This is a genomic window from Ruegeria intermedia, from assembly GCF_900129345.1.
GTDB lineage: Bacteria > Pseudomonadota > Alphaproteobacteria > Rhodobacterales > Rhodobacteraceae > Ruegeria > Ruegeria intermedia.
In genome coordinates this window covers 115344-172097 of the sequence record NZ_FQVK01000001.1, presented here as the reverse complement: position 1 = coordinate 172097, position 56754 = coordinate 115344, and the positions used below count along the sequence as shown (strand labels likewise).

Annotated in this window: 50 protein-coding genes (2 of these 50 running past the window's edge); 24 read left to right on the top strand and 26 right to left on the bottom strand. The window is 65.7% G+C overall.

Annotated elements, in window-relative coordinates; genetic code table 11:
• Positions 1 to 2588 carry the 5' portion of a ribosome-associated ATPase/putative transporter RbbA gene (gene rbbA / locus F3H26_RS00770; RefSeq protein WP_149774157.1) on the bottom strand. The gene continues 136 nt to the left of window position 1, outside the view, so the window shows 2588 of its 2724 coding nt (coding positions 1–2588); its start codon is at positions 2586 to 2588; the stop codon falls past the left edge of the window.
• On the bottom strand, positions 2585 to 3568 hold the full coding sequence (locus tag F3H26_RS00765) for an HlyD family secretion protein (RefSeq protein ID WP_149774156.1): 984 nt from the start codon (positions 3566 to 3568) through the stop codon (positions 2585 to 2587). The genes rbbA and F3H26_RS00765 overlap by 4 nt, the downstream gene beginning before the upstream one ends.
• A 200-nt stretch (positions 3569 to 3768) precedes the next feature.
• Between F3H26_RS00765 and F3H26_RS00760 the strand changes: the two genes are divergently transcribed.
• Positions 3769 to 5595, top strand: a complete 1827-nt coding sequence (locus F3H26_RS00760; protein WP_149774155.1) for a PHA/PHB synthase family protein — start codon at positions 3769 to 3771, stop codon at positions 5593 to 5595.
• Positions 5596 to 5629: 34 nt separating this feature from the next.
• On the opposite strand, the gene F3H26_RS00755 is transcribed toward F3H26_RS00760, so the two are convergent.
• The 12 genes from F3H26_RS00755 to F3H26_RS00700 all read right to left on the bottom strand — a co-directional run bounded on the left by F3H26_RS00755 (position 5630) and on the right by F3H26_RS00700 (position 21579).
• Positions 5630 to 8275 (bottom strand): nitrate reductase, encoded by a 2646-nt coding sequence (locus F3H26_RS00755; RefSeq protein WP_149774321.1) that lies wholly within the window; start codon positions 8273 to 8275, stop codon positions 5630 to 5632.
• Positions 8275 to 8607 (bottom strand): nitrite reductase small subunit NirD, encoded by a 333-nt coding sequence (nirD, locus tag F3H26_RS00750; protein WP_149774154.1) that lies wholly within the window; start codon positions 8605 to 8607, stop codon positions 8275 to 8277. Before nirD ends, F3H26_RS00755 begins: the two co-directional genes overlap by 1 nt.
• Positions 8604 to 11039, bottom strand: a complete 2436-nt coding sequence (gene nirB / locus F3H26_RS00745) for a nitrite reductase large subunit NirB (protein ID WP_149774153.1) — start codon at positions 11037 to 11039, stop codon at positions 8604 to 8606. Before nirB ends, nirD begins: the two co-directional genes overlap by 4 nt.
• A gap of 4 nt (positions 11040 to 11043) precedes the next feature.
• Complete coding sequence (locus tag F3H26_RS00740; RefSeq protein ID WP_149774152.1) at positions 11044 to 12723, bottom strand: ABC transporter ATP-binding protein; 1680 nt, start codon at positions 12721 to 12723, stop codon at positions 11044 to 11046.
• A 5-nt stretch (positions 12724 to 12728) separates the two neighbouring features.
• On the bottom strand, positions 12729 to 13811 hold the full coding sequence (locus F3H26_RS00735; protein WP_149774151.1) for an ABC transporter permease: 1083 nt from the start codon (positions 13809 to 13811) through the stop codon (positions 12729 to 12731).
• A gap of 72 nt (positions 13812 to 13883) precedes the next feature.
• A complete protein-coding gene (locus tag F3H26_RS00730; protein WP_149774150.1) occupies positions 13884 to 15251 on the bottom strand; it encodes a CmpA/NrtA family ABC transporter substrate-binding protein in 1368 nt (455 codons plus the stop codon).
• Positions 15252 to 15544: 293 nt separating this feature from the next.
• Positions 15545 to 16714 (bottom strand): CmpA/NrtA family ABC transporter substrate-binding protein, encoded by a 1170-nt coding sequence (locus tag F3H26_RS00725; RefSeq protein ID WP_149774149.1) that lies wholly within the window; start codon positions 16712 to 16714, stop codon positions 15545 to 15547.
• The gene (locus F3H26_RS00720; RefSeq protein ID WP_149774148.1) at positions 16711 to 17295 is read right to left on the bottom strand and encodes an ANTAR domain-containing response regulator; all 585 of its coding nucleotides are present in this window, start codon (positions 17293 to 17295) and stop codon (positions 16711 to 16713) included. Before F3H26_RS00720 ends, F3H26_RS00725 begins: the two co-directional genes overlap by 4 nt.
• A 143-nt stretch (positions 17296 to 17438) precedes the next feature.
• Positions 17439 to 18422: a hypothetical protein gene (locus tag F3H26_RS00715; RefSeq protein WP_149774147.1), complete on the bottom strand. Its 984-nt coding sequence runs from the start codon at positions 18420 to 18422 to the stop codon at positions 17439 to 17441.
• Between the two features lie 130 nt (positions 18423 to 18552).
• On the bottom strand, positions 18553 to 20091 hold the full coding sequence (locus F3H26_RS00710; protein ID WP_149774146.1) for a tripartite tricarboxylate transporter permease: 1539 nt from the start codon (positions 20089 to 20091) through the stop codon (positions 18553 to 18555).
• Positions 20092 to 20100: 9 nt separating this feature from the next.
• Positions 20101 to 20532: a tripartite tricarboxylate transporter TctB family protein gene (locus F3H26_RS00705; protein ID WP_149774145.1), complete on the bottom strand. Its 432-nt coding sequence runs from the start codon at positions 20530 to 20532 to the stop codon at positions 20101 to 20103.
• A gap of 78 nt (positions 20533 to 20610) precedes the next feature.
• Positions 20611 to 21579, bottom strand: a complete 969-nt coding sequence (locus F3H26_RS00700) for a Bug family tripartite tricarboxylate transporter substrate binding protein (protein ID WP_149774144.1) — start codon at positions 21577 to 21579, stop codon at positions 20611 to 20613.
• Between the two features lie 158 nt (positions 21580 to 21737).
• Between F3H26_RS00700 and F3H26_RS00695 the strand changes: the two genes are divergently transcribed.
• From F3H26_RS00695 to F3H26_RS00685, 3 genes are read left to right on the top strand one after another with little or no spacing between them, the layout of a single operon-like run.
• Positions 21738 to 22409 carry a response regulator transcription factor gene (locus F3H26_RS00695; RefSeq protein WP_149774143.1) on the top strand — a complete coding sequence of 224 codons (672 nt, stop codon included), beginning with the start codon at positions 21738 to 21740 and terminating at the stop codon, positions 22407 to 22409.
• Positions 22402 to 23799: a sensor histidine kinase gene (locus F3H26_RS00690; RefSeq protein ID WP_149774142.1), complete on the top strand. Its 1398-nt coding sequence runs from the start codon at positions 22402 to 22404 to the stop codon at positions 23797 to 23799. Before F3H26_RS00695 ends, F3H26_RS00690 begins: the two co-directional genes overlap by 8 nt.
• Complete coding sequence (locus tag F3H26_RS00685; protein WP_149774141.1) at positions 23796 to 24836, top strand: ABC transporter substrate-binding protein; 1041 nt, start codon at positions 23796 to 23798, stop codon at positions 24834 to 24836. Before F3H26_RS00690 ends, F3H26_RS00685 begins: the two co-directional genes overlap by 4 nt.
• On the opposite strand, the gene F3H26_RS00680 is transcribed toward F3H26_RS00685, so the two are convergent.
• Genes F3H26_RS00680 through F3H26_RS00670 form a run of 3 tightly spaced genes read right to left on the bottom strand, consistent with a single transcriptional unit; the run spans position 24833 to position 28378 of the window.
• Positions 24833 to 26353: a heme biosynthesis protein HemY gene (locus tag F3H26_RS00680; RefSeq protein ID WP_149774140.1), complete on the bottom strand. Its 1521-nt coding sequence runs from the start codon at positions 26351 to 26353 to the stop codon at positions 24833 to 24835. The two genes, F3H26_RS00685 and F3H26_RS00680, sit on opposite strands and share 4 nt — an antisense overlap.
• Positions 26354 to 26363: 10 nt before the next feature.
• Complete coding sequence (locus tag F3H26_RS00675) at positions 26364 to 27611, bottom strand: COG4223 family protein (RefSeq protein WP_149774139.1); 1248 nt, start codon at positions 27609 to 27611, stop codon at positions 26364 to 26366.
• A gap of 53 nt (positions 27612 to 27664) precedes the next feature.
• Complete coding sequence (locus F3H26_RS00670; protein ID WP_223162397.1) at positions 27665 to 28378, bottom strand: uroporphyrinogen-III synthase; 714 nt, start codon at positions 28376 to 28378, stop codon at positions 27665 to 27667.
• 97 nt (positions 28379 to 28475) lie between these two features.
• On the opposite strand from F3H26_RS00670, the gene tsaD reads away from it, so the two are divergent.
• From tsaD to F3H26_RS00650, 4 genes are read left to right on the top strand one after another with little or no spacing between them, the layout of a single operon-like run.
• Positions 28476 to 29573 carry a tRNA (adenosine(37)-N6)-threonylcarbamoyltransferase complex transferase subunit TsaD gene (gene tsaD, locus F3H26_RS00665; RefSeq protein ID WP_149774137.1) on the top strand — a complete coding sequence of 366 codons (1098 nt, stop codon included), beginning with the start codon at positions 28476 to 28478 and terminating at the stop codon, positions 29571 to 29573.
• Positions 29570 to 30532: an NAD(P)H-dependent glycerol-3-phosphate dehydrogenase gene (locus F3H26_RS00660; RefSeq protein ID WP_149774136.1), complete on the top strand. Its 963-nt coding sequence runs from the start codon at positions 29570 to 29572 to the stop codon at positions 30530 to 30532. Before tsaD ends, F3H26_RS00660 begins: the two co-directional genes overlap by 4 nt.
• Before the next feature lies 1 nt (position 30533).
• Entirely contained in the window at positions 30534 to 30803 is a 270-nt protein-coding gene (locus F3H26_RS00655; RefSeq protein WP_005979743.1) for a YciI family protein, read from the top strand.
• A complete protein-coding gene (locus F3H26_RS00650) occupies positions 30803 to 31225 on the top strand; it encodes an EVE domain-containing protein (protein WP_149774135.1) in 423 nt (140 codons plus the stop codon). The genes F3H26_RS00655 and F3H26_RS00650 overlap by 1 nt, the downstream gene beginning before the upstream one ends.
• A 216-nt stretch (positions 31226 to 31441) precedes the next feature.
• On the opposite strand, the gene F3H26_RS00645 is transcribed toward F3H26_RS00650, so the two are convergent.
• The gene (locus F3H26_RS00645; RefSeq protein WP_149774134.1) at positions 31442 to 31783 is read right to left on the bottom strand and encodes a DUF2853 family protein; all 342 of its coding nucleotides are present in this window, start codon (positions 31781 to 31783) and stop codon (positions 31442 to 31444) included.
• Between the two features lie 187 nt (positions 31784 to 31970).
• Between F3H26_RS00645 and F3H26_RS00640 the strand changes: the two genes are divergently transcribed.
• Positions 31971 to 32618 (top strand): DUF899 family protein, encoded by a 648-nt coding sequence (locus F3H26_RS00640; RefSeq protein WP_149774133.1) that lies wholly within the window; start codon positions 31971 to 31973, stop codon positions 32616 to 32618.
• 54 nt (positions 32619 to 32672) lie between these two features.
• Here the strand turns inward: F3H26_RS00640 and ahcY are convergent, their stop codons facing one another.
• Complete coding sequence (gene ahcY / locus F3H26_RS00635) at positions 32673 to 34061, bottom strand: adenosylhomocysteinase (RefSeq protein WP_149774132.1); 1389 nt, start codon at positions 34059 to 34061, stop codon at positions 32673 to 32675.
• 96 nt (positions 34062 to 34157) lie between these two features.
• Complete coding sequence (locus F3H26_RS00630) at positions 34158 to 34472, bottom strand: hypothetical protein (RefSeq protein ID WP_149774131.1); 315 nt, start codon at positions 34470 to 34472, stop codon at positions 34158 to 34160.
• Between the two features lie 206 nt (positions 34473 to 34678).
• Between F3H26_RS00630 and F3H26_RS00625 the strand changes: the two genes are divergently transcribed.
• Both F3H26_RS00625 and F3H26_RS00620 read left to right on the top strand, forming a co-directional pair.
• Positions 34679 to 35272: an HD domain-containing protein gene (locus F3H26_RS00625; protein WP_149774130.1), complete on the top strand. Its 594-nt coding sequence runs from the start codon at positions 34679 to 34681 to the stop codon at positions 35270 to 35272.
• A gap of 136 nt (positions 35273 to 35408) precedes the next feature.
• Positions 35409 to 36080, top strand: coding sequence for a deiodinase-like protein (locus F3H26_RS00620; protein WP_149774129.1), 672 nt, complete (start codon positions 35409 to 35411; stop codon positions 36078 to 36080).
• 179 nt (positions 36081 to 36259) lie between these two features.
• Here F3H26_RS00620 and F3H26_RS00615 read toward each other — a convergent pair whose 3' ends face one another.
• Both F3H26_RS00615 and F3H26_RS00610 read right to left on the bottom strand, forming a co-directional pair.
• Positions 36260 to 36814, bottom strand: coding sequence for an ActR/PrrA/RegA family redox response regulator transcription factor (locus F3H26_RS00615; RefSeq protein WP_149774128.1), 555 nt, complete (start codon positions 36812 to 36814; stop codon positions 36260 to 36262).
• Positions 36815 to 36893: 79 nt separating this feature from the next.
• Positions 36894 to 37517 (bottom strand): SCO family protein, encoded by a 624-nt coding sequence (locus F3H26_RS00610; protein WP_149774127.1) that lies wholly within the window; start codon positions 37515 to 37517, stop codon positions 36894 to 36896.
• Between the two features lie 90 nt (positions 37518 to 37607).
• Here F3H26_RS00610 and regB point away from each other — a divergent pair, with 90 nt between their 5' ends.
• The 8 genes from regB (at position 37608) to trxA (ending at position 49433) form a co-directional block, all read left to right on the top strand.
• Entirely contained in the window at positions 37608 to 39005 is a 1398-nt protein-coding gene (gene regB, locus F3H26_RS00605; protein ID WP_149774126.1) for a sensor histidine kinase RegB, read from the top strand.
• A gap of 66 nt (positions 39006 to 39071) precedes the next feature.
• The gene (locus tag F3H26_RS00600; RefSeq protein WP_149774125.1) at positions 39072 to 40580 is read left to right on the top strand and encodes a PAS-domain containing protein; all 1509 of its coding nucleotides are present in this window, start codon (positions 39072 to 39074) and stop codon (positions 40578 to 40580) included.
• A gap of 41 nt (positions 40581 to 40621) precedes the next feature.
• A complete protein-coding gene (gene tsaE, locus F3H26_RS00595; protein WP_149774124.1) occupies positions 40622 to 41092 on the top strand; it encodes a tRNA (adenosine(37)-N6)-threonylcarbamoyltransferase complex ATPase subunit type 1 TsaE in 471 nt (156 codons plus the stop codon).
• The gene (locus F3H26_RS00590; protein ID WP_149774123.1) at positions 41089 to 42093 is read left to right on the top strand and encodes an aminoglycoside phosphotransferase family protein; all 1005 of its coding nucleotides are present in this window, start codon (positions 41089 to 41091) and stop codon (positions 42091 to 42093) included. Before tsaE ends, F3H26_RS00590 begins: the two co-directional genes overlap by 4 nt.
• A complete protein-coding gene (locus tag F3H26_RS00585; RefSeq protein ID WP_149774122.1) occupies positions 42090 to 42776 on the top strand; it encodes a nucleotidyltransferase family protein in 687 nt (228 codons plus the stop codon). The genes F3H26_RS00590 and F3H26_RS00585 overlap by 4 nt, the downstream gene beginning before the upstream one ends.
• Positions 42769 to 45696, top strand: a complete 2928-nt coding sequence (gene addB / locus F3H26_RS00580) for a double-strand break repair protein AddB (RefSeq protein WP_149774121.1) — start codon at positions 42769 to 42771, stop codon at positions 45694 to 45696. Before F3H26_RS00585 ends, addB begins: the two co-directional genes overlap by 8 nt.
• A complete protein-coding gene (addA, locus tag F3H26_RS00575) occupies positions 45693 to 49052 on the top strand; it encodes a double-strand break repair helicase AddA (RefSeq protein ID WP_149774120.1) in 3360 nt (1119 codons plus the stop codon). Before addB ends, addA begins: the two co-directional genes overlap by 4 nt.
• 60 nt (positions 49053 to 49112) lie before the next feature.
• On the top strand, positions 49113 to 49433 hold the full coding sequence (gene trxA / locus F3H26_RS00570) for a thioredoxin (RefSeq protein WP_149774119.1): 321 nt from the start codon (positions 49113 to 49115) through the stop codon (positions 49431 to 49433).
• Positions 49434 to 49564: 131 nt separating this feature from the next.
• Here trxA and F3H26_RS00565 read toward each other — a convergent pair whose 3' ends face one another.
• The gene (locus F3H26_RS00565; protein WP_149774118.1) at positions 49565 to 49759 is read right to left on the bottom strand and encodes a DUF1127 domain-containing protein; all 195 of its coding nucleotides are present in this window, start codon (positions 49757 to 49759) and stop codon (positions 49565 to 49567) included.
• A gap of 197 nt (positions 49760 to 49956) precedes the next feature.
• On the opposite strand from F3H26_RS00565, the gene hslV reads away from it, so the two are divergent.
• The 4 genes from hslV to F3H26_RS00545 all read left to right on the top strand — a co-directional run bounded on the left by hslV (position 49957) and on the right by F3H26_RS00545 (position 54308).
• The gene (gene hslV / locus F3H26_RS00560) at positions 49957 to 50514 is read left to right on the top strand and encodes an ATP-dependent protease subunit HslV (RefSeq protein ID WP_149774117.1); all 558 of its coding nucleotides are present in this window, start codon (positions 49957 to 49959) and stop codon (positions 50512 to 50514) included.
• 69 nt (positions 50515 to 50583) lie between these two features.
• The gene (hslU, locus tag F3H26_RS00555) at positions 50584 to 51891 is read left to right on the top strand and encodes an ATP-dependent protease ATPase subunit HslU (RefSeq protein WP_149774116.1); all 1308 of its coding nucleotides are present in this window, start codon (positions 50584 to 50586) and stop codon (positions 51889 to 51891) included.
• A gap of 102 nt (positions 51892 to 51993) precedes the next feature.
• Complete coding sequence (locus tag F3H26_RS00550) at positions 51994 to 53091, top strand: alpha/beta hydrolase (protein ID WP_149774115.1); 1098 nt, start codon at positions 51994 to 51996, stop codon at positions 53089 to 53091.
• Positions 53088 to 54308 carry an MFS transporter gene (locus F3H26_RS00545; protein ID WP_149774114.1) on the top strand — a complete coding sequence of 407 codons (1221 nt, stop codon included), beginning with the start codon at positions 53088 to 53090 and terminating at the stop codon, positions 54306 to 54308. Before F3H26_RS00550 ends, F3H26_RS00545 begins: the two co-directional genes overlap by 4 nt.
• On the opposite strand, the gene F3H26_RS00540 is transcribed toward F3H26_RS00545, so the two are convergent.
• The 3 genes from F3H26_RS00540 to F3H26_RS00530 are packed head-to-tail and all read right to left on the bottom strand — an operon-like array spanning position 54305 to position 56588.
• Positions 54305 to 54892 carry a Smr/MutS family protein gene (locus F3H26_RS00540; RefSeq protein ID WP_149774113.1) on the bottom strand — a complete coding sequence of 196 codons (588 nt, stop codon included), beginning with the start codon at positions 54890 to 54892 and terminating at the stop codon, positions 54305 to 54307. The two genes, F3H26_RS00545 and F3H26_RS00540, sit on opposite strands and share 4 nt — an antisense overlap.
• The gene (gene mltA, locus F3H26_RS00535) at positions 54892 to 55932 is read right to left on the bottom strand and encodes a murein transglycosylase A (protein WP_149774112.1); all 1041 of its coding nucleotides are present in this window, start codon (positions 55930 to 55932) and stop codon (positions 54892 to 54894) included. The genes F3H26_RS00540 and mltA overlap by 1 nt, the downstream gene beginning before the upstream one ends.
• The gene (locus F3H26_RS00530; RefSeq protein WP_149774111.1) at positions 55929 to 56588 is read right to left on the bottom strand and encodes a Tim44/TimA family putative adaptor protein; all 660 of its coding nucleotides are present in this window, start codon (positions 56586 to 56588) and stop codon (positions 55929 to 55931) included. Before F3H26_RS00530 ends, mltA begins: the two co-directional genes overlap by 4 nt.
• A 108-nt stretch (positions 56589 to 56696) precedes the next feature.
• Between F3H26_RS00530 and F3H26_RS00525 the strand changes: the two genes are divergently transcribed.
• Positions 56697 to 56754, top strand: partial view of an FxsA family protein gene (locus tag F3H26_RS00525; protein ID WP_149774110.1) — the beginning only. It continues 443 nt past the right edge of the window; the window shows 58 of its 501 coding nt (coding positions 1–58); its start codon is at positions 56697 to 56699; its stop codon lies beyond the right edge, outside the window.

Below are 56754 nucleotides of genomic sequence, written 5' to 3'. Positions count from 1 at the left end.
TACCAGGCCGACGGGAACAGCCGCCCGGCCAGCTGCCCACCCGTGGACAGCGAAGACACGGGCACAAGCAGGCCCGAGAAGTTGATGGCCGGGATGATCGAGACGATGGCCGCGGCGAAGGTTGCGGCGATCTGGGTCCGGGTGAAGGTGGAAATCAGCACTCCGAAGCCCGTCGTCGCCAGAACATACAGCAGGCTGCCGACGACAAGGGCCGACACCGACCCTTTGATGCTGCCCCCGAACACAGCGTAGGACACCGCGACCAGGCTGAAGAAGCTGATCATCGCAACCGCCGCATAGGGCAGTTGCTTGCCCAACAGGAACTCGGTCCGGGACGCGGGCGTCGAGCGGAAATTCGCGATCGAGCCGGTTTCCTTTTCGCGCACCACCCCGATGGCCGACATCATCGACGGGATCAGCACCAGCATCAGCATGATCACAGACGGGATCATCGCAAATACGCTCTTGAACGCCTGATTGTAGCGGAACCGCGTCTCGACCGAGACCGGAGCGGCCGACATCGCAGGGATCCGGCCTTGCGCGGCAAGCCCGGCCAGATACGAGGCCCCGGCGCCCTGCAGGTAACCGCGCACGGTTTCCGCCCGAAACGGCATGGCGCCGTCGATGTCCACGCGGATTTCGGGGGTTTCGCCACTCAGCAGCGACCGCCCGAAATCGGGCGGGATATCAAGGCCTAGAACGATCCGGGCGCTTTGCAGCCGGGTGGCCAGTTCGGCCGGTGTTGCAACGGGGGGCTGCTCGACGAAAAATCGCGACCCCGAGAACGCCTCGGTCAGGGTGCGGCTTTCCGCACTCTGATCCTGGTCCAGAACCGCAAAGGGCAGGTCCTCGACATCGAACGAGATGCCATAGCCGAAGGTCAGCAACAGGATCACCGGCCCCAGCAGCGCAAAGGTCAGCCGCAGAGGATCGCGCAGAATCTCGATGGCTTCGCGTCGCGCGAAAGCCCACAGGCGCATCGGATCGAACGACCGGTCCGACGCGGCGCCGTTGCGGTGGGGCATTTCGGACGGCTGCACAGGGCTTGCCGTATCGGGGCCGGCGGCCTCTTGCAGATAGCCCACGAAGGCGTCTTCCAGCGTCGCCGCGCCGCGCTGCCGGACCAGCTCGGACGGGGCGCCGACCGCCAGAACCCGGCCCGCATGCATCAACGAGATCCGGTCGCACCGTTCCGCTTCGTTCATGAAATGGGTGGACACGAAAATCGTCACGCCCTCGTCGCGGGACAAGCGGATCAGGTACTGCCAGAACCCGTCGCGGGCCACCGGATCGACGCCCGATGTCGGTTCGTCCAGAATAAGCACCTCGGGCGCGTGCAGAACCGCGACGGCCAGCTGCAGCCGCTGACGGATGCCCAGCGGCAGGCCGTCGGGCAGCTTGTCGGCATGCGGCTGCAGGTCGAAATCCTGCAGCATCTGCGCGACCCTTTCGTCCCGGCGATCCGGCGGCAGATGGTACAGCCGCGCATGCAGGTCCAGGTTCTGGCGAACGCTCAGTTCGGAATACAGCGAAAAGGATTGCGACATGTACCCCACCCGCCGTCGGGTGGCCATGTCGTCGGGGTCCAGCGGCTCGCCGAACAGCAGGGCCTGGCCCTCGCTGGCGGTCTGCAACCCGGTCAGCATCTTCATCGTGGTGGTCTTGCCGCATCCGTTCGAGCCGAGAAACCCGAAGATCTCGCCCGGCCGGATCTGGAAATCGACGTGATCCACGGCGGTGAAATCGCCGAACCGCCGGGTCAGGCCGCGGGCCTCGATGGCGGGCGGTCCGTCCCGGTCCGGGCGCGGTGGCACCTCGACCGACCGGTGATTTCGGCGTTCGGCTTCCGGCAGCAGGTCGATGAACGCCTGTTCCAGCGTCGGCTGGCCCGTCCGTGCGCGGATCTCGTCCGGGGACCCGGTGGCGATGATGCGGCCGGCGTTCATCGCGGCCAGCCAGTCGAACCGCTCGGCCTCTTCCATGTAGGCGGTGGAGACCAGCACGCTCATGCCGGGGCGGGTTTCGCGGATCGTCGCGATCAGGTCCCAGAACTGCCGGCGTGACAGGGGATCGACGCCGGTGGTCGGCTCGTCCAGGATCACCAGATCCGGGTCGTGGATCAGCGCCGAACACAGCGACAGTTTCTGCTTCATGCCGCCCGACAGCTTGCCGGCCGGCCGATCGGGAAAAGGCGCCAGCCCCGTGGCCTGCAACAGGGTCATGATGCGGGCGTGACGTTCCGCCCGCGACTGGCCGAACAGCTGGCCGAAAAAGTCCAGATTTTCATAGACCGACAGGGTGGGATACAGGTTGCGCCCCAGCCCTTGCGGCATATAGGCGATCCGGCGGCTGCAGACCCGGCGATGCGCCGGGGCCGTTATGTCTCCGCCCAGAACGGTGATGCCGCCGTCCTGCAGCTTGCGCACCCCCGAAACCAACGCCAGCAACGTGGACTTGCCGACGCCGTCAGGGCCGATCAGGCCGGCCATGCAGCCGGACGGAATGTCCAGCGAAAGGTCGCTCAGGGCCGCAGTCGCACCGTATCGGTGCGAAACTCCGGTCAGGCTGGCGACGGCATCCCGTGTCATTGCGGAAGCTTCACCTGCAGCCACTCGGGCCAGTCCACGGTCTCGTCCAGCCGCACATAGCCCATGCCCAGAACCCCGGCCTTGGCCCGGTCGCGATACCGATTGGCAAGCTGTTCGGGAATGGACAGCTTGACCCGGAACATCAGCTGATCGCGCTCTTCGGCGGTTTCGACCGATTTCGGGGTGAACTGGGCCTTGCTGGCAACGAAGGTCACGGTGGCGGGGATCACATAGTCGGGGACAGGGTCCAGGATGATCCGGGCCTCGGATTGCAGAGCCAGCAGACCCGCCTCGCGCGCGGGCAGGTAGATGTTCATGTACAGATCGGTCAGGTCGGTCAGGGTCACCACCCGGCCGCCGGCGGCCACGACCTCGCCGGCATGAGCCAGAATGTACTGCACACGCCCGTCGATGGGCGCAGTCAGATCGGCGTCCGAACGTATGCTTTGCAGCCGCGCGACGGTGGCCTGGGCCGATTTGATCGCCGCATCAGCCAGATCGATACCGGCCTCGGCCGCCACGACGCCGGCCTCGGCCGTGGCCAGTACGGTCCGAGCCTGGTCCACCTGTTCCTGCGAAACATGCCCCTTGTCGGCCAGCTTGCGGGTCCGGTCATATTCGGATTTGGCAAAGTCCAGTTCGGCCCGGCGCTGCCGCAGCAAGGCCTGGGCCTGCAACTTCTGCTGTTCGGCCTGAACCACGGCCGCTTCGGCCTCGAGCAGCTGGGCATCGACCTCGGATGCATCCATCCGCGCAAGGATCTGGCCGGCCTGCACCCATTGCCCTTCGGTCACCAGCACCTCGGCCACCCGCCCGGGATATTTCGACGCCACGTCGATCCGTTCCGCCTCGAGCCGGCCATTGGACCCGGCGATGCCCTGCGGAAGCGTCGGCGACAGAGCGTATTGCCAGTATAGATAGGCCCCGCCCATGACGGCGATCAGTGCAATGGCCAGCGCGCCCAGTTTCTTCATACGCATGGTCAATCTCCTGACTGGGGTCCGACGAACCCCGCCGATTTCGGTCGATCCGCACCGAACACGCGACGTGCAGGCAAAGCCCGACCCGCCCGACGCTGTCATATCCAGGTCCCGGTTCCGGGGAATTGATCCCGATCAACAACAAACCCATCTTCGGGTATAAGTATTGATGCTGCAGGTGCAAAGAGGAGCGTGCCGCCATGACCGCCAAAGAGGCAAAAAACGCCGACCCGCGGACCGGTCCGATCAAATCCATGGCAGCCCGCCCCGGCAATGACACCAGCGCCCCGGGGTCACCGGCCTGCGCCGCCGAAGATCAGACAAGCGCGGCGGTCCCGGTTCTGGACCGGGCGGTCAAGGCGCAGATGGCCAAGGTCACCGGGGGGCTGTCACCGGCGGCGCTGGCCGGGGCCTATCTGGACTGGGCGACCCATCTGGCGGTCTCGCCCGGAAAACAGGTGCAGTTGTGGGAGAAGGCGATCCGCAAGGGTCTGCGCCTGTCGGGTTTTGCCGCCAAGGCGGCCGTACCCGGTCAAACCTGCGAACCGTGCATCGAGCCGCTGCCGCAGGACCGCAGATTCGCGGACGCGTCCTGGCAGACATGGCCGTACAACCTGATCCACCAGTCCTTTCTGCTGAACCAGCAATGGTGGCACAATGCGACCACGGGCGTGCGCGGGGTCACCAAACCGCATGAAAACGTCGTGGAATTCGCCACCCGGCAGATGCTGGACGTATTTTCGCCCTCGAACTTTCTGCTGACCAACCCGCAGGTGCTGGCCCGAACCCGCGAAGAGGCCGGGGCCAATCTGGTTCGGGGCTTTCAGGCCTGGCTGGACGATCTGAGACGGCAGCAGGGCGGCATGCCCCCCGCCGGGGCCGAGGAGTTCCGCCCCGGGCACGAACTGGCCGCAACCCCGGGCAAGGTGGTCTATCGCAACCACCTGATCGAGCTGATCCAGTACACGCCCACAACCGACAAGGTCCGGCCCGAGCCGGTGCTGTTCATTCCGGCCTGGATCATGAAATACTACATACTCGACCTGTCGCCGCACAACTCGATGGTCAAGTTCCTGATCGCGCAGGGATATACCGTGTTCATGGTGTCCTGGCGCAACCCGGGCGCCGAAGATCGCGACCTGGGGATGGACGACTATCGCAAAATGGGCGTTCTGGATGCGATCGACGCGGTCCGGTCCATCACCCCCGACCGAAAGATCCACGGCGTCGGCTACTGTCTGGGCGGAACCCTGCTGTCGATCGCCGCCGCGGCGCTGGAACGCGATGGGCAGCACCCGTTTGCTTCGCTGACGTTTTTCGCCTCGCAGATCGACTTTACCGAACCCGGGGAATTGCAGCTGTTCATCAACGAAAGTCAGGTCACCTTCCTCGAGGACATGATGTGGGACCAGGGTTATCTGGACACGACGCAGATGTCGGGGGCGTTCCAGATGATCCGTTCGGTCGACCTGATCTGGTCGCGGATGGTGCATCGCTATCTGATGGGCGACCCGCCGGTGATGTTCGACCTGATGGCCTGGAACGCCGACGGTACCCGGATGCCCTTTCGGATGCATTCCGAATACCTGCGCAAGCTGTATCTGAACAACGACCTGACCGAGGGCCGGTTCGTGGTGGATGGCCGGCCGATCTCGGTGTCCGACATTCGCGTGCCGGTCTTTTCGGTGGGAACGGTCAAGGACCACGTCGCGCCCTGGCGGTCGGTCTACAAGATGCACCTGTACCTGGACACCGAGCTGACATTCGTGCTGACCACCGGGGGCCACAACACCGGGATCGTGTCCGAGCCGGGACATGCCGGGCGTAGCTATCAGATTGCCACGGCCAAGCACGACGACCGCTATGTCGACCCTGAAACCTGGCAGGCCTCGGCCCCCAGAAAAGACGGGTCGTGGTGGCTGGACTGGGTCGCCTGGCTGGACGCCCGGTCGGGGGCGCCGGTGCCGCCACCGCCGATGGGGCCGGCTCTGGCCGATGCGCCCGGAATCTATGTGCTGCAGAAATAGGCCCGCAGCCGGCTGACGCCCTGCGCCCGCGCGCTCAGGCCGGGGCGTTTTGGGCCCGCGTGCCATTCGGTGCATGCAGGCGCAAGAGCTCGGCCAGTTCGGGGCGGCAGGACCCGCAATTGGTTCCCGCCTGCACCGCGGCGCCAAGTTCGTCCAAGGTCCGGGCCGCACCTGACCGGATCGCCTGCGCGACCGTCTTTCGCCCGACCCCGAAACAGGCACAGACGACGGGCCCCGCATCGGCAAGGCCATGCGCCGCCCGGCCGCTGAGAACCGCGCCCGCCTCGCCTCCCAGCAGCGACGCCACATGATCGCGCATCAGCGCGACGGGCGATTTGGCCACGAACAGAACGGCGCTGAGCCGCGCGCCCTCGGTAAAGACCAGCCGGTGCGCGCCGCGCGCGGCATCCGAGACGGTCACCACCGGGGCCTCCGGCAGGTCGAACCAGGTTCGCGCGGTCGCCTCCCAATCGAGGATCGGATTGCAGCCGGCCAGTTCGGTTCGGTACCCCCCCGTCGTTCGGGCACGGGCCCAATACTCGACATCGGGCGCAATCGCGGTTCCCGAGACCGCAAAGCCGTACCATGCGGCCTGCATCCGCCGAACTGCGACCGGGGCCGCCTTGCTTTCGGGTTGGCCCGAGACCGGATCGGTGGGGCCGGGAACCAGCGCGTCCACCCGCGATGCGGGCGCCGTCTCGGCGGTCCAGTGCATCGGCGCGAAAACCTGGCCCGGGCGGACCGTGTCCGTGATCCGCACCCGGAACAGACCGCGCCCGACGGGGCTGGTGACCTGGGCCAGATCGGCCACCTGCACGCCGAGGCGCAGCGCGTCGTCGGGATGCAGGTCCAGAAAGGGTTCCGCCAGATGGCCCGACAGGCGCGGCGACAGGCCCGACCGGGTCATCGTGTGCCATTGATCGCGAATGCGCCCGGTGTTCAGCACGAACGGATAGTCCCGCGTCGGGCGTGCGGCCGGCCCGCGATGCGTCACGGGTACGAACCGGGCCTTGCCGTCCGCGTGGAAGAACCGCCCATCGCCGAACAAGCGGCCGTCCGCCCCAGGCCCGTTGACCGGCCACCGGGTCGGGGTCAGCGAGGCATAGTCGTCATCGGACAAGTTGGACAGGCCGGATATGTCGAAATCCTTGCCCAATGCGGCGGCAAGCGCGGACAGGCGCGCATGTTCGCGGAAGATCTGCGCCTCGGACCGATAGCGAAACGCGGGGCCGAATCCCATTCTGCGGCCGACCTCGGACAGGATCTGCCAATCGGGTCTGGCCTGACCGGGGGGCGGCAGAACCGCGCGCTGGCGGCTGATGGTCCGGTCCGAGTTGGTGACAATGCCGTCCTTTTCCGCCCAGCCGGTGGCAGGCAGCAGAACATGCGCCAGGCGGGCGGTGTCGGTCTGCCGGGTGATGTCGCTGACCACGACAAAGGGGCATCGGGCGATGGCGCGGCGCACGCGGTCGGCATCGGGCATGGTCGCAGCCGGATTGGTGTGGATGATCCACAGCGCCTTGATCCGGCCCGTCTCGACCGCGCGGAACATGTCGACGGCCTTCAGGCCCGCGCGCTCGGGCATTTTCGGCGCTTGCCAGAACTGTTGCACAGCGGTCCGGTGATCGGGGTCTTCGATGTCCAGATGGCAGGCCAGCGCGTTGGCCAGCCCGCCCACTTCGCGCCCGCCCATCGCATTGGGCTGGCCGGTCACGGAAAACGGCCCCATGCCCGGATGCCCGATCCGACCGGTGGCCAGATGGCAGTTGAGGATGGCGTTCACCTTGTCGGTGCCGCAAGAGGACTGGTTCACCCCCTGGCTAAACACCGTTACGACCCGCCGGGTCTTGATCCACAGATCGCAGAAGGCATCGATTTCCGCCTCGGTCAGGCCCGTGGGTATTGGGTCATCCCGCCGTGCGGCGTGCAGAGCGTCGGAAAAGCCCTCGGTCCGGGTCAGGAAATCGGGCTGCACATGACCGCCCTGATGGATCCGCGCAAGAAGGCGGTTGAACAGCGCCACGTCGCTGCCCGGGTTCAGCGCCAGATGCAAATCGGCCTGATCGCAGCTAGCGGTGCGCCGTGGATCGATCACCACGATCCGGGTGCCGCGCGCCTGCCGTGCCGCCAGGACGCGCTGGTACAGAACCGGGTGGCACCACGCCAGGTTCGACCCGACCAGCACCACCAGATCGGCCTGATCCAGGTCCTCGTAGGTGCCGGGCACGGTGTCGGTGCCAAAGGCCCGCTTGTGCCCGGCCACGGTCGAGGCCATGCACAGCCGCGAATTGGTGTCGATATTGGCCGATCCGATGAAGCCCTTCATCAGCTTGTTGGCCACGTAGTAATCCTCGGTCAGCAACTGCCCCGAGACATAGAAGGCCACGCTGTCGGGACCATGCGCGGCAATCGTTTCGCGGAACCGGTCGGCCACCAGTTGCAGCGCCTCGTCCCAGCCCACGTCCCGGGCAAAGGCGCGCGGGGTCAGCAGGCGGTGCTCCAACCCGACCGTTTCGCCCAGCGCGGTACCCTTGGAACACAACCGTCCGAAATTCGCCGGGTGGTCCGGGTCGCCCCGCACGGTCAGACCGCCGGCCCTGTCCGGGCGCAGCAGCACGCCGCAGCCCACGCCGCAATAGGCGCAGGTGGATCGGACCTCCGGCAGGTTCGAGCCGTCCATCACGCGGCGCTCCGCTCGGTGACGGCGCGAGCGTCCAGCAGGATGCGCCCGGCCTCCAGCCGAACCGGATAAGTGGTGATCCGGCCTTCATCCGCGCCTTGGGCCTCGCCCGTATTCAGGTCGAACACCCAGTTGTGCAGCGGGCAGGTCACCGACTGGCCATGCACGATGCCTTCGGACAGCGGGCCGCCCTTGTGGGGGCAGGCGTTGCTGGCCGCGAACAGTTCCGCCTCGGCCGTGCGGAAGATGGCGATGCAGCCAAGACGGGTTTTCACCAGACGTGCGCCCCGCAGCGGCACGTCGTCGATACGTCCGATGTCGATCCAGCTCATTCCGCGGCCTCCAGGGTGAAATCCGCAATCGGCGCATAGCTCGGCGCCTTGTCGCGCACATGCTCGGCCCAGGGGTCCTTGCGATAGATGCTCTGCGACAGTTCGAACCGCGCGACCAATGCCCGCCGGTTTTCGAGGTCGTCGACCACATTGGCCCTGACCCAGTCCATGCCGACCTTGGCCAGCCATTTGTACAACCGGTCCAGATACTTGCCGCCCTCGCGATAGGCTTGGGTGACGGCCATCACAACCTCGATCGCCTCGTCCTCGGTCGGGACCTGGCAGAGCAGCTCGGTTTCCTTTACGTCCATCCCGGCCGCCCCGGCGATACCGATCTGATAGCCCGAGTCCACGCAGACCACGCCGATATCCTTGCAGGTCGCCTCGGCACAGTTGCGCGGGCAACCCGAGACCGCGAGCTTGAGCTTGTGCGGTGTCCACGAGCCCCACAGGATCTGTTCCAGCTTGATGCCAAGGCCGGCGCTGTCCTGGGTTCCGAAGCGGCAGTGATCGGTGCCGACGCAGGTTTTGACCGTGCGCAGACCCTTGGAATAGGCGTGCCCCGAGACCAGGCCGGCCTTGTTCAGATCGGCCCAGATGGCGGGCAGGTCCTCGCCCTTGACGCCCAGCAGGTCGATTCGCTGACCGCCGGTGACCTTGACGGTGGGCACGTCATATTTCTCGGCCGCGTCGGCGATGGCGCGCAGCTCGGCCGGGTTGGTGATGCCGCCCCACATGCGGGGCACGACGCTGAAGGTGCCGTCCTTCTGGATGTTGGCGTGTTTGCGTTCGTTGACGAACCGGCTTTGCGGGTCGTCCTGGTATTCCAGCGGCCAGTCGGCCAGCAGGTAATAGTTGATCGCCGGCCGGCAGACATGGCAGCCATTGGGCGTTTTCCAGCCCAGCTCCTGCCAGACGGCGGCCTGGCTTTTCAGCTCTTGCGCCTTGATCAGGCGGCGCACGTCCTCGTGGGTCAGGTCGGTGCACCCGCAGATCGGTTGCGCCGCCGGCATCTGGAACTCATCACCAAGCGTGACCTGCAGGACCTGTTCGACCAGACCCGTGCAAGTTCCGCAGGATGCGCTGGCCTTGGTGCTGGCGCGCACGGCGGTCAGATCGGTGGCCCCGGCGGCGATCGCCTCGACGATGGTGCTCTTGCATACGCCGTTGCAGCCGCAGATCTCCGCCTCAGGCGGCAATGCTGCAACGGCTGAGAGAGGGTCCGCGGTGTCGCCCCCCTGATAGGCCGGGCCAAAGATCAGCGTGTCGCGCATCTCGTCGATGTCGGTGCCGTCCTTGATCAGGCCGAAAAACCAGCTGCCATCGGCGGTGTCGCCATACATGACCGCGCCGATCAGGCGGTCGTCTTCGATCACCAGCCGCTTGTAGACCCCGCGCGCCGGGTCGCGGAACACGATGTCCTCGCGTCCCTCGCCCTTGGCGAAGTCTCCGGCGCTGAACAGGTCGCAGCCGGTGACCTTCAGCTTGGTGGCCAGTTCCTTGACCACGAAGGCATCGGGCTGGCCCAGCAGAGTATTGGCCACGACCTTGGCCTGATCGTAGAGCGGCGCCACCAGGCCGAACAGGTGGCCGTCGAATTCGGCGCATTCGCCCACGGCCAGCACATCCGGGTCCGAGCTCTGCATCTGCGCGTTCACCTCGATCCCACGGGCCACGTCCAGCCCGGCATCGGTGGCCAGCCGGGTTTCGGGGCGGATGCCGACGGCCATCACCACCAGATCGGCGGGCAGCGTCTCGCCGCTTTCCAGCAGCACCGCCTCGGCGCGACCCTCGCCCAGAATGGCCTTGGTCGAGGCCTGGGTCCGCACGGTGATGCCGCGGCGTTCCAGATCCTTGCGCAGCAGGTATCCGGCGGCCTCGTCCAGCTGCCGTTCCATCAGGTGGCCCATCAGGTGCACGACGGTAACGGTCATGCCGCGCTCGGCCAGCCCCGCCGCGGCCTCGAGCCCCAGAAGCCCGCCGCCGATCACCACCGCGTTGCCACCCTTGGCGGCCGCGTCGATCATCGCGTTGGTGTCGTCCAGATCGCGATAGGTGATGACGCCGGGCAGGTCCTTGCCCGGAACCGGAATGATGAACGGCGCCGAGCCGGTTGCGATCAGCAGCTTGTCATAGGGCACATGGCCGTTTTCGCCCTCGACCACCTTCATCTCGCGGTCGATCTTCACCACATGCTCGCCAAAGCGGCAGGCGATGCCCCGCTGCGCGTACCAGTCGCCGTCATGGGTGACGATGTCCTCATAGGTCTTCTCGCCCGACAGAACCGGGCTGAGCATGATGCGGTTGTAGTTTCCGCGCGGTTCAGCGTTGAACAGGGTGATGTCGAACGCATCCGGCGCGGTCTCGGTCAGATGTTCAAGCACGCGGCCCGACGCCATCCCGGCACCGATCACGACAAGTTTCTGTTTCATGGGGTCACTCCGCTGCAATGGCCTTGGGGGCGGGCGATTTCGGCTTGGCGCCGTGTTCGTATTCTTCGAGGAAATCCAGCACTTCCTGCCGGTAGGCGTAATAGTCGGGATGTTCGAGCAACGCCTTGCGGGTGCGCGGGCGGGGCAGATCAACGCGGGTGATCTTGCCGATCGTGGCCTGCGGGCCGTTGGTCATCATCACCACCCGGTCGGCCAGCAGGATCGCCTCGTCCACGTCATGGGTGACGCAGATCGCGGTGACCTTGGTGCGCGACCAGACCTCCATCAGAACTTCCTGCAGCTCCCAGCGGGTCAGGCTGTCGAGCATCCCGAAAGGTTCATCGAGCAGCAGCAACTTTGGCGACAAGGCAAAGGCGCGGGCGATGCCGACGCGCTGTCGCATGCCGTTCGACAGGTCGCTGGCCTGCTTGTCCATCGCATCCGCCAGACCGACGCGTTCCAGGTAGTATTCCACCACGTCCTGCCGCTCGGACTGGCTGGCGTTCGGATAGACCTTGTCGACCCCGATCGCCACGTTCTCTTTCGCGGACAGCCACGGGAACAGGTTGGGAGACTGGAACACCACCGCGCGTTCAGGGTCGGCGCCTTCGACGTGGCGGCCATCCAGCTTGATCGCGCCCTTTGAAATCTCGTTCAGCCCCGCCGCCATGGTCAGCACCGTGGATTTGCCGCAACCCGAATGGCCGATCAGCGAGATGAACTCGCCCTTGTCGATCTTCAGGTCGAAGTCCTCGACCACGGTCAGCGGCCCCTTGGGCGTGGGGTAGACCTTGTGCAGCTGCGAGAAATCCAGGAACCGGCTGTCGATCATGCCCTTCTGCGCCTCGGTCACGGCGGCGGGCACGCCGTGGATCGGCGTGACCTCGGGCAGGATGCGGGTGCCTTCGACCTTGGCTTCGATCCCCACATCCATCAGGTATTTGGTGACCTCGGCGCGCAGGCGCTTGAAGGTTTCATCGGTGTTCATCGCCGCCCGGTCGCGCGGGCGCGGGATCGAGACGCGGAACTCCTGCCCCAGCGTGCCGTCGGGGTTCAGGGCGATGATCCGGTCGGCCAGAATGATCGCCTCGTCCACGTCATTGGTGATCAGCACGCAGGTCTTGCGGTCGGCTTCCCAGATGCGCTCGATCTCGTCGGCCAGGTTGGCGCGGGTCAGCGCATCCAGCGCCGACAGCGGCTCGTCCAGCAACAGAACCTCGGGGTTCATGGCCAGCGCCCGGGCCACGTTGACCCGCTGGCGCATCCCGCCCGACAATTCGGCCGGACGGCGCGACGCCGCGTGACTGAGGCCGACCATCTTGACGTAGTGGGCCACTTTCGCGGCCTTCTCGGCTTTGGGCAGGCCCGGAAAGACCGTATCGACCGCCAGCCCGACATTGCCGCTGACCGTCAGCCACGGCATCAGCGAGTAATTCTGAAAGATCACGCCGCGTTCCGGCCCCGGTCCGTTGATCGGCGCGCCCTTGAAGGTGACCTGCCCGCGGCTGGGCATGTCCAGCCCGGCCATCAGGTTGATCAGCGTGGTCTTGCCGGTGCCGGAAAAGCCCAGGATCACCAGGAACTCGCCCTCCTGCACCTGCAGGTCGATGCCGTTCAATACGTCGGTGCGCCCGGTGTCTTCGCCGAAGGATTTCGAGACGTTTTCGAAGCTGAGGATGCTCATCACGCTCACCGGTTGTTGGTAAAGGTAAACAGGGACTGCAGTGCGTACATCACCCGGTCCAGCAGGAAACCGATGATGCCGATGGTAAAGACCGCCACCATGATCCGGGCCAGCGAGCTGGACGAGCCGTTCTGGAACTCGTCCCAGACGAATTTGCCCAGGCCAGGGTTCTGCGCCAGCATCTCGGCCGCGATCAGGACCATCCAGCCCACGCCCAGCGACAGGCGCAGCCCGGTGAAGATCAGCGGCAGTGCCGAGGGCAGCACCAGCTTGGTAATCTTGGTCCAGGTGTTCATCTTCAGAACCTTGGACACGTTCACCAGGTCCTTGTCGATCGAGGCCACGCCCAACGAGGTGTTGATCAGCGTGGGCCACAGCGAACACAACGTCACCGTGATGGCCGAGATCAGGAAGGATTTCGCGAACCATCCGTCATTGGTGACATAGACGGCCGAGACGATCATCGTCACGATCGGCAGCCAGGCCAGCGGCGAGACCGGCTTGAACACCTGGATCAACGGGTTCAGCGCCGCATTTGCGGTGGGCGACAGCCCCGCCGCGATGCCCAGCGGCACCGCCACGACCGTGGCGATCAGGAACCCGAAGAACACGGTTTTGATCGAGGTCCAGATCTGCTGGTAGTAGGACGGCGCGCCGGTATAGGCGACCTGCTTGACCTCGTCCGCGCGTCCGGCCTCGATCAGCTTCTGGTTCCGCTTTTCGACCATCGCCTCGAACTTGGCGCGTTTGGCGGCCTTGGCCTGCGCGTCCTGATTCAGGTTGACCATTTCCTCCCAGACCTGCGCCGGGCCGGGTACCGCCCCAAGCGAGGTCTGCACCTTGGGCGCCAGCGTGGCCCACAGCAGCAGGAAGGCGCAGATCGACAGGATCGGCACGATCAGCAGCCGCCAGATCTTGGCCATCTGGGCGCGGGGATTGTCGCCGGCGGCGGCCTTCAAAACCGGCGTGGCCCAGCTGAGGCCCAGCACCAGGAACCATTTGTCGGCGGCGTTGATGCGGGTGAAAAGACGGGCGCGGCGCGCGTCCCGTGCGGCGTCTGCGTTGAATTCCGGATCGACCGTTGTCATCTGATGCGTCCTTGCGATGGCGGGGCGTTTCAGGGGCCCTGCCCGACCGCGGCCGGGCAGGACGGTTCGGGGTCAGCCTTGGACTTCGGTCCCGACGACCTTCTGGTCGCCTTTCAGGCCGATCGGCAGGCTTTCGAGATAGGCGTTCGGCGCACGACCATCGAAGGGAATGCCGTCGATGATGTCCTCGGCCGGGGTGGGTGCCTTGTAGCCGTCGCTGTCCCAGGGGAAATCAGCCTCGTCCGCCAGGCCTTCCTCGACCAGAAGGCGCGCGGCCTGCAGATAGATCTCGGGCTTGTAGACCGACTTGGCGACCTCGTCATACCAGCTGTCCGGCTTGGCCTCGGGGATCTGCCCCCAGCGGCGCATCTGGGTCAGGTACCAGACCGCGTCGGAATAGAACGGATAGGTCGCGTTGTAGCGGAAGAACACGTTGAAATCGGGCACCTCGCGCTTGTCGCCCTTTTCGTATTCGAACGTGCCGGTCATCGAGTTGGCGATCACCTCGTAATCGGCCCCCACATATTCCGGGCGGCTGAGGATCTCGACCGCCTCGGGACGGTTGGCATTGTCGTTCTCGTCCAGCCACATCGCCGCACGGATCAGCGCCTTGGTCACGGCCAAGGTGGTGTTCGGGTATTCCTCGGCGAATTCGGCGGTGATGCCGAATACCTTTTCAGGGTTGTTCTTCCACAGCTCGTAGTCAGTGATGACCGGAACGCCGATGCCCTTGAACACCGCCTGCTGGTTCCACGGCTCGCCTACGCAATAGCCATGGATCGTGCCGGCCTCGAGCGTCGCGGGCATCTGCGGCGGCGGGGTGACCGACAGGAACACGTCCGCGCCGATCTGGCCGGTCACGTTTTCGGGGCTGTAATAGCCCGGGTTCAGGCCCCCGGCGGCCAGCCAGTAGCGCAGTTCGTAATTGTGGGTCGAAACCGGGAACACCATGCCCATGTTGAAGGGCTTGCCCTCGGCCTTGTACTTCTCGACCACCGGAGCCAGTGCCTCGGCGCTGATCGGGTGCTGCGGGCGGCCGTCGTCCATCACCGGAATGTTTGGTTTCATCTCGGCCCAGACTTCGTTGGATACCGTGATGCCGTTGCCGTTCAGGTCCATCGAGAACGGCGTGATGATATGCGCCTCGGTTCCATAGCCGATGGTCGCTGCCAGCGGTTGACCGGCCAGCATATGCGCGCCGTCCAGCTGGCCGCCGATTACGCCGTCCAGCAGAACCTTCCAGTTGGCCTGCGCCTCGAGCGTCACGAACAGTCCCTCGTCCAGGAAATACCCCTGCTCATAGGCCACGGCCAGCGGCGCCATGTCGGTCAGCTTGATGAAGCCGAAGGTCAGTTCGTCCTTTTCCAGCTCCAACATTTCGGCCAGCGCCGGCGCGGTCAGCGACGTGGTCATGGCCAGGCTCAGCATCAGTTTCTTCATTTCGGTCCCTTTCGTCCTGCGCCGATGCGCGGGTGACAGCCCGGCGCGAGTTCCGGGCAAACAAAAAAGCCGCCGACACGAACCGCCGGGAGGAGATGGCGGTCGGTCGAGCGGCTTTGCTCGTGCTGGGTGCCCGGTCTGTCGGGCAAATTCCTTCGGAGGACTCCGTTGCCTTCCGATGGCCTCAGTAAGCCACGCCATCCCGGCCCGGTCACCATGAATCGACAGGGAACACGGGCTTTTTCTGCATTGCGGCATCGCCTCATGCTGCGGTGCAAAAATTTTGTGCAGCCCTAGCTGTCCGGCTCAAAAATGCGTCGGTCGAAAAACTGGTTTCTGGGCAGAATCAGGCGGCCCCGCGCCGAGGCGACGGCGGTCGGGCCGTCCAGCGCGCCCTCGACCTTCTCGGACGCGCCAGGCAGTTCGGCGCCCGTGCCCTGCAACGCCTTGCGGTACAGATCGCTGCGGAACACGCCGGCGGCCCGGCTCTGCGCCAGCTGCGGATCCAGACCGTACCGCGCCGCCATCCGGTGCGCGATCCACTTGGCCTGGCTGCGCCAAGGAAAGGTGGCAGCGCCGTCGAAGAACTCGACAAATCCGGGAACGTGCCGCTGTTCGCCCCGCGTCGAAACGGCGAATGTGCCCAACAGGGCGCGGTCGATCACCTCGGGCGGCAGGTTCAGACAGGTCCGGCGCGACAGCATCTCGGATGCGGCCGTCCGGCTGTCGGGGCGGGCCAGCCAGCGCCCGGCGCGCCACACCGCGCGTAGCAGCCTGTTCAGCAGATCCGGTTCCGCCTCGACCCAGCCGTCCCTGACCGCCAGAACCTTTTCCGGTGCGGCCGACCAGATGGCGGTGCCCGGCAACAGCAAGGCCCCCGCATGGTCGTCGACCGCAACCGACCCCCAGGGCTCGCCCACGCAAAAGGCGTCGATGTCCCCGGCGGCCAGCGCCTGCGCCATCAGCGGCGGCGGAACCGTGCGGATCTCGACCCGCCTGGCCGCCAGGTCGGTACCCGCGACCCAGTACCACAGCAGTTCCACATGCATCGAAAACGGGAAGGGAACCCCGAAGACCAGAACGTCATCGGCCACGCGGGCCAAGGCCGCGCCGGCCGCCCGCGCATCACGGAAATCAAATCCGTACCCCAAGCTGTCCAGCCGGTCCGCCAGCCGGGTGCCGACGCCGATCACCGTGCCGTTGGCGGACAGAACCGAAATGGCGGACAGGGGTGTCGCGATGCCGCCCAGCCCCAGTGCCATGGCCACCGGAACCGGCGCCAGCAGATGCGCCGCCTGGACGTGCCCAAAGACCAGCATGTCGCGCAGCGACGACCACGAGGGCGCCGCCAGCAGATCCAGCGCGATGCCCTCGGCCAGATCGAACCCCATCTCTCGCGCCACGATCAGGGGCGCCGCATCCACCAGAGGCATGTAGGCCGCCGTGAGAGGGACCGCATTCATGACAGCAACTCGGAGGCGGTGACCAGGGCCTCGGCCACGTCGGCCACCCTGCGGTTCCGGTTCATGGCGGTTTTGCGCAGCAGCGCATAAGCCTCGTCCTCCTGCAGGCCCTTCGACTTCATCAGAAGGCCCTTGGCCCGGTCGATGACCTTGCGCTCTTCCAGAGCGCGGCGGGTTTCGGCCAGTTCGGCGCGCATCTGGCGCAGAATCTGAAACCGCGCGATGGCGATGTCGATGACGGGCTTGATCCGCTCGGCCTTCAGCCCGTCGACGACATAGGCGGAAACGCCGGCCTCGACCGCCGACCTGGCCAGCCCGCCGGCCGCGCCGGATACGAACATCGCCACCGGCCTCTCGAGCGGACCCGAGGCCATGGTCAGTTCTTCCAGCATGTCGCGCGACGGGTTGTCGATGTCGATCAGCACGATATCGGGATCGTGCCGGGCAATCTGTTTCGCAAGGCCTGAAACCGAACCGATCACACGCACGTCCACGTCTCCGGTTTCGGTCAGCGCATCGACGATCGCGATGGCGCGATCCCGGTTCTGCTCGACGATGACGACTGTCAGTTTCCCGCTCATGCTGTACCGATCGTCCATATCCGGGACTGGCCGCAACGCGACCGAGCGGATCGGCCGCGCGCGACCGGGGTATCGCCTTTTTTTTGAGCACCCGAAGCCTTTCTGCGCAAGAATTGCGCGCCCTTCCGGCCGAAACCCGGCAATCACCCGGTCGGCGACCACAATGCCTTCATCTGACGCGCCCGGTCGGCGGCCTGCCCCCGCACGCGGTTGCCAAAGGCCGGGGGGAAACCCGGGCCGCGGGCCGAGCCGAACGCCGCGCTGGCCGGATCGCCGATCAGCCCGGCATATCGGACCCAGGTGCAGAAGGCGAAGACACCGCGCAGGCTCAGGGTGGGGCGGGTGTTTGAGCGGCGCGCGGGCACCGGTGTGCGGGCATTTCGGAAATGGCGGCGCTCGATCTCGGGCCATTCGGGCGGGGGCGCGAATGCGGGGGCGGCTTCGTCATCCGAGTATTTGAACTCGGGGTACTTCTGCCCGTATTCCGAACATCCATGCGAGATCTTGCTGGACACGCCCGTCACCCCGCTGGCCGCCTGCAGGGTGCGAAAGGCCTGCAGACAGGCGTGGGCCTCGTCCGGGCCCTCGCAATAGACATAGGCCTTGTAGGGGGCGTCGATGCCCTCGCGAAGCTCGATCATGCATTTGCGGGCATTGTCGCCGGGCAGGTCGAGTTTCAACAGCAGGCCGAGCGTCTGGAACATGGCGTTCAGGTCATGCGGCAGGATCTGCACCTTGTAGCAGTCATGGCACAGGGCGGGAATCACACCGGTATCCTTGAAGAACGCCAGCCAGGCGCCGCATTGCGCAACCGCTCCGCCGATCGTCAGAACCCGGCCCGAAAAGACCTGCCCGATCGGAACCGCGTGGTGCAGACCGTGCGCCGACAGAATCCGCATCCACTCGGCGTAGCGTTCCGCCAGGCGGTCGGGCGCCAGAAGGTCCTCGTGCCAGTCGGGGCCCCGAAGGGCCGCAAGCTGGGCCTGTGCGGCCGAATATGGCCCGACAGGCGCCACGCCCGAAGGTGCGAATTCCAGCGCGGTGACCAGTTGACGGATGGCCTGGCGGTCAGTCGGGCGGACCGTCAGCCACTGTTCCAATTCGCGAATCTGCGCTGCCTGTGGCACGGGCCTCTCCTGCTGGCTGCGTCTGCGGACCCGTCCTGCATAGCCTGCACGGGAAAATCGTCAACAGCGCAACCCGACCCATTGGGGCCGCCGCCCGCCCGGATGGGCGGACGGCGGGATGGCGCGGCGGTCAGTCGCTGATCGCGCCTTCTTCGTCGCGGCGCTGGTGCATCCGGGCCTTGACCCGCGCGCCCACGATCAGCGGCAGGACAAAGCCGATCACGGCGATGGTCCACAACCCGATGGACAGCGGGCTGTCGATCAGGGTCCACCAGTTGCCGTTGTCGATGGTCACGGCACGGCGCAGGTTGTTTTCCATCGCGTTGCCCAGCAGGGTGCCCAGGATGATCGGCACCAGCGGCACGTCCAGTTTGCGCAGAACCCAGCCCATCACTCCGAAGCCGATCATCACCAGCAGATCGAAGGTCGACCCCGAAATGCCGTAGATGCCGACAAAGCTGACCATGGCCACGATCGGCATCAGGATGCGCGAAGGGATCATCAGCACACGGGTGAACAGGCCCACCATCGGGATGTTCATGGCCAGCAGCATGAAGTTGGCGATGAACAGCGCGGCCACCAGCCCCCAGACCACATCCGGGTTCTGGGTGAACAGCAGCGGCCCCGGCGTGATGTTCAACGCCAGCAGCACCGCCAGCAGCACCGCCGTGGTGCCCGACCCCGGCACGCCCAGCGCCAGCATCGGCACCAATGCACCCCCGGCGGCGGCGTTGTTGCCGGCCTCGGGCGCGGCCACACCGCGCGGATCACCGGTGCCGAAGGTGTTCTCCTTGTCCACCAGCCGCTTTTCCATCGTGTAGGAAATGAACGACCCCAACGAGGCGCCCGCGCCCGGCAGAACCCCCGCGATGAAGCCCAGAAACGAGGTGCGCAACATCGTGGGCGTGCAGCTTTTGATCATCGACATCGGCGGATACAGCTTGCCGATGTTCAGCTTGCGGCCCTCGGCATCGGACCCGCCGTGGCGATGTTCCAGAAAGATGAACACCTCGGACAGGGCGAACAGGCCGACGATGGCCACCAGGAAATCCAGCCCGTCATACAGGTGCACTTCGCCGAAGGTAAAGCGCGGCACGCCGGTCTGGGTGTCCACCCCGATGGTCGCCAACCCAAGGCCCAGCGCGGCGGCAAAGGCCGATTTCGCCTGGTTGGTCGAAGACACGCCGCCCAGCGTCATGAAGGCCAGCGCGAACAGGGCGAAATATTCGGCCGGGCCGAACAGCAGGGCGATCTTGACCAGCTGCGGCGCCAGCACGATCAGGCCCCAGGTCGCAAGGAACGCGCCCACGAACGAGGCGATCCCCGACAGCGACAGCGCCTCGCCCGCAAGGCCCTTCCTGGCCATGGGGTGCCCATCTAGACAGGTCATCATCGCGGGTTCGTCACCAGGGATGTTCAGCAGGATCGACGAGATCCGCCCCCCGTACATCGCCCCGTAATAGACACTGGTCAGCAGGATCAGCGAGGGCGTCGCGCCCAGCCCCAGCGTGAAGGCCAGCGGGATCAGGATGGCCACGCCATTCGACGGGCCCAGCCCCGGCAGCGCGCCCATGACCGTTCCCAGAAAACAGCCCAGCAGGGCCAGCATCAGGTTCTGCCAGGTCAGCGCGATGGCGAACCCATCGCCCAAGGATGCAAGAGTTTCCATGATGCCCCCCTAGAACCCCAGCGGCCCTTTGGCCAGCGACAGGCCCAGAACCAGGTGAAAGATGACGTAGATGCCCAGCGAAGTGCCAATTCCCACAAGGATGCACTCGATCGGGCCTGAACCCAGCCGCCAGGCCAGATAGGTGGCGGCAAAGGCCGTGGCGATGACGAACCCCGCCACCGGCAGCAGTTCGGCATAGAGGATCAGCACGACCACGGCGGCGCCGACCTCGACCAGCCGGCCCAGCGCGGGCCATTCGGGTTCGGCGTCCGGGCGCAGCGCGATGATGGCGCTGGACAGGCCCAGGATGGCGGCGATGATCAAGGGAAAGGCCTTGGGCCCAACGGCATCGGACAGAAAGCTTTCTTCGATCGCCAGCGCGGATATCGCGAATCCGACGGCGAGAAGCAGTCCGACGACCCCGAAGATGCGGTCACTCATCGGTGTCTCCTGTTGTTCGGGTAAAAGGATGGCGGGCGCCACACGGTTGCGGCACCCGCCTGCACGTGAGTGGTGCGGTTACTTGATGATCCCGATCTCTTTCGAGATCGCCTGGATCTGGGCCACCGAGTCGGCGACGAAGTTCTGGAAGTCTTCGCCCTGCAGGTCCAGCGGGGCCAGGCCGTTGGCGGCCATCACGTCTTTCCACTCGTCCGAAGCATAGAGCTGAGCGATCTTGGACACCCAGTCGTTGTAGGCCTCGTCCGACATGCCGCCCGGGGCATAGAAGCCACGCCAGTTGGCGCCGATGGCGTCGACACCCTGTTCCTTGGCGGTCGGGAAATCGGCGAATTCGCCGGGCAGACGTTCAGGCGCCAGAACCGCGATCACCTTGATGTCGCCGGAGTCCACGAAGCCCTTGGCCTCGGAAATGTCGCCGGTAAAGGCTTGGACCGAGCCGGCCAGCAGCTGGGTCACCGCCTCGCCGCCGCCGTCAAAGGCGATGTACTTGACCGAGCGGACATCGTCGATGCCATAGGCGTTGGCCGCGATCAGCACCTTCAGGTGGTCCCAGCCGCCCACGGCCGAACCGCCCGCGACCGAAACCGAGGACGGGTCGGCTTTGATCTGGTCCAGCAGCTCGGGCAGGGTGTTGATCGGGCTGTCGGCAGCCACGGCGATCACGCCATAATCGGCGCCGATCGCGGCCAGCCAGCGGACCTGATCCATGGTGTTGCCCGGATAGGCGCCTTGGGCCAGACGGGTTGCGGTTGCGGCGCTTGCGGCGACGATCAGTTCGTTGTCGTCATTGCGCTTGTTCACTACCTCGGCAAAGGCCACGCCCCCGCCGCCACCGGCCAGGTTCACCACCTGCATGGTCTGGTCGATCAGGCCCAGATCCTGCAGCGACTTGCCCACCTGACGGCAGGTGAAATCCCATCCCCCGCCCGGGTTGGCCGGAGCGATGCATTCCGCCGCGTTGGCGGAAAAGCCGGTCAGGGCAAAGACTGCGGCGGCTACGACGCCGCCGGTTCCAAACAGTTTCATTCGGTTCTCCTCCTCAGGTCATTCTGGCCGTCTTGCGTGCGGCCGAAACCGATCCCCGCAGGGGCCGCATGGCGCAGCCCTTTCTTGCAGGTTGGTTTTCTTTACCGAATAATGCTGTCACGAACCTGTCACGGTGCGAGGGGCGTTTCGGGGGGGCCATGCGCGTATTGATGATCGAAGATGCCGAGGATCTGGCCGAGGGCGTCGTGGCCCATCTGGGCCGGTCCGGTGTGGTGTGCGATCTGGCCACCTCGGTCGAGGCGGCCCATGATTTCCGCGCGGTCCAGTCCTATGACGCGATCCTGCTGGACATCAACCTGCCCGACGGGTCGGGCCTGGGCTTTCTGGACCGGATCCGCGCCGCCGGAGATCGCACGCCGGTTCTGATGCTGACCGCGCTGACCGCGGTCGAGGACCGGGTCGCCGCGCTGGACAAAGGGGCCGACGATTACCTGGGCAAGCCCTTCGACCAGCGCGAGCTCGAGGCGCGGTTGCGCGCGCTGGTGCGTCGCGACGCTGACCGCAAGAGCGAGCAGTTAACGCTTGGCCCGCTGGTCTATGCCCCCAAGGACCGCAGCGCCACGCTGGGCGGCAAACGCCTGAACCTGACCGCACGCGAGGCCGCCGTGCTGGACGCCCTGATCCGGCACGAGGGGCAGTTCCTGTCCAAGGCGCGGCTGTACGACTCGCTTTATGGTTTCGAGGATGCCGATGTGGGCGTGAACGCGATCGAGCTGTATATCGCCCGGCTGCGCAAGAAATTCTCGGGCAGCGGCGTGACCATCACCACCCAGCGCGGGGTCGGGTACCGGATCGGCCTGCATGTTTAGGCCGCCCTTGCCCCACAGCCTGACCGCCCGGGTGCTGAGCGCGGTGGTGCTGATCCTTGTTCTGGGCGGCGTGCTGGTCGGCCTGTCGATCTGGGCCAACGGCCGGTTGGCGGCCCGTCAGGCCTATGACCGGCTGCTGCTGGGCGCTGCCAGCGACATCGCCGAATCCGTGCGCATCCAGGAGGGCCAGCCCATCGTTGACCTGCCGGTTTCGGCCTTTGAGCTGCTGGCCCAGGCCCCGGATGACCGGATCTATTACGCGGTGCGCGGGCCCGACGGGCGCTTCATCACCGGGCTGGACCCGGACACGGTGATCGCGCCCCCGCAGCCCGTCAGCCAGTCGGCCCAGTATTTCGCGGCAGACCTGAACGGGGAACCGGCCCGGTTCGTCCGACTACCCCGCCTGTTCGCCGAGCGCGACTTTTCCGGCGAGGTCGAAATCGTGGTCGGGCAGACCTTGCTGGCGCGGCGCGCGATGACTGCCGGGCTGATGCTGGACGCGCTGCTGCCGATGGCGGTGGCGGGCGCGTTGCTGCTGATCATGTCCTGGTTCGTCACCCGTTCGGCGCTGCGCCCGCTCGAGGCGATGTCGGATGACCTGATCCGCCGCGACCCCTATGACCTGACGCCCGTGGCCAGCGACGGGCTGCCACGCGAATTGCAGGTCATGATCGCGGCGATGAACCGGTTCATGGGGCGGCTGGACCGGCAGGTTCTGTCGATGCGCAACCTGATCGCCGACACCGCGCATCAGTTGCGCACCCCGGTCGCGGCGATCCGGGTGCAGGCCGAGATTGCCCAGGCGGACCCCGACAGCCCCGCCGGGCGCCGCGCGCTTGACCGGCTGCTGAACCGTACGCGGTCGCTCGGGACACTTCTGGATCAGCTTTTGTCGCGCGCGATGGTCATCCACCGCATCGACAGCGCCCCGCGCCTGCCGGTCGATCTGCGCGAAGTGGCGCTCGAGGCGCTGGAGCAGAGCGACCACGAGGTGATCGCCCCCGGTGTCGAGGTGCATCTGAAAATCGGGGAAGACCCGGTCTGGGTGCGGGGCGATGCGTTTTCGCTGGGCGAGGCCACCAAGAACCTGCTGGGCAACGCGCTGCGCCATGGCAAGGCCCCGGTCAGCATCGGCGCCAGCCTGGTGGGTGGCCAGGCCGTGCTGTGGGTGCGCGACAGCGGCCCGGGGCCGGAAACGTCGGTCTCTGCCCGGCTGGGCGACCGGTTCAACCGCAACGCAGGCTCGGGCGAGGACAGCAGCGGGCTGGGCCTGTCGATCGTCAAATCCACCGCCGAAGCCTTTGACGGCACCGTCGAGATGACCCGCACCGATGACGGGTTTCGCGTGTCGCTGAACTTTCCGGCCGCCACCGAAGGACCAGGCGCATGATACGGTTTCTGATCCCCCTGGCCCTGTGCCTGCTGATGCCGGGTACCCGCACTGCTGCGCAGGAAGCAGTGACCGAATTCGGCACCGGACCCACCCCCCTGCTGGTGCGCTCGACCACGGATATCGGCATTATCCGCCCGGTGATGGAACAGTTCGCGGAGCAAAACCCAGACCTGACCATAACCTATGAACAATGGGGCTCGAACGCGCTGTTCCAGCACAGCAAGACGGCCTGCAAGACCGGCGACAGCCCGGCGGATGCGGTGTTCTCCTCGGCGGTTCAGCAGATGGTCTGGTTGGTCAATGCCGCCTGCGCCCACCGCTACAGCTCGGCCCTCATGCAGGCGCTGCCCCCGGCCCGGCGCTGGCGGGACGAGCTGTGGGGGATCACCACCGAACCTGCCGTCATCGTCTACAACAAGGACCGTCTGGACGATCTGGAGGCGCCGCGCAGCCGCTTTGCCCTGCTGGACGCGATGCGCACCCGCCCCGACCTGCTGCGCGGCCGGGTGGCGACCTATGACATCGCGGCCTCGGGGCTGGGGTATCTGTTCGCCTATGGCGACAGTCTCGAGGCCACCACCTTTGGCTCGTTGATCGAGGGCTTTGCCCGGATCGACGCGGTGGCCACCTGCTGTTCGGCCGAGATCATCCGCGACGTGGCCCGGGGACGGTTCCTGATCGCCTACAACGTGCTTGGCTCATACGTGGCCAACGCGCAGGACCCCGCGGTTGGGGTGATCCTGCCCGAGGATTACACGCTGGTGCTGTCCCGCGCCTACATGATCCCAAGAAACGCGGCCAACAGCGCGGGCGGGCAGCGGCTGCTGGATTTCCTGCTGTCGCCGACGGCGCAGGACCTACTGGCCCGATCGGGGTTGGTGGCGCGGATGGATGCGGCCGAAACCGGCCTTGCGCCCAGCGCGCGCCGGTTCATTCCCCTGTCGCCCGCCCTGCTGGTGGCCAGCGATCCGAACCGCCGGGCGGAACTGTTCAACCTGTGGAACGACGCCTTCGACGTGGAAACCGCCCGCTAGGCGGTTTTGCCGGTATCCTCGGGAACCGGCTCTGCGCCGCCTTCGTCCGGTGCCGCCGCGCCCTCGGGTTCGGGTTCGATCGCCTCGGGCGCTTCGGCATCTTCGATCTCGGCCTCCTCGACCGCGTCCGATTGATCCTCGAGCGCACCCACGATCAGCGGCAGCATGTGCACGCCGGTCGCAGTCGCGATCTCGGGCGTTTTCGGCCGCTGCCAACTCAGCGTGTCGAAGCTGTGGCAGGTCGAGCAGACCGGCGCCCATTCGGCATGGATGTCGTGGCAGTTTTCGCAGACCCATTGCGGGCCGCGCGGCGCGTTCAGCGCCTTGGCCAGCCAGCCTTGAACCACCGCGTCCGACGCCCCCTCGCCCCGTTCGATCGCCGCCATCAGCGTATAGGCCCGCGCATCGGCGCCCTTCTCGACCAGATCGCCCAGCGCACGGCGGGCTTCGGGGAAGTCCTCGGCCACGATGTTCAGCTCGGCCCGGATCAGGCGGGTCTCGGGGTGGTCGGGGTGAATGCGGGTCAGGGTGGCAAAGCGCTTGATCCGCTCTTCGGGGGTCTCGTCCGGGACGATCTCGGCAAAGGCATGGGCCAGGTCGGGATGCGGCTGCGCCTCCCACGCCTTTTTCAGAATTTTGGTCGCCGCGCGCGGCTTGCCCTTGGCGATATAGGCCCGCGCGGCCATCGCGGCGGCGGGCACCAGATCGGGCGACAGGCGGTTGGCCTCGATCGCGCGCTCCTGCTGTTCGACGGTGGCGGACTCGTCCAGAATGTCCCTGGCCTCGGACAGGGCCAGCACCGCGTCGCGGCGACGGTAGACGTCGCGCGGCAGGTATCCCGCCTTCAGCTTGGCGGTCAGGGTCGAGCGCGCCCCGGCCCAATCCTGCGCCTTGGTCTGAAGGTTCAGCAGAACGTCCTGCGTTTCCTCGTGCCGTGGCTTCAGCTGCAACGCCTTCTCGGCCAGCTTGCGGGCGGTTTCCTCGTCCCCCTCGGCCAGCTTCTGTTTCAGGATGCCCCGCACCCCGACAAAACGCGTGGCCGGATCGCTCACCAGCTTCTTGTAGGTCTCGGCTGCCTTTTTCGTGTCGCCGGTCATTTCGGCCGCCTGGGCCACCAGCAGGTTGGTCAGTTCCGGCTTGTTCAGCAGCTTTTCGGCCTTGCGGGCCTTGGCCAGCGCGATGCGCCCCTCGCCCGAGGCCAGCGCCATCAGCCCGTCGGCCAGCGCCTGGTATCCGCGCTGCTCGCGGCTGCGGTCGAAATAGCGCGACAGGGCGGTTTCGTCACCATTGATGAATTTCAGCGTGGCGATCAACAGGCCCAACAGCTTCAGCCCCAGCCAGACGGCAAAGACCAGAACCCCCAGCGCGATGACCGACTGCAGCGGGCTGAGCGTGATTTCCAACCCCAGGGCGGTGATCTGAACGCCGCCGCTGGATTCCATCAGGTAACCGGCGCCCATCGCCAGCAGGCCGACGATCACGACAAAAACAAGGATCTTCAACAATGACCACAGCATGACAGGCCCTTCAGTTCGAGTTCACGCCGGAAACCAGCGCATTGACGGCAGTCTCGGCCTCCAGCCGGATCTTTGCCGCCTGTATCCATTCGGCCATGGCCGGTTTCGCGGCCTCGGGCAGCGCGTCCAGTTCGGCCAGGGCCGCCGCCAGATCGCCCTTGCCCACCGCGGCCTGCGCACGCGACAGGATGGCGTCGGGGTCGTTGCCCTCTTTCGGCGTGACCGAACGCGCCCCGGTCTGCCGTTGCAGAAACGCGATCAGGCCCGTGCCCTTGTCCGCAGCGCGAGCATCAGCCAGCGCCGCGCGGGCGGCGGGCGGGAAGCCATCGCGCAGATCGGCCAGGGTGGCCACGCCGTCATCGGCCGGCCCCGACAACGCATCCGGCACGGAAACACCGCCGGCTTGCAGATGGGCAACCAGGTCCGAATACGGGGCACCTGCGTCCAGCTGGCCCCGGATCCTGGCCAGCGTCGCCAGGTTTTCGGCCGCCTGAGCCTGAGCCTTGGCCTGCGCTTCCTGCGCCTGGGCGTCGGCCACCATCTTTTCGACCTCGGCGCGCTGGGCGGCCAGAGAGTCCTGCAGTTTCTTCAACTCGGCCTCGACCGCGGCAACCGTTTCGGGCGACGCTGCCTCGGTCAGCGGGCGCGCCTCGAGCTTGGCGACCCGCTCGGTCAGAGGGTCGATCTTGCCGGACAGGGTGTCGAGGCTGGATTTGATGGTCGAGATCTCGCTTTCGATCGGCCCCAGTTTGGCGCGCAGCGCCGCGATCTCGGCGGCCGGGTCCGGGGCCGCGGCCAGCTGCTTGCCCAAGGCGGCCAGTTGGTCGGCTTGATCGGACAGCTTGGCCTCGAGGCCCGCAATGGCCTCGGACGGGTCCGATCCCGCGGGCCACAGCAGGTCGCTGCGCCCGGCGGCAAACCCGATCGCGGCGGCAACCACCCCACCGATCAGGGCCGGCAAGAACCCACCGCGTCTGGCTGCGGGGTCCGGTTTGTTTTCGCTGGGCCGTGTTTCCGCGACAGGGGTCGGGGCTTCGGCTTCGGCTTCGGCTTCGGCTTCGGCTTCGGCTTCGGCTTCGGCTTCGGCTTCGGCTTCGGCTTCGGCTTCGGCTTCGGCTTCGGCTTCGGAAGGCTCCTGTTCCACCTTGTCCGACGGGTCAAGCGGGTCCGAGTCCATTTCGGCATCCGCCGCTTCGATCACGTCTTCGACCTTGGGGTCATCCACCGGTTTCTGATCCGTGTCTTTCCTGGCAGCCACCGTCACTTCCCCCTGTCGAATCCTAAAAAGCCTTGTGTTCAGACGGCCCCAAGTTAATCCGCCCCCTGCCCGCCCTCAAGCTGGATCGCGTATTTCACAAGTTTTTTCACGGCTTTCCGCATGCTCTTCGGCGTCGGGTGTTTGGCAATCCGCAAGCGGGCAATGGCCAAGTTTTCAAGGGGCTCGGCGGTCGGTCCGCTCATCGCGGCGACCAAAAGCGGCGCCGGTCCGGGCCAGAGGTCGGCAAATTGTCGCGCAGTGCGCGGCGAGAACAAGGGCGCAATCACCGCGGCCGATCCGGCCGCCGCGGCCTGGGCCTCGGGCGTCAAAGGCAGCAGCTGCTGGCGATAGACCGGCTGTTCCCGCACGGTCAGGCCCAGTTCGGTCAGCCGGGCCGCGATGTTTCCGCGGCTGTGCTCTCCGCGCAGATGCAGCAGCGGGCTGTCCGGGCGCTGTTTCAGCAGTTTGGCCACCAGTTCCTCGGCGGTTTCGCCGGCCATACGGGCCTCCCACCCGGCCTGGCGGGCCGTCTCGGTGGTGGCCGGCCCCACGCAATGGGCGGGCAGATCCCGGCGCACATCCTGCGCCGCAGCGGCCGCCACGCCATTGGCCGAGGTGAAGATCAGCCCCCGGACTCCGGTCGTGTCCACCGCCTGTTCCATCGGCCGGATATCCAGCAGCGGGGAATAGATCACCTGGACCCGCGACCGCAAACGTTCGGGCAGCTGCGCCACGAACCTTTCCGAGGCGGCGCGGGGGCGGGTCATCAACAGGTACACGGGCGGGCGTTCAGGCCTTGAGGATTGTTTGCTGCGGCGCGGGGTGATACCCCGCGACCAGATCATGATGCAATGGTTCAGGCCGATGGTGCAAACACTTACCGTTCTGGGATTGGAAAGCAGCTGCGATGACACGGCGGCGGCCGTGGTGCGGCAGACCGAGGGCGAACCGGCGCAGGTTCTTTCCTCGGTCGTGCATGGCCAGACGGAGCTGCACAGCGCCTTCGGCGGCGTGGTGCCCGAGATCGCGGCCCGCGCGCATGCCGAAAAGCTGGATGTCTGCGTGCAACAGGCGTTGGAGCAGGCGGGCCTGACTCTGCAGGATATGGACGCCGTGGCGGTGACCGCCGGGCCGGGACTGATCGGCGGGGTCATGTCCGGCGTGATGTGCGCCAAGGGGATCAGCGCGGCCACCGGTCTGCCGCTGATCGGCGTCAACCACCTGGCCGGCCACGCGCTGACCCCGCGGCTGACGGACGGGATCGCCTTTCCCTACCTGATGCTGCTGGTGTCCGGCGGGCATTGCCAATACCTGATCGCCCACGGTCCCGAGCGGTTCACGCGGCTGGGCGGCACCATCGACGACGCCCCAGGCGAGGCCTTCGACAAGACCGCGCGCCTGCTGGGCCTGCCCCAGCCCGGCGGCCCCTCGGTCGAGGCCGAGGCCCGCAACGGGGACCCCAAGCGCTTTCGCTTTCCGCGGCCGCTGCTGGACCGGCCCGGGTGCGATCTGTCCTTTTCCGGGCTCAAGACCGCCTTGATGCGGATGCGCGACCAGATCGTGGCCGACAAGGGCGGGCTGACGCGTCAGGACCGCGCCGATCTGTGCGCCGGGTTCCAGCAGGCGGTCGTGGATACGCTGGCCGAAAAGACCCGCCGTGCCATCGCCCTGTATCTTGAAACCAACCCGGCCGAGCCGGTGATCGCGGTGGCCGGGGGCGTTGCGGCCAATACGGCCATTCGGTCTGCGTTAGAGTCTGTTTCCGCGGATGCCGGCGCGCGGTTTACCGCCCCGCCGCTGCACCTGTGCACCGACAATGCGGCGATGATCGCCTATGCCGGGTTGGAACGGTTCCGGCTGGGCGCGCGTGACGGGCTGGACCTGACCGCCCGGCCCCGCTGGCCGCTGGACCAGACCAGCCCGGCCATGCTGGGCGGCGGGCGCAAGGGGGCCAAGGCATGAACGTCTCGGTCCTTGGATCGGGCGCCTTCGGCACCGCGCTGGCGATCTCGTTGGCGGGCAAGGGTCCGGTCACCTTGTGGGCCCGGTCGGGCGAGCGGGCGCAGACGATGCAGGCGACCCGCCGCAACGACACGCGCCTTCCGGGTGTCACCCTGCCCGACGCGATCACTGTGACCGCTGAAATCGCCCTGGCCTGTCAAAGCGACGAGTTGTTGCTGGCGGTGCCCATGCAAAAGCTGCGCGATGTCCTGTCGGACCATGCGGCGGACCTGCAGGGTCGCAGCCTGGTGGCCTGCTGCAAAGGCATCGAACTGTCCACAGGCCTCGGTCCGATTGCCGTGATCGAACAGGTGCTGCCCGGCGCCCGCACTGCCTTGCTGACCGGGCCCAGCTTTGCCGATGACATCGCCCGCGGGTTGCCTACGGCGCTGACCCTGGCCTGCGCCGACGCGGACCTGGGCGCCCAGTTGCAACAGACGCTGACCACCGCCAACCTGCGGCTCTACCGGACTACCGACGTGACCGGGGCCGAGCTGGGCGGCGCGTTGAAGAACGTGATGGCCATCGCCTGCGGGGCCTGCATCGGCGCGGGTCTGGGGGACAGCGCCCGCGCGGCCCTGATGACGCGCGGCTTTGCCGAGATGCAGCGCTTTGCCGCGATGCGCGGCGCTCGGCCCGAGACGCTGATGGGCCTGTCGGGTCTGGGCGATCTGGTCCTGACCTGCTCGTCCGAATTGTCGCGCAACTTCCGGTTCGGCTTGTCGCTGGGCCGCAGCGAGTCCTTTGACGCCGCGACCACCGTCGAAGGCGTGGCCACGGCAAATGCAATGGCCGCCATCGCCGCGGCCGAGGGGCTGGACATGCCCATCTGCCAGACGGTGGCGCAGCTCAGCCGTGGCGCCTACAGTGTCGCCGAGGCCCTGCAATCCCTGCTCAGTCGCCCACTCAAGGAGGAATGACATGCTTATCGCCCTGATCGCCCGCGACAAGGACGGCGCCCTGCAGACCCGTCTGGACAACCGCGCCGCGCACCTGGCCTATATCGAAGAAACCGGCGTGGTCGCACAGGCCGGGCCGTTGCTGGACGGCGATGCCATGATCGGGTCGCTGGTCATCCTTGATGTCGAGGATCTGTCCGCCGCACAGGCCTGGGCCGACAACGACCCCTATGCCAAGGCCGGTCTGTTCAAATCGGTCGAACTGATCCCGTGGAAGAAGGTCATCGGCTGATGGCGCATTGGCTGTTCAAATCCGAACCCTCGACATGGAGCTGGGACCAGCAGGTCGCCAAGGGCGACGCGGGCGAGGAATGGGACGGGGTGCGCAACTATCAGGCCCGCAATTTCATGCGGCAGATGAAGCTGGGCGACCGGGGGTTTTTCTATCATTCGCAGAAGGACAAAGCGATCGTCGGCATCGTCGAGGTCTGCGCCGAGGCCCATCCCGACAGCACCACCGATGACGACCGGTGGGACTGCGTGGACATCAAGGCAGTGCGCCCCTTCGCCAAACCGGTCACGCTGGACCAGATCAAGGCTGATCCCCGGCTGGCCGACATGGTGCTGGTCAAGAACTCGCGCCTCTCGGTGCAGCCCGTCTCGGATGCCGAATGGGCGGTGATCTGCGAATTGGGCCAGACCGAACCGGATTGAAAAAAGGGAAGGCCCTGACGATGCAGAACCTTCCCTACCCCGCGTGCTCCCTACTCACCACACGCAAAGAAATCTCTGGTTCTGACCGTCCTGGTCACGGGTTGAACGTAGCCCAGAGCACGGCGGTTTTTCAAACGCCAAATCAATAGAGTATGATTCAAATGCAAAACGCCCGCCGAACCAGTCGGACGGGCGTTTCCGAATGTCGCGGCGGGATCAGCCGTAGACGGACTCTTTGCCGAAATGCTTGGTCAGCATGTAATAGACCACCGCGCGGTATTTGTTGCGCTCGGACTTGCCGTAGGTTTCGATGACCTTGTTGATCGCTTCCATCAGCTCGGGGCCATCCGACAGGCCCAGTTTCTTGATCAGGAAGTTGTTCTTGACCGTCTCCAGCTCGCCTTCCTGGCTGGCGGCCACGGTTGCGGCATCCGCGTCATAGATCGAAGGCCCGCAACCGATCGTCACCTTGGTCAACAGGTCCATGTCGGGGTCCATCCCGCACTTGTTCTTCAGATCATCCGCGTATTTGGCGATCAACTCGTCACGTTTTCCCATTGTCCTCTCCTGTATGGGTTGGGGTCCGGCCTTTGCGGCGCTGGAGGAACGGTAGCGGCTGGCAGGAAAAGCACAAAGGGAAAAATCGGGCATGTTCCCCGTAGACCACGCCGTGCAGCCCGCGCCTTGATCTGTTCGGGCTCTTTATTTAACATAGCAGTTAAATAATGATCCAAGGAGACCCGTCATGCCCGTCGCCCTACCCAACGAAAGCGCCGCGTACCGAACCGCCCGAAATGCCCTGTTGGCCGCCGAAGCCGATTTGCGTGCGCGGGTCGAGGACGTGGCCGCACTGCGCCGCGCCCTGCCCAAAGGCGGCCGGATCCCGCAGGACTATGCCTTACGGGATCTCGGCGGCAACACTGCCCCGATTTCCAGCCTGTTCGGCGACCATGACACTCTGGTCGTGTATTCGCTGATGTTCGGCCCCAAGGCGCAGGACCCCTGCCCCATGTGCGCGGCCTTTCTGGACGGGCTGACCGGGCAGGTCGCGCATCTGACCCGAAAAACCGCCTTTGCGGTCGTGGCGCAGAATACGCCGGATGCCCTGGCCGCGCTGCGCCGGCGCATGGGCTGGCAGGATCTGCCGCTGTATTCCGCGTTGGACACGACCTACCAGCAAGACTATCTGGCCGAGACCGAGGACGGAAGCCAGTTGCCGATCCTGACCGTGTTTCAGCGCGATGCGGATGGCATCCACCATTTCTGGAGCTCCGAGCTGTTCTTTGAACCCAGCGACTGGCATCCGCGCCATGTCGACGCGGTCTGGCCCCTGTGGAACATTCTGGACCTGACGCCGCAGGGGCGCGGCGATTTCGTGCCGCCGCTGCGCTGACCGCAACAAAAAAGGCGGCCCGGATGGCCGCCTTTTCCGCGAACTTCCGACCGATCAATACCGGTAATGCTCGGGCTTGAACGGGCCTTCGGGCGTGACACCGATGTAATCGGCCTGCTCTTTGTTCAGCTTGGTCAGCTTGACGCCGATCCGGTCCAGATGCAGGCGCGCGACCTTTTCGTCCAGGTGCTTGGGCAGGATATGGACCTTGTTCTCGTACTTGTCGCCACGGGTCCACAGCTCGATCTGGGCCAGAACCTGGTTGGTGAACGACGCCGACATCACGAAGGACGGGTGCCCGGTGGCGTTGCCCAGGTTCAGCAGACGGCCTTCGGACAGCAGGATGATGCGGTTGCCCGAGGGCATCTCGATCATGTCCACCTGATCCTTGATGTTGGTCCATTTGTGGTTGCGCAGGCTGGCCACCTGAATCTCGTTGTCGAAATGGCCGATATTGCCGACGATGGCCATGTCCTTCATCTCGCGCATGTGCTCGATGCGGATCACGTCCTTGTTGCCGGTGGTGGTGATGAAGATGTCGGCGGTCGAAACCACGTCTTCCAGCAGAACCACCTCATACCCGTCCATCGCGGCCTGCAGGGCGCAGATCGGGTCGACCTCGGTCACCTTCACGCGGGCACCGGCGCCGCGCAGGGACGCGGCCGAGCCCTTGCCCACGTCGCCATAACCGCAGACCACGGCAACCTTGCCGGCCATCATCGTGTCGGTGGCGCGGCGGATGCCATCGACCAGCGATTCCTTGCAGCCGTATTTGTTGTCGAATTTGGACTTGGTGACGCTGTCATTCACGTTGATCGCCGGGAACGGCAGGTGGCCGTCCTTGACCAGCTGATACAGGCGGTTGACGCCGGTGGTGGTTTCCTCGGACACGCCCTTGATCTGATCGCGCACCTTGGTGAACCAGCCCGGGCTGGCGGCCATCCGCTTGTTGATCTGCGCCTTGATGACTTCTTCCTCTTCCGAGGACGGGACGGGGATGATGTCCTCGCCCGCTTCGGCGCGCGCGCCCAGCAGGATGTACAGTGTGGCGTCGCCGCCATCGTCCAGGATCAGGTTCGGGCCGTCTTCGAACAGGAAAGACTTGTCGAGATAGTCCCAATGCTCTTCCAGAGTCTGGCCCTTGATGGCAAAGACCGGAATGCCCGCCTCGGCGATGGCCGCCGCCGCGTGGTCCTGGGTCGAGAAGATGTTGCACGACGCCCAGCGCACATCCGCGCCCAGCGCGACCAGCGTTTCGATCAGAACGGCGGTCTGGATCGTCATGTGCAATGACCCGACGATGCGCGCCCCTTTCAGCGGCTTGCTGTCGCCGTATTCCGCACGCAGAGCCATCAGGCCCGGCATTTCGGTTTCAGCAATATCCAGTTCCTTGCGGCCGAACCCGGCCAGTGAAATGTCTTTGACGATGTAGTCGCCGGCCATCAGATGCTCCATTCCGATCAACAACGGTTTGGGCAGGCCCTAACACCGTTGGGGAAAAGTGGCAATGTGGATGGCGGGCGCGTCGCCGGCGTCAAGTCAACTGGGCGCCCCTTCAGCCGGGGCCTTGGGCGTCACTTCGAAGAAATCGGTGCCGGCGGCGACAATGCAGCTGATGCCGTTGGCGTGGGTCATCAACACGGTATAGGTGCCGGTGGCGCGCGAGGCCCATACCTCCATGACCGTCAGACCGCCCCGCGTGTTCTGCAATCCGCCAAAGGCCAGCTCTTCGGAATAGATCTGCTGCAATTTGGCGATCACATCCGCGCGCAGGGCGCAGTTCTGAGCCGATGCGGGCGGCGCAGCCGCAGCCATTCCAAAGACCAGGGCCATTCCCAACAAACGCTTGAACATGACAAGCTCCTTTCGGTTCGGGTTTCGATCCGAGAGGGGCACGCCGGGAGGAACGCGCGCCCCCCTCAGCCTTGATGTCGTGATCCCCGCGTGCCGGTTCAAAGCACGATTGCTCAAGAAACTGTTGGCAGCCGGTGATCAGGATGGCTTAAGCATAGCACGAACCCGCGTTTCAGGCACATTCGGCACGAAAGGGGCATGGCAGAATGGCAACACAACCCAGGGCATGGCAGAGGATGCTGTCGGGCCGCCGGCTGGACCTGCTGGACCCGACGCCGGTGGATATCGAGATCGAGGATATCGCCCATGGGCTGGCTTTCGTGGCGCGCTGGAACGGCCAGACGGCGGGCGACTTCGCCTATTCCGTGGCCGAGCATTCCCTGCTGGTCGAAGAGCTGTTCGGCCGGATCGCCCCCAAGGCGCCGGTGAAATGGCGGCTGGCGGCGCTGCTGCACGATGCGCCGGAATATGTGATCGGCGACATGATCTCGCCGGTGAAGGCGGCGGTCGGCCCCGGTTACGGCGCGCTGGACGACCGGCTGGCGGCGGCAATCCACATCCGCTTCGGCCTGCCCGCCGCGGTGCCGAAAACGGTGAAACGTCAGATCAAGAAGGCCGACCGGATCAGCGCCTGGATGGAGGCCACCCAGATCGCGGGGTTTTCCGAGGCCGAGGCAAGCAAGTTCTTCGGCCGACCGGACGCGGCGGTGATGGAGGGGTTGCAGATCACGCTGAGGCCACCGGTCGAGGTGCGGCAAGCATATACGGCGCGGCATGCGGAGCTGCTGGCGCTGCTATAGAAAATGACTTTGGCTGGAGGTCTGCTTTGAGCCCATACCTGCTGAATTCCGCGTCGCACCCCAATGTCGCTATGGATACATACCTTTCAGGTATGCTTCGGTTCCTGCTATTGTGCGGATCGAGGGGGATGTTTCTATGAGCCGAATTGCGTTCGAAATGCGGGACCAGATGGATGACATGTCGGAAGCCGATTTCAAAGACGCTATGGGCTTGAGCAAATCTGCATTCCGCGACTACCTGAGGACGGCTGCAGACCAAGAGCATCGGTGTCTCGCTCAAGTGGGTGAAACCGCCCCCGATTTTGCCGCTCACACTCTGAAAGCCGAAGGCGGTATCTCTTCTGGACTTCTGGCCCTCTCCGATCTGCGCGGCGCTCCTGTCTCGCTGATATTTGGGTGTTACACTTGCCCGGTTTTCCGTCGCCAATCAGATAGGATGAAGCAACTGATCGAGCACTACGGTGGTCGAGTGCAATTCGTTTTTGTCTATGTATTGGAGGCGCATCCAACAGATGGGTGGAACACAGAATCGAACAGAGCTGCCGGCATACTGTATTCACAGCCCATCAATTTGGAGGACCGTGCCAAGGTCGCTAATGACTGGCGAAGGGCATACGAATTCAAAAATCCGGTTGTGCTGGATTGGCCAGACAATCGAATAAACGCGGATTATGCAGGAGAACCAGAACGGCTTTATGTGTTGGACAGTGACGGCATCGTGACGTTCAAGTCGGAACAGGGACCCTACTACGACAGCCATCTCGAGGACTGGGCCGCTGCCTTGGAAAGGGTCGCTCGCTCAAACTAGGCGCACGAGCATCCGCGCAGTCCCGGGGCGTCAATGTTTGTTGACGGCCGATTTACCTCACAGCCTGGAAGCGGCCATTGATGGGAAAACGTCGAATGGCAGTTTCGTCCGCAGAGCCGCCATTCCAGCCTGCTTCCAATCCTACCCTGAATTTCCAACCGGCGTAACGCGACCCGGTGTTAACGCGGGCTGCGTTTCGCCAGAATCCGCTGCAAAGTCCGGCGGTGCATGTTCAGACGCCGCGCGGTTTCCGAGACGTTTCGGTCGCACAGCTCATAGACCCGCTGGATATGCTCCCACCGCACGCGGTCGGCGCTCATGGGGTTTTCGGGGGGCGGGGGCAGTTCGTCGCCCTTGGCCAGCAGCGCGTTGGTGATGTCGGTGGCATCGGCCGGTTTCGACAGATAGTCGGTCGCGCCGATTTTCACCGCCGCCACGGCGGTTGCAATCGCGCCGTATCCGGTCAGAACCACCACCCGGCAATCGGGGCGCTTTTCCCGCAGCACCTCGACCACGTCCAGCCCGTTGCCATCCTCGAGCCGCAGGTCCACCACGGCAAAAGCGGGCGGGCGGGCGGTGGCGATGGCACGTCCGGCGGCGACCGATCCGGCGGTTTCCACCTCGAACCCGCGCTTTTCCATCGCCTTGGCCAGACGCCTCAGAAACGGCTCGTCATCATCCACCAGAAGCAGGGATTTGTCGGGGCCGATGTCAAGCTGCGCACTGTCTGCCATGTGGGATCTTTCTGCTATGTCCTGCCGATAGGCTTGATGTTGAATAATAGCAGCGCCACACCAAAGGTCAAACCACCCTCTATTTCCCGGCCTGGTCCAGGAAACAGGCGACCCGGTCTGCCATCTGCTCGGCCGTGTCGTCGCGCTTGAAGAACTCCAGGAACCCGTCCTGCGGCGTGACGAAATAGGTAAAGGTGGAATGATCGACCAGATAATACTCGTCGCTCTTGTCCTGGGCCTTGTAATAGGTCTTGTAGGCCTTGCTTGCGGCTTTGACCTGCTCGGGCGTTCCGGTCAGACCGATCATCTTTTCATGCAGGTTGTAGGCAAAATCGCCGACCACCTCGGGGGTGTCGCGATCGGGGTCGATCGAGATGAAGATCGGCGTCACCGAATAGCCGCGCTCGGCCAGGATATCGACGGCCTCGGCATTGCGGGTGGTGTCCAGCGGGCAGACATCGGGACAGAAGGTATAGCCGAAATAGATCAGCGACGGCTCGGTGATCACATCCTTGTCGGTCACGGTTTCGCCCTTGGAATTGATCAGCTCGAACGGGCCGCCGATGGCGGCGGAGCCGCCGGCGATCTGGCTGGTCCGGCATTGGGCGAACTTGTCCTCGGGCCCGCCACGCGTCATCAGCCACATGGCGCCCAGGCCAAGGGCCAGAACAACGGTTGCGAGAATGGCGTAAAGACGGGTCATGGCGTAATTCCTGACGCAAGGGGCTGTTGATCGGTTCGGCCGCGACACCTATCAAGTTGACCAGCCGCCGCAACAGGACATAATCGCGCGATGACGGATTCCAACACCAGCCTCTGGCGCGGACAGGAACGCAGCAGCTGGATCCGGCTGCGCACGCTGATCCTGCTGCGATGGGTGGCCATCATCGGCCAGCTGACCGCCATCACCGTGGCGCAGCAGGTCTATCACGTTCAGCTGGAACTGGGCCTGTGCTATCTGGCCATCGGCATATCGGTGATGGGCAACCTGACCGCCATGCTGCTGTTCCCGCAGAACAAGCGCCTGACCGAGTTCGAGAACTTCCTGATGGTGCTGTTCGACCTGCTGCAGCTGGCCATTCTGCTGTACCTCACCGGCGGGCTGAACAATCCGTTCGCGCTGCTGCTGCTGGGGCCGGTGACCATCGCCGCCAACGTCATGAGCACCCGCTCGACCCTGATCATCGGCGGGGCGGCGATCATCGTCGCGACGCTGCTGGCCCGGTTCCACCTGCCGCTGCGCACCAATCTGGGGCTGGTGCTGGACATCCCCGAGATCCTGCTGTTCGGAAACTGGGCCGCCATCGTGATCGCGATCGTGTTCATCGGCGCCTATTCGCACCGCATCAGCGCCGAGGTGCAGTCGATGTCCGAGGCGCTGGCCGCCACCCAGATGGCGCTGGCCCGCGAACAGAAACTGACCGATCTGGGCGGGGTCGTGGCCGCCGCCGCGCATGAGCTGGGCACGCCGCTGGCCACCATCAAGCTGACCAGCGCCGAGCTGATCGAGGAACTGGACGACCGCCCGGACCTGAAGGAAGACGCCGCCCTGATCCGCGAGCAGGCCGACCGCTGCCGCGACATCCTGCGCGACATGGGCCGGGCCGGCAAGGACGACCTGCACCTGCGGCAAGCGCCCCTGTCCACCGTGATCCACGAGGCCGCCGAGCCGCATATCCACCGCGGCAAACAGGTGCATTTCGCCGAAGGGCCGGGGCCGGATGGCGACGTTCAGCAGCCCTCGATCCTGCGCAAACCCGAGATCATCCACGGGCTGCGCAACCTGATTCAGAACGCGGTGGATTTCGCCCGCGGGCAGGTCTGGGTCGAAGCCGAATGGACCCCCGACCGGATCACCGTCAGCATCATGGATGACGGGCGCGGGTACCCGGCCCAGATCATCGGGCGCATCGGCGACCCGTTCATGCGCCGCAAACGCGCCGAGACCGACCTGCGCACGCGGCCCGAATACGAGGGCATGGGCCTGGGTCTGTTCATCGCCAAGACGCTGCTGGAACGCAGCGGCGCGGAACTGACTTTCGCGAACGGATCCGATCCGTATCAGGACCTCACCGACGACCCCGAGCGCCGGGGCGCCATCGTTCTGGTGTCCTGGCCGCGGAAACTGATCGACGCCCAGAGCGGCGAGTCGCCGGTTCCCTCGGGCGCCAACAAGCCGTTCCGGGTCTGAGTTAAGACGCCGTTAACCATTGGCGCCGATAGTTGTGTCTGGTTTGGGTTTTCGGGTGCATGGGATATGGCAGACTGGATCATTCTGGCCGCGATCAGCCTGGTTTCGTCCAGCCTGGCGCTGCAGTGGCTGTTGCCGCGGCGCCGGCCCCGCGATGACAGCTTTGGCCTGTCGGCGCCCGAATCCCTGTTGGACGCGGTGTTTCTGTTCGATGGCGATCGCCTGATCAGCCATTCCGACATCGCCCTGTCGGGATTCGAGTCGGTGAATGACTGGAACGATCTCAGGCGCCTGTTGCAGAGGGACTTTCCCGCCTTTCCCGAATCTCCCGAACTGGTGCGCGAGCAGGGCAGCATGGTGGTGTCTGCCATTGACTGCACTGTCGAGCGCGAAGTGCTGTGCGAATGGATCGACGGGATCGTACGGGTGCGCCTGCGCGACCGGACCGGCGCACCCGAGCCCATTCGCCGCGACCCCAGCGACCCGATCCGCCTGGCCATGGACAAGGCGCCCTATCCGGTATGGCTTCTGAACCGGTCGAACAGGGTCAGCTGGTGCAACGCCGCCTATGTGACGCTGGCCCGCAAGGTGCGGGGGCCCGATGCCGACCTGACCGACCCCATGTTTCCCGATCTCGCGGGTGAAACCCGGCCCGGACGGAAGACCCGCGTTTCCATTCCGGTCAAGGGCAACGACAACAAGCTGTGGTTCGATCTGACGCAGATCGAACTGGACGAGGGCATGCTGCACTATGCCGTCGACGTGAACGCGATCGTCGAGGCCGAGACCGCACAGCGCAAATTCGTCCAGACCATGACCAAGACCTTCGCGCAGTTGTCGATCGGGTTGGCGATCTTCGACCGCAACCGGCAGCTGGCGCTGTTCAACCCGGCCCTGATCGACCTGACGGCGCTGCCGCCCGACTTTCTCAGCTGCCGCCCCAGCCTTTCCAGCTTTTTCGACAGGTTGCGCGACCAGCACATGATGCCCGAACCCAAGAACTATCGCAGTTGGCGCAGCCAGATGAACGACCTGCTCGAAGCGGCCGAAGGCGGCAACTATCAGGAAACCTGGTCGCTGCCGTCGGGATCGGTCTATTCGGTCAGCGGCCGCCCGCATCCCGACGGCGCCGTCGCCTTTCTGTTCGAGGACATCACCGCCGAAATCACTCTGACCCGGCGCTTCCGGTCCGAGATGGACCTGATGCAATCGGTCTTCGACAAGCTGGCCGACGCGATCGCCGTTTTCGCCGATGACGGGATACTGGCCTTCACCAACCAAGCCTATCACCAGCTTTGGAACGACCCGGAAGAGGAGGGCTTCCAGCCCGCCACCGTGTTGGAGCTCATCCGCAGTTGGCAGGAAAAATGCCAGGCGACTCCGGTGCTGGGCGAAATTCGCGACTTCATCGAAATGCGCAATGACCGGGCCGAGTGGAGCGCGGAGATCCGCAAGACGGACGGCACGCCCGTATCCTGTACGGTGACACCGGTCCAGAATGGCGCGACCATCGTCCGTTTCTCGGTCGAACCGGTGGAAAACCCGGCCAGAGGAATGATGCAGATCCCGGCCTGAACCGGGTTGCAGCGGGGGTGCGGCGCGTCCATTGTGGCGCCATGAATTCGCCTGTTTCGATAACCCTGGACTCGCCCGAAAAAACGTCGCGCCTGGCGGCGGAACTGGCCCGTCGGCTGGCCCCCGGCGACGTGGTGCTGCTGGACGGACCCATAGGCAGCGGCAAGACCCATTTCGCCCGCAGCCTGATCCGGTCGGTTCTGCCGGTCCCCGAGGATGTTCCGTCACCGACCTTCACCCTGGTTCAGGTCTATGACGGCATCACCGGAGAGATATGGCATTCCGACCTGTATCGTCTGACCTCGGTCGACGAGATCGTCGAACTGGGCCTGACCGAGGCGTTCGACACGGCGATCTGTCTGGTCGAATGGCCCGAAAAGCTGGGCGATCTGCGGCCGGACTCGGCCTTGTCGGTCACGTTTCAAAACGACGCGGCCCACGAGGAAACGCGACATCTGACTCTGTCCTGGTCCGATCCGAAATGGGCTGACAAGCTGGAGTTTTCCGTATGACGAACCGCGCCGATCTGATCCAGGCGTTCCTGGCCCGAACCCCGTGGTCCGGGGCACGACGCCAACCGCTGGCGGGCGACGCGTCCAACCGCCGCTACGAGCGGCTGACCGATCCCGAAACCGGCGGGACGGTCGTGTTGATGGATGCGCCCCCGGACAAGGGCGAGGACGTCCGGCCCTTTGTCAAGGTCGCCCGCTACCTGCACTCCATCGGCCTGAGCGCGCCTGAAATCCTGGCCGAGGATGCCGAGCACGGCTTTCTGCTGCTGGAGGATTTCGGCGATGATCTGTTCGCCCGGGTGCTGGAGCGCGCACCCGAGAAAGAGCGCGCGTTGTACGACGCCGCCACCGACGTTCTGGTGCATTTGCACGCCGCCCCCCTGCCCGCGCTGGACAGCTATGATCCATCCCTGATGACCGAGCTGTCGGCCCTGGCCTTCACCAAATATGCAGAGGGAATTCTGGGCACTCACGATGCCGACGCCCGGGCCCGGTTCGAACACCGCTTTGCCGACATTCTGCATCAGGAAACCTCGGGCACGCGGGTGGTGACGCTCAGGGACTACCACGCCGAGAACCTGATCTGGCTGCCGGATCGCGACGGGGTCCGCCGGGTCGGCCTGCTGGATTTCCAATGCGCGATGCTGTGCCATCCGGCCTATGATCTGGTGTCGCTGCTGCAGGACGTCCGGCGCGCCGTGCCGGCCGGTGTCGAGATGCAGATGATCCAGCGCTACATCGCGGCCAGCGGCGTGGACGATCACGATTTCCGCACAGCCTACAGCGTTCTGGGTGTCCAGCGGAACCTGCGCATTCTCGGCGTGTTCGCCCGGCTGGCCATGGACTATGGCAAGCCGCACTACATCGACCTGATCCCCGCCACTTGGGCGCATCTGATGCGCGACCTCGAGCATCCGGCGCTGATCTCGGTGGCTGATCTGCTGCGCGAAGCCTTGCCCGAACCCACCCCGGAAAACCTGGCTCGTCTGAGGGGCGCATGACCACAAGACCGCAGGCCGTGATGCTGTTTGCCGCCGGGTTCGGCACCCGGATGCGAGAATTGACCCGTACCCGGCCCAAGCCGCTGATCCCAGTGGCCGGACGGCCCCTGATCGACCATGCGCTGGAGTTGACGGATGCGGTGCGGCCGCGCCGGGTGGTCGCGAACCTGCATTACCGGGCCGACCAGTTGGCCGATCATCTGGCACCGCGCGGCGTCCTGCTGTCGCATGAACAGCCGGACATCCTGGAAACCGGCGGCGGATTGCGGGCGGCCTTGCCGCTGCTGGGTCCGGGGCCGGTTTTCACGATGAACACCGACGCGATCTGGTCCGGGCCCAACCCTTTGGAATTGCTGTTGGATGCCTGGGATCCGGCGCGGATGGACGCGCTGTTGATCTGCGTGCCGATCGCACAGACGATCGGACATGCCGGCCCCGGTGATTTCAGGATCGACCCCCAAGGCCGGCTTGATCGCGGGCCGGGTCACGTCTATGGCGGCATTCAGATCCTCAAGACTGACGGTTTGGCGGACATTCCTGAAAAGGCTTTCTCGCTCAATGTCTTGTGGGACCGTATGCACCGCGATGGACGGCTGTTCGGGCTGCGGTATCCCGGGCGCTGGTGCGATGTGGGCCGCCCCGAAGGCATCGCCCTGGCCGAGGAGATGCTGGCCGATGTTTGAACCCGGCGCCACCCCTCGGGTCTTTGCGGTGCCGCCCGGCGCGGATTTTCCGCAGGCACTGGTGCGCGGGCTGCGGGCGCGCTGCGGCGGCCACCCGCCCGAGGCGCTGGCCCGCGTGCAACTGGTGCTGAACACCCGCCGCATGGCCCGCCGCGTGCGCGAGTTGTTCGATCAGGGCCCGCCCTGTCTGTTGCCCCGCATTTCGCTGGTCACCGATCTGGGCGAAAGCGTCGATCTGGATCAGGTGCCGCCCGCCGTGCCGCCCCTGAGACGCCGGCTGGAACTGACGCAACTGGTGGCGCGACTTCTGGACCAGCAACCGGACCTGGCCGCGCGGTCGTCGCTGTTTGACCTGTCCGACAGCCTCGCTGCCCTGATCGAAGAGATGCAGGGCGAAGGCGTCCCGCCCGAGGCGATCCGGCAACTGGACGTGACCGACCTGTCGGGCCATTGGGCACGGGCGCAGGCCTTCATCGGCATCGCCGACCAGTTTCTGAAGACCGAGGATGGCAGCCTGGACGTGCAGGCCCGCCAACGCCGCGTGGTCGAGAACCTGATCGCCCGCTGGCAGGACGCGCCGCCGCAACACCCGGTGATTCTGGCCGGGTCCACCGGCTCGCGCGGGACCACGCTGATGCTGATGCAGGCGGTGGCGCGGCTGCCGCAGGGGGCGCTGATCCTGCCGGGGTACGATTTCGACCAGCCCGCCCATGTCTGGGAACGGCTGGATTCGGCAATGACCTCGGAGGATCACCCGCAATACCGGTTCCGCAAGCTGATGACCGAACTGGGGATCGGGCCGGCCCAGATTGCAGCCTGGACCCCGGACCAGCCCCCCTCGTCCGCGCGCAACCGTCTGGTTTCATTGGCATTGCGCCCGGCCCCGATCACCGATGCCTGGATGAGCGAAGGCCCGCAGCTGCGCGATCTCGATGCCGCGACGCGCGACATCACCTTGGTCGAGGCGCAATCGCCGCGGGCGGAAGCGCTGGCCATCGCCCTGCGCCTGCGGCAGGCGGCCGAGACCGGCCAGACCGCCGCCCTGATCACCCCCGACCGGATGCTGACCCGCCAAGTCAGCGCCGCTCTGGACCGCTGGAACATCCTGCCCGATGACAGCGCCGGCCTGCCGCTGCAACTGTCGCCGCCGGGCCGGTTCCTGCGCCATGTGGCCGGGCTGTTCGCGCGCCGTCTGAATGCCGAGGCGCTGCTGACCCTGCTGAAACACCCCTTGTGCCACAGCGCGGGCGACCGCGGCGCGCATCTGTTGCACAGCCGCGATCTGGAACTGCACCTGCGCCGCAACGGCCCGCCCTTCCCCGACAGCGCCAGCCTGACCGGTTTTGCCGTCGAAAAAGACGTGCCAGACACGTGGGTTCGGTGGCTGATCCGCAATTTCTGCGACCAGCAGATCAGCGGCACTCTGCCCCTGACCGACTGGGTGCAGCGCCTGCGCGATCTGGCCGAGGCGATTGCCGGTGCCGGAACCGACGGCGCGGGCGAGCTCTGGGACAAAAACGCTGGCCAAGCGGCGCTGGCGGTGATCTCGGGCCTTGCGGACGAGGCCGAGCACGGCGGCGAGATGACGGCGCTGGATTTCGCCGATCTGTTAGGTGCGCTGCTGGCCGGGCAAGAGGTCCGCGACCGCGACGCCCCCCACCCGCGGATCATGATCTGGGGCACGCTCGAAGCGCGCGTGCAGGGTGCCGACATGCTGATCCTGGGTGGGCTGAACGAAGGCAGCTGGCCCGAGGCTCCCGCGCCCGACCCCTGGCTGAACCGCCAGATGCGCGACCGTGCCGGCCTGCTGCTGCCGGAACGGCGCATCGGCCTGTCGGCCCATGATTTCCAGCAGGCCATCGGCGCGCCCGAGGTCTGGCTGACCCGCGCCGTCCGCTCGGATGATGCCGAAACCGTTCCATCACGCTGGCTGAACCGGTTGACCAACCTGTTGCAGGGCCTGCCGGATCAGGGCGGCCGCGCGGCGCTGGAACAGATGCGCGACCGGGGCAAGACATGGCTGCGCTGGTCCGAGATGCTGGAACAGGCGCCCCGGATCGCCGCCGCACCGCGCCCCTCGCCCCGCCCGCCGGTGGCCGCGCGCCCGCGCAGCCTGTCGGTGACCGAGATCAAGCGGCTGATCCGCGACCCCTATGCGATCTATGCCAAGCACGTTCTGCGGCTAAAACCGCTGGACCCGCTGGTACAGGCGCCCGACGCCCTGCTGCGCGGCATCGTGATCCACGAGATCTTGGAACATTTCGTCAAGGACAGCGTGCTGGACGGTGCGCTGCTGACCCGCGACAACTTCCTGAAACGGGCCGAGGCACTGCTGGATCAGCATGTCGCCTGGCCCACCGCGCGGAAACTGTGGCTGGCGCGGCTCGAGCGGATCGCCGATGACTTTCTGCGCGCCGAGATCAGCCGCCGCAGCGACGGCGGCCCGATCGCATTCGAGGCCAAGATGCGCCTGACGCTGGAACCGCTTGGGTTCACCCTCAATGGCCGAGCCGACCGGATCGACCGCAACAGCCGCGGCGCCCTGACCATCATCGACTACAAGACCGGCACGCCGCCCTCGGAATCGCAGCAGGCCAAGTTCGACAAACAGCTGCTGATCGAGGCCGCGATGGCCGAGCAGGGCGGGATCGATGGATTTGACCCAATGGCCGTGGCCGGCGCTGTGTTCATCGGTATGGGCGGCACCTACAAAGAGGTCCCGGCGCCCCTGGACAAAGAGCCGCCCGACAAGGTTCTGGCCGAGCTGAAAGAGCTGATTTCCGCCTATTTAGAGCCTGATCAGGGATTTTCGCCGCGCCGGATGATGCACAAGGACAGCGACGTGGGCGACTATGACCACCTGGCGCGGTTCGGCGAATGGGACCGCACCGCCGAAACCAGGCCCGAGGATCTGACATGACCCCGCGCGACGAAGCGACCGAACGGCAGGTTCAGGCGGCGCGGCCCGATGCGTCGACCTGGCTGGCGGCCAATGCGGGCTCGGGCAAGACGCGGGTTCTGACCGACCGCGTGGCGCGGCTGCTGCTGGACGGCGTGCAGCCGCAGCACATCCTGTGCCTGACCTACACCAAGGCCGCCGCCAGCGAGATGCAGAACCGCCTGTTCAAACGGCTGGGCGAGTGGGCGATGCTGGACGACGCCGCGTTGCTGCGGCAACTGACCGAACTGGGCGTCGAAGGGGTGATCGACCCCGACCGCCTGGCTCGCGCCCGCACCCTGTTCGCGCGTGCCATCGAAACGCCGGGCGGGCTGAAGATCCAGACGATCCACTCGTTCTGCGCCTCGCTGCTGCGGCGGTTCCCGCTCGAGGCCGGGGTCAGCCCGCAGTTTTCCGAGATGGAGGACCGCGCCGCGGCAATGCTGCGCGAGGAGATCGTCGAGGATTTCGCCGAAGGCCCGCAGGCCCGCCTGATCGAGGACGTGGCCCGCCACATCACCGATACCGGCTTTGACAAGCTGACCGCCGCGATCACCCAGAAGCGCACCCTGTTCACGCCCGCGTTGCACTGGCCCGACCTGCTGGCCCGTTTTGGCCTTCCCGAGGGGTTCGACGAGGACGCGCTGCTGGCGCAGGTGTATCTGGGCGGCGAGGTCGAGCTGATCCGGTCGATCCTTCCGGCGCTGGCGGGCGGCGGCAAGACCGACGCCAAGGCGGCCGGGAAACTGGCGGGCTTCACCGAACCCGCCTTGGGTCAGTTTCCGGTGCTGGAAGACGTGTTTCTGACCGGCAAATCCGCCAAAGAGCCCTTTACCGCCAAGATCGGCAGTTTTCCCACCAAGGCGCTGCGCGAGGGGGTTCTGGCGGGGCAGATGGATTCGCTCGAGGCGTTGATGCGGCGGGTCGAGGCCGCGCGGGAAGGGCGCCTGGCGCTGGCAGCCGCGCGCAAGTCCATGGTACTGCACCGCTTCGCGGCGGCATTCCTGCCGGAATACGAACGCCGCAAGCAACTGCGCGGCTGGCTAGACTTCGACGACCTGATCCTGCGCGCGCGCCTGCTGCTGAACGATCCGGCGGTGGCCGCTTGGGTTCTGTACCGGCTGGATGGCGGCATCGACCACATCCTGGTGGACGAGGCGCAGGACACCAGCCCCGATCAATGGGACGTGGTCGAGAAACTGGCACAGGAATTCACCAGCGGCGAGGGCGCGCGGACGGGGGTCGAGCGCACGATCTTCGTGGTCGGCGACAAGAAACAGTCGATCTATTCCTTCCAGGGGGCCGACCCGCAGGCCTTTGACCGGATGCAGGCCGAGTTCGGGCGGAAGCTGCAGGAATCAGGCTCTAAACTGTGGGATTGGACGCTGGAATATTCGTTCCGTTCCTCCAGCGCCATCCTGTCGCTGGTCGATATCCTGTTCGAAAACCGCGCCGAGGCGGGGTTTCAGAAAGAATCTCAGCACCGCGCCTTCAAGGCCGATCTGCCGGGCCGGGTCGATCTGTGGCCGGTGGTGGAAAAGGTCGAGGACGCGGACGAGGGCGACTGGACCGATCCGGTCGATCGGCCCGCGGCGCAGCATCACACGGTGATCCTGGCCAACCAGATCGCCGCGCGCATCAAGGCCATGATCGACGCCGGCGAAACCATCCCCGAAGACGGCCCCACGCGCGGCACATTCGTGCGCCGCAAGGTGCGACCGGGGGATTTCCTGATCCTGGTTCAACGCCGCTCGGACCTGTTCGCCGAGATCATCCGCGCCTGCAAGGCCCAGGGTCTGCCGATCGCAGGGGCCGACCGGCTGAAGGTGGGCGCGGAACTGGCGGTCAAGGACCTGGCCGCGCTGCTGAGCTTTCTGGCCACGCCCGAGGATGACCTGTCACTGGCCACGGTGCTGAAATCGCCGCTGTTCGGCTGGTCCGAGCAGATGCTGTTCGACCTCGCCCATCGCCGTCAGGAAAAGTATCTGTGGGCGGCGCTGCGCCAACGCGCCGGAGATTTTCCCGAAACCTTGGCTGTGTTGAACGATCTGCGCGGGCAGGTGGACTTTCTGCGCCCCTATGACCTGATCGAACGGGTGCTGACCCGCCATGACGGCCGCCGCAAACTGTTGGGTCGTCTGGGCGCCGAGGCCGAAGACGGCATCAACGCGCTGCTGTCGCAGGCGCTGGCTTATGAGCGGTCGGACATTCCCAGCCTGACGGGGTTCCTGGTCTGGATGCAGACCGACGACCTTGAGATCAAGCGCCAGATGACCGGCGTGGGCAACATGATCCGGGTGATGACGGTGCATGGCTCGAAAGGGCTGGAGGCGCCGATCGTGATCCTGCCGGATACCGGCAAACGGCAGCCGCCCCGTGACACCGAGATCATGGTCGCCGACGGAACGCCATTGTGGAAGGTGCCCGCGGACCTGTCGCCCGACCTTGTCGCCCGCGCCCGCGAAGACGCACGCCAACGCGAGGAAAACGAACGGCTGCGGTTGCTGTACGTTGCGCTGACCAGGGCCGAGAAATGGCTGATCGTGGCGGCTGCCGGCGATCTGGGCAAGGACGGGTCCAGCTGGTACCAGCTGGTCGAAGAGGCGATGGGCCGGGCAGGGGCCACCGAGATCCCCGGCACCGGCATCCGCCGTCTGGCGCATGGCGATTGGGAGGGTCTGCCGCTGGACCATTGCCCGACGCCGGAACCGGTGCAGGATAGCCTGCCGGATCTGTTCCACCGGCCTGCGCCCGAGCCGATACCCGATCCCGAGACGCTCAGCCCGTCCGATCTGGGCGGGGCCAAGGCCCTGCCGGGCGAAACCGGGCTTGAGGAAGAGGCCGCCAAGCTGCGCGGCACCCGCCTGCACCTGCTGCTCGAACATCTGGCCCCGGCGCCGCGCGACCGGTGGGATCAGCTCTGCGCCCGGCTTCTGCCCGATATGCAGGACGATGACCGCCGCGACCTTCTGGCCGAGGCGGCGGGCGTGCTGACCGCGCCGGACCTGGCGCCCGTCTTTGCGCCGGACGCGCTGGCCGAGGTGCCCGTCTCGGCCAGCCTCGACGGGCGTCGGATCCACGGGGTGATCGACCGGTTGATCGTGACGGATGACGTGGTTCAAGTCATTGATTTCAAATCAAACGCTACGGTTCCCGATCGCGCCGAAACCTGCCCCGAGGGCCTGCTGCGCCAGATGGGCGCCTATGCCGCCGCGCTGTCGCAGATCTATCCCGGCCGCGAGATCCGCACCGCGATCCTGTGGACCCGGACGGCGCGCCTGATGTGGCTGCCGCACGATCTTGTGACGGAGGCCCTGGGGCGTGCCCAGATATCTTGACCTCCCTCTTGGGGACACCTACGTTCGACTCCCAAGCGCATGTCATTCAGGAGACAGAATATGTCGACCGTAGCCGTAACCGACGAAACCTTTGACGCCGAAGTCAAGAACTCGGACGTCCCCGTCGTGGTGGATTTCTGGGCCGAGTGGTGCGGCCCCTGCAAGCAGATCGGCCCCGCCCTGGAAGAACTGGCGGCCGAATACGGCGACAAGATCAAGATCGCCAAGGTCGACGTGGACAGCAACCCCAACTCGGCCGCGGCCATGGGTGTGCGCGGCATTCCGGCGCTGTTCATCTTCAAAGACGGTCAGGTGGTTTCGAACCGCGCAGGCGCCGCGCCCAAGGCCGCCCTGCAAAGCTGGATCGAAGAATCGATCTGATCCCCGCCGGATCCCGATCGTGCAAGGCGCTCCGAACCGGGCGCCTTTTTTCGTGCCCGCCGCCCGGACAAAAGAAAAGACCGCCCGAAATCTCGGACGGCCCTTTCTGGGGAGATAACTTTGCGTGCCGCTCAGATCTTGGCGATGTCGGCGCGGGTCAGGCCGATATCGTCCAGCTGTTCGTCGCTCAGGCGCGACAGCAGCTTGCGGGTCTTGCGGCTGGTGTTCCATTCAACAACCGAGTCATAGACGCGGATGAAAGCGTCCACTACGCGCAGGATGGTAGCTGCTCCGAGCGGCGCATGGATGTTTGCGGTGGTTGCCATTTTGCGCATTCCTTCAACTGAAACAGCCGACCCCGTGTCGGTTGCAGGCCCCATCTAGTCCTGCCGGGGGCGACTCAAAACTGCCGCTGCGGCAACCCCGGAATGCGCCCGTTGCATATCTTTTAGGCAGTTTGAGAACGGGTTGCGCGGATCGCCCGCCCGGCCCATATAGGTCGGCAACGGATACGGAGGCTTGGATGGCTGAGAACGACTTTCCCGGATGGCATGGCACCACGATCATCGGCGTCAAGAAGGGCGGCGAGGTCGTCATTGCGGGTGACGGGCAGGTCAGCCTGGGCCAGACCGTGATCAAGGGCACCGCCCGCAAGGTGCGCCGCCTGTCGCCCGGCGGGTTCGAGATCGTCGCCGGCTTCGCCGGATCGACCGCCGATGCCTTCACCTTGCTGGAACGGTTGGAAGCCAAGCTGGAGGCCACGCCGGGGCAGCTGGCCCGTGCCTCGGTCGAGCTGGCCAAGGACTGGCGCACCGACAAGTATCTGCAAAAGCTCGAAGCGATGCTGATCGTCACCGATGGGGCGGACATGTTCGTCATCACCGGGGCGGGCGACGTGCTGGAGCCTGAACATGACGTGGCCGCGATCGGGTCGGGCGGCAATTTCGCGCTGGCGGCGGCGCGGGCGATGATGGACAGCGACAAGAGCGCCGAACAGGTGGCCCGCGACGCCATGGCGATCGCCGCCGATATCTGCGTCTACACCAACGGCAACCTGACCGTGGAGCGGATCACGAAATAGCAGGGCCCCGCCTTGTGTTTCCGCACCCCATGCTTAGGTTGCCCGCGAAACAACGGGATTTGAAAGCACATGACCGACCTGACCCCGCGCGAAATCGTCAGCGAGCTGGATCGCTTCATCATCGGCCAGAAGGATGCCAAGCGCGCCGTGGCCGTGGCCCTGCGCAACCGCTGGCGGCGCAAGCAGCTGCCCGATGACATCCGCGACGAGGTCTATCCCAAGAACATCCTGATGATCGGTCCCACCGGCGTCGGCAAGACCGAGATCAGCCGCCGCCTGGCCAGGCTGGCCCGCGCGCCCTTCATCAAGGTCGAGGCCACCAAGTTCACCGAAGTCGGCTATGTCGGCCGCGATGTCGAGCAGATCATCCGCGACCTGACCGACGCCGCCATCGTCCAGACCCGCGAGTTCATGCGCGAAGAGGTCAAGGCCAAGGCGCACCAGGCCGCCGAGGACCGGGTGATCGAGGCCATCGCCGGCTCGGACGCCCGCGAAAGCACCCGCGAGATGTTCCGCAAAAAGCTGAAATCGGGCGAGCTGGACGACACGGTGATCGAGCTCGAGGTCGCCGACCATTCCAACCCCATGCCGATGTTCGACATTCCCGGCCAGCCCGGCAGCCAGATGGGCATGATGAATCTGGGCGACATCTTCGGCAAGGCCTTTGGCGGGCGGACGGTCAAACGCCGCATGACCGTGGCCGAAAGCTATGACATCCTGATCGGGGAAGAGGCCGACAAGCTGCTGGATGACGAAACCGTCACCCGGACCGCGCTGGACGCGGTCGAGCAGAACGGCATCGTGTTCCTGGACGAGATCGACAAGGTTTGCGCCCGGGCCGATGCGCGCGGGGCCGATGTCAGCCGCGAGGGCGTGCAGCGCGACTTGCTGCCGCTGATCGAGGGCACGACCGTGTCCACCAAGCACGGCCCGGTCAAGACCGACCATATCCTGTTCATCGCGTCGGGCGCCTTCCACATCGCCAAGCCGTCGGACCTGCTGCCCGAACTTCAGGGCCGCCTGCCGATCCGGGTCGAGCTGCGCGCGCTGACCGAAGAGGATTTCGTGCGCATCCTGACCGAGACCGACAACGCTCTGACCCGCCAATACACCGCGCTGATGGGCACCGAGGACGTGACCGTCCGTTTTGCCGAGGACGGGATCGCCGCGCTGGCCCGGATCGCCGCCGAGGTGAACCAGAGCGTCGAGAATATCGGCGCGCGGCGCCTGTACACGGTGATGGAGCGCGTGTTCGAAGACCTGTCCTTTGCCGCCCCCGACAAGGCCGGTGCCGAGATCGTCGTGGACGCGCAATTCGTGAACGACAATCTGGGCGAACTGACCAAATCCGCCGATCTCAGCCGTTACGTCCTGTAACAGATCACACCTAAAATCGGCGGTCTGTCGCCACCCGAGCATCTGGACCCTGCCGCTGGTTCCGTTATGCGTTAGCCATTCGTTTGTTCCGAGGCAGGTTCCGTGCTGCGCATTCTGATCCTTCTTGTCTGGGTCGCCACATTGGGCGCCTGTGTCGACAGGTCCGTTTCCGTGATCCTGCCGCAGGCGCTCGAGGTTGGCACCGCGCAGACCGTCTTTGCCGCCACGACCCGTGCGCGCGAATCGGACGGCAGATATGGCTATCGGCGGGCCGAAGATCTGAGGTTTCTGGAACTGACCGTGTCGATCCCGCCGAACCACCGGCCGGGAACGCTGGATTTTTCCTATTCCAACCCCGATCCCGCAAAACAGTTCGTGCTGGCCGGGCTGAAAGAATTCGACGGGCCGCAGGACCTGAAGGCGCGGCTGAACGGCGCGCAGGAGGTCACGATTTTCGTGCACGGCTTCAACGCCACCCAGACCGAAACCGCGTTTCGCGCGGCACAGCTGGCCCATGACATCGGGCTGCCGGGGCAGACGCTGATCTATTCCTGGCCCAGCCGGGGCAGCGGCACGGGCTATGCCTATGATCTGGACAGCATGCTGTTTGCGCGCGACGGGTTGCAGGAAACGGTTGCAACGCTAAAATCCATCGGCGTTCCGCGCATACTGATCGTGGCGCATTCGATGGGCGGCGCGCTGACCATGGAAATGATGCGCCAGGCCGAACTGCGCGAACCCGGCTGGTCACGGCGCAACCTCGAGGGCGTCGTCCTGATCTCGCCCGATCTGGATGTCGATGTGTTCCGCTCGCAGATGGCCAGCATCCAGAACCCGCCCGATCCGTTCCTGGTAATAGTGTCAAGGAAAGACCGGGTTCTGGGCATCTCGGCCCGGCTGCGCGGCACCGCCAAGGGTGAACGGCTGGGCAATATCCGTTCGACCGACCGGATCGCCGAATACCCGATCAGCATCATCGACACGACCGCGTTCGACCGCGATGCCGAATCCTCGCATTTCGTGGCCGCGACCTCGCCGGCGCTGCTGTCGATTCTGGGCGCACTCCGCCGCGTCAGCCGGACTTTCGGCAAAGACAACGGAGGAATCGACCTTCTGGTGCCTCCGTCCGCACGCAACGAAGATGGCGCGACCGAAGTGGTGTTGACGGAAACCGGGCAGGTCCGGGTCAGTTCTCCGTGACCGGGCGGGGGCTGCGCCATTTTCTGGCCGGGAATGCGCCATGGCTGGGTGCCGGGGTGCTGCTGACCTTTCTTTCCAGTTTCGGGCAGACGTTTTTCATCTCGATCTTCGCAGGCCAGATCCGGGCCGAGTTCGGCTTGAGCCACGGCGCCTGGGGCAGCCTCTATGCGCTGGGTACTCTGGTTTCGGCCGGGGTCATGGTCTGGGCCGGTGGGTTGACCGACCGCTACCGCGTGCGCGCGCTGGGGGCTGCGGTGCTGGGCGGCCTGGCGGTGGCGGCCATGGCGATGGCGGTCAACCGCTGGGTAGTCCTGCTGCCGGTGGTGATCTTTCTGCTGCGACTGTTCGGCCAGGGCATGTGCAGCCACATCGCGATGGTGGCGATGACCCGATGGTTCACCGCCGCGCGCGGGAAGGCGCTGTCGATCGCGACACTGGGCTTTGCCGTGGGCGAGGCGGTTCTGCCGATGCTGTTCGTGGCCGCGATGGCGCTGATCGACTGGCGCCTGCTGTGGGTCGCCTCGGCCGCCGTGGCGCTGTTGGGCATACCCGCGTTGATGCGGATGCTCGGGAACGAACGCACTCCGCAAAGCCTTGCCCAGCAGCATTCGGCCACCGGCATGTCGGGCCGTCACTGGACCCGGTCCGAAACCCTGCGGACCCCGCTGTTCTGGTTTATGGCGCCGGCGCTGCTGGGGCCGTCGGCCTTCATCACCGCCTTTTTCTTCCACCAGGTTCATCTGGCGCAGATCAAGGGCTGGGCGCATCTGCAGCTTGTGGCACTGTTTCCGATCTATACCGAGGTGTCGATTTTGGCGATGTTCGCCTCGGGCTGGGCGCTGGACAGGTGGGGGACCGCCCGGATGATGCCGTTCTATCAACTGCCGCTGGCGATCGGGTTTGGCCTGTTTTCCGTCGTGCAGACGATCCCCGGCGCGGTGCCGGCACTGGCCTGCCTGGCGCTGTCGGTTGGGGCCAACAGCACCTTGCCAGCCGCGTTCTGGGCCGAGTTCTACGGCACCCGCCACATCGGCGCGATCAAGGCCATGGCCGCCGCCGTCATGGTGCTGGGCTCGGCCATCGGGCCGGGCCTGACCGGGGCGCTGATCGACATGGGCGTTTCGCTGACCACCCAGTTTCAAGGCATCGCCGGGTTTTTCGTACTGGCCAGCGCGCTGGTCTGGATGGGGATCCACCGGGCGCGGCGGCTGTTCTAGCGGATCCGGCGCAGATAGACGTAATAGGCCCCTTCGCCTCCATGGCTGACATGGGCCGGCGCCACCTGCAGCACCGCCTGCGCCAGCGGCGGCAGCGCCAGCCATTGCGGCACCTGATTGCGCAGCACTCCGCGCGGGGTCGGAATCGGGCCGGGCGCGTCGCGGTGCTTGCCCTTGCCCGTCACGACCAGAACCAGCCGCTTGCCCGAGGCCTGCGCCGACAGGATGAACCGGATCAGCGCCGGATGCGCCGTATCGACCCGCATGCCGTGCAGGTCCAGCTTGCCCTCGGGTTTCAGCTTGCCGCGCTTCATCCGGGCAAAGGCCTTGCTGTCCATCTGCACGGGCGCAGCCCGCAAGCTCTCGGCGACCGAAGGCTTCAGGCGATGGCCCGGCGCCGGCGCGGATCGGTTCTGACCCAGCTGGAACGGCTCGATCCGGGGTTTGGGCGGTTTCTTGGGCGTGGGCTTGGGCAGGATGGTCGGATGCACCGACTGCGGCAGTTCGGGGTGCAGCCGTTCGGTCTGACGGGCCACCTTGCGCCACAGCTCGATCTCGTCAGCGGTCAGTTTGCGGCGCGTCATCAGAATTCATCCGGCAACATGGCATAGGCGCGCTGGATCGGCAGCAGCACCACCATCCGGCCCGGATCCTTCAGCCGCCCGGCCGCTTGGCCCGCAGCATCCCCCGTACCGAAAAAGATATCGGCCCGCTGCGCACCCTTGATCGCAGCGCCGGTGTCCTGCGCGATCATCAGGCGGCGCAAGGGCGCGGCCCCGTCTTTCTCGACCCAGACCGGCGCGCCCAGCGGCACAAAGGCCGGATCCACCGCCACGCTGCGCATTGCGGTGATCGACCGGTTCATCGCGCCCAGAGGGCCCCGGTCGGGCGCCACGCGCGAAACTTCGCGGAAGAACACGTAGGACGGGTTGTGCATCAGCAGTTCGGCCCCGGCTTCGGGGTTCTTGCGCACCCAGGCGCGGATCATCCGGGCGCTGACCTCGTGCGCGCCCAGCAGGCCGCGCCGCACCATCTCGACCCCGATCGAGCGATAGGGATGCCCGTTCGCGCCGCCATACCCCACCCGCAGCGCGGTGCCGTCGGGCAGGCGGATCCGACCCGAGCCCTGAATCTGCAGAAAGAACAGCTCGACCGGGTCATCGACCCAGGCGATCTCGAGCCCGCGGCCCTGCATGACGTCGCCGGTCAGCAGTTCCTGCCGGGTCAGCCAGGGGCCGTCACCGCGGGCCTCGGGCGGCATCCGATAGACCGGAAAGCGGAACCGGTCGGTGCGATGGCGCGCGCCATCCAGTTCGGGTTCGAAATAGCCGGTGAACAGGGGCGGGTTGCCGTCCTCGATCAGAACCGGGCGGAAGAACAGTTCGAAGAAGGCCCGCGCGGCCTCGGGCTTGTGGCTGCGCGCGGTGGCGCACAGCGCCCGCCAGTCAGGGCCGCCCAGATCGCCGCATGTGTTCAGGAATACCGACAGGGCCGCCGCGTGATCGTCTTCGGCCCAGCCGTGCAGGTCATCGAAGGTCAGGATCGACCGCGTGGTCTCGGCCCCGGCGGCGGGCGCGGCGGCCAGTATCGCCGCCGCAATCAGCGACCGGAGCCATCCCGTCATGCGTCGGTGGCGACAAGCAGCCAGTTCGGATCGTCCGCGCCCATGACGCGGGCAAATGTCCAGCTGTCCTTCTGGCGCTTGATCGTGTTGGGGTTGCCCTCGACGATGTTGCCGTCGCGGTCGCGCACGACCGAGGTCAGTTCACCGACGAAGCGCACGGTGATTTCGGCCCGGTTGGTGTCCTTGTCGAACTGCGCGTCCACCAGCGCCATCTCGCGGACGCCGATGAACTCGGCCTCGATGGTCAGGCCCTTGTCTTCGCGCTCGGCCACGACGGACACGAATGTTTCAAAAACGTCTTCGGCCAGGAAGGGCTGAATTTCGTCCAGGTTGCCGCGCTCGAATCCCATCACGATCATCTCGTAGGCGCCACGCGCGCCCTGCAGGAACTCGCTGACCGAGAAGCTGGGTTCGACCCGCTTCATCGCGGCCAGGGTCTGGGCGATTTCGCTGTCTTCGGGGACATGATCGGTGATGTCGCGGTCGGGTCCGCCGTCGATCACCTCGAAATCCCGGCGCGACTTGCTGGGGGCAGGCTGCTGCGGCACGGGCGGTTTCTCGAAACCTTCCCGCGTGCCCAAGACGCTTTTCAGGCGCAGGATCAGGAAGATGGCAATGCCAGCCAGCACCAGAAGCTGGATCAGGGGTGAATTCATTTCGTCCTCTTTTCAGCACCGAGACTTTGTACACGCGGCCTCAGGTCACTATGTAGGTGACTGTTGGTGGCAAGTCCACAGCCCGGCCTATGGGAAAGGATAGCGCAAATGTACCTGTTCTTGGCATTTTTGTTGGTGCCGATCGTCGAAATCGCCCTGTTCATCC

Coding starts and splice junctions, on each gene's coding strand:
- F3H26_RS00765 (WP_149774156.1), bottom strand. CDS start 3,568: ATGCGTATGAAGAAACTGGGCGCGCTGGCCATTGCACTGATCGCCGTC.
- F3H26_RS00760 (WP_149774155.1), top strand. CDS start 3,769: ATGACCGCCAAAGAGGCAAAAAACGCCGACCCGCGGACCGGTCCGATC.
- F3H26_RS00755 (WP_149774321.1), bottom strand. CDS start 8,275: ATGGACGGCTCGAACCTGCCGGAGGTCCGATCCACCTGCGCCTATTGC.
- nirD (WP_149774154.1), bottom strand. CDS start 8,607: ATGAGCTGGATCGACATCGGACGTATCGACGACGTGCCGCTGCGGGGC.
- nirB (WP_149774153.1), bottom strand. CDS start 11,039: ATGAAACAGAAACTTGTCGTGATCGGTGCCGGGATGGCGTCGGGCCGC.
- F3H26_RS00740 (WP_149774152.1), bottom strand. CDS start 12,723: ATGAGCATCCTCAGCTTCGAAAACGTCTCGAAATCCTTCGGCGAAGAC.
- F3H26_RS00735 (WP_149774151.1), bottom strand. CDS start 13,811: ATGACAACGGTCGATCCGGAATTCAACGCAGACGCCGCACGGGACGCG.
- F3H26_RS00730 (WP_149774150.1), bottom strand. CDS start 15,251: ATGAAGAAACTGATGCTGAGCCTGGCCATGACCACGTCGCTGACCGCG.
- F3H26_RS00725 (WP_149774149.1), bottom strand. CDS start 16,714: ATGAATGCGGTCCCTCTCACGGCGGCCTACATGCCTCTGGTGGATGCG.
- F3H26_RS00720 (WP_149774148.1), bottom strand. CDS start 17,295: ATGAGCGGGAAACTGACAGTCGTCATCGTCGAGCAGAACCGGGATCGC.
- F3H26_RS00710 (WP_149774146.1), bottom strand. CDS start 20,091: ATGGAAACTCTTGCATCCTTGGGCGATGGGTTCGCCATCGCGCTGACC.
- F3H26_RS00705 (WP_149774145.1), bottom strand. CDS start 20,532: ATGAGTGACCGCATCTTCGGGGTCGTCGGACTGCTTCTCGCCGTCGGA.
- F3H26_RS00700 (WP_149774144.1), bottom strand. CDS start 21,579: ATGAAACTGTTTGGAACCGGCGGCGTCGTAGCCGCCGCAGTCTTTGCC.
- F3H26_RS00695 (WP_149774143.1), top strand. CDS start 21,738: ATGCGCGTATTGATGATCGAAGATGCCGAGGATCTGGCCGAGGGCGTC.
- F3H26_RS00690 (WP_149774142.1), top strand. CDS start 22,402: ATGTTTAGGCCGCCCTTGCCCCACAGCCTGACCGCCCGGGTGCTGAGC.
- F3H26_RS00685 (WP_149774141.1), top strand. CDS start 23,796: ATGATACGGTTTCTGATCCCCCTGGCCCTGTGCCTGCTGATGCCGGGT.
- F3H26_RS00680 (WP_149774140.1), bottom strand. CDS start 26,353: ATGCTGTGGTCATTGTTGAAGATCCTTGTTTTTGTCGTGATCGTCGGC.
- F3H26_RS00670 (WP_223162397.1), bottom strand. CDS start 28,378: ATGACCCGCCCCCGCGCCGCCTCGGAAAGGTTCGTGGCGCAGCTGCCC.
- tsaD (WP_149774137.1), top strand. CDS start 28,476: ATGGTGCAAACACTTACCGTTCTGGGATTGGAAAGCAGCTGCGATGAC.
- F3H26_RS00660 (WP_149774136.1), top strand. CDS start 29,570: ATGAACGTCTCGGTCCTTGGATCGGGCGCCTTCGGCACCGCGCTGGCG.
- F3H26_RS00655 (WP_005979743.1), top strand. CDS start 30,534: ATGCTTATCGCCCTGATCGCCCGCGACAAGGACGGCGCCCTGCAGACC.
- F3H26_RS00650 (WP_149774135.1), top strand. CDS start 30,803: ATGGCGCATTGGCTGTTCAAATCCGAACCCTCGACATGGAGCTGGGAC.
- F3H26_RS00645 (WP_149774134.1), bottom strand. CDS start 31,783: ATGGGAAAACGTGACGAGTTGATCGCCAAATACGCGGATGATCTGAAG.
- F3H26_RS00640 (WP_149774133.1), top strand. CDS start 31,971: ATGCCCGTCGCCCTACCCAACGAAAGCGCCGCGTACCGAACCGCCCGA.
- ahcY (WP_149774132.1), bottom strand. CDS start 34,061: ATGGCCGGCGACTACATCGTCAAAGACATTTCACTGGCCGGGTTCGGC.
- F3H26_RS00630 (WP_149774131.1), bottom strand. CDS start 34,472: ATGTTCAAGCGTTTGTTGGGAATGGCCCTGGTCTTTGGAATGGCTGCG.
- F3H26_RS00625 (WP_149774130.1), top strand. CDS start 34,679: ATGGCAACACAACCCAGGGCATGGCAGAGGATGCTGTCGGGCCGCCGG.
- F3H26_RS00620 (WP_149774129.1), top strand. CDS start 35,409: ATGAGCCGAATTGCGTTCGAAATGCGGGACCAGATGGATGACATGTCG.
- F3H26_RS00615 (WP_149774128.1), bottom strand. CDS start 36,814: ATGGCAGACAGTGCGCAGCTTGACATCGGCCCCGACAAATCCCTGCTT.
- F3H26_RS00610 (WP_149774127.1), bottom strand. CDS start 37,517: ATGACCCGTCTTTACGCCATTCTCGCAACCGTTGTTCTGGCCCTTGGC.
- regB (WP_149774126.1), top strand. CDS start 37,608: ATGACGGATTCCAACACCAGCCTCTGGCGCGGACAGGAACGCAGCAGC.
- F3H26_RS00600 (WP_149774125.1), top strand. CDS start 39,072: ATGGCAGACTGGATCATTCTGGCCGCGATCAGCCTGGTTTCGTCCAGC.
- tsaE (WP_149774124.1), top strand. CDS start 40,622: ATGAATTCGCCTGTTTCGATAACCCTGGACTCGCCCGAAAAAACGTCG.
- F3H26_RS00590 (WP_149774123.1), top strand. CDS start 41,089: ATGACGAACCGCGCCGATCTGATCCAGGCGTTCCTGGCCCGAACCCCG.
- F3H26_RS00585 (WP_149774122.1), top strand. CDS start 42,090: ATGACCACAAGACCGCAGGCCGTGATGCTGTTTGCCGCCGGGTTCGGC.
- addB (WP_149774121.1), top strand. CDS start 42,769: ATGTTTGAACCCGGCGCCACCCCTCGGGTCTTTGCGGTGCCGCCCGGC.
- addA (WP_149774120.1), top strand. CDS start 45,693: ATGACCCCGCGCGACGAAGCGACCGAACGGCAGGTTCAGGCGGCGCGG.
- trxA (WP_149774119.1), top strand. CDS start 49,113: ATGTCGACCGTAGCCGTAACCGACGAAACCTTTGACGCCGAAGTCAAG.
- F3H26_RS00565 (WP_149774118.1), bottom strand. CDS start 49,759: ATGGCAACCACCGCAAACATCCATGCGCCGCTCGGAGCAGCTACCATC.
- hslV (WP_149774117.1), top strand. CDS start 49,957: ATGGCTGAGAACGACTTTCCCGGATGGCATGGCACCACGATCATCGGC.
- hslU (WP_149774116.1), top strand. CDS start 50,584: ATGACCGACCTGACCCCGCGCGAAATCGTCAGCGAGCTGGATCGCTTC.
- F3H26_RS00540 (WP_149774113.1), bottom strand. CDS start 54,892: ATGACGCGCCGCAAACTGACCGCTGACGAGATCGAGCTGTGGCGCAAG.
- mltA (WP_149774112.1), bottom strand. CDS start 55,932: ATGACGGGATGGCTCCGGTCGCTGATTGCGGCGGCGATACTGGCCGCC.
- F3H26_RS00530 (WP_149774111.1), bottom strand. CDS start 56,588: ATGAATTCACCCCTGATCCAGCTTCTGGTGCTGGCTGGCATTGCCATC.